Genomic DNA, 57,671 nt, shown 5'->3' with positions numbered 1-57,671 from the left:
TATTATATCTTCAAGCAAAAAAGCTACTTTAGAATTTACTAGTCGCCCTATTTAATCGAAAACCTTGAAGAGTTTTGCCCAAGCAAAGAAAGAAGACATTCATATTAAGCACACTGATAGCGCGCTAACACTACTCGTAAACCGGTCAACGATCTGTCGAATATTTCGACTAATCTTATTGTAACCGGAGCAAAATCTCATCAGTCAAGATATCTCATGCCCACCGTTCAGATCATCGATAAAACCGTAATATCTAATGCTCGTACTCGGATAGCCGGCCTCGACACCCTGCGCGGCTTAGCGATCATGTTGGTATTACTCTACCACTGCACTCCCAATAGCAATCCAAACTTAGGACTATCATCATTAGTGTTTAAGGTCGCTAATATCGGATGGGCAGGAGTGGACTTATTCTTTGCTTTGTCAGGTTATCTGGTCTGCAGCATGCTATTGGATATCAAACAGCGCGGTCGTCCGGTCAGTGTATTTTTCTGGAATAGACTGCTGAGAATTATGCCAATCTACTATTTGACTTTGGCATTAGTACTAATCGCTTATCCCGCAATATCGGGGGCTGAAATGCCACGCCTGCACGAAACCTACCCATATTGGCTGTACATAAACAACAATATATTAGACCTAAATGCTTCGTTCTACGCAGCGGATATAAACCTAGGTCACTTTTGGAGCTTGGCTCTTGAAATGCAGTTCTATGTACTGATTCCCCTTTTAGTTATGTATTGCTCCCGCAAGAGCCTCGTAACCACTTTAGCGATAACATGGCTTGGCGTAATCACTTGGCGTTTTTACGCTGTATACACCGGCACGGAACCTGATATCACTTTTGGGTTTAGCCAATTCAGATGCGATGGTTTGCTCTTAGGTGCGTTAGTTGCCGCTCGCCGTGACCCGCTAAAAAGCCAACCCGCCTTCTTGTGTCTGGCGCTGTTGTCAGCATGCTATCTAATTTGGATGATTTGGTTAAGCCAAGGCTCCGCGATATTTAAACACGGTACTGACTTTTATCTCCACCGAGCATTATTACCAACGACCATTGGCATAGTCTCTGCCTATGCTTTAACTATGGCCCTTAAGAAAAAAGAATATACCGGTGTTTTTAGGTTTTCTATTCTGGCGTTCTTAGCAAAGTACAGCTACGGCATCTATATTTACCATTTCCTATTTAACGACTACCTTGAAGACAGTCTTGTACCCTGGCTCAGTGCTTTTTTACTTTCACAAAACCAGGTTGCTTTTGGTTTTTTCTCACTGCAACTTTGCTTATCCACTTCGGTCGCTTGGATCAGTTTTCATTTTTTCGAAAAACATTTCTTAGCCCTTAAAAAACACTAAAGTAACTCAAACACTAGGTCGAAAATTGAGAGGATTCCAGCGTCAACACAAGCCATTGTCATGCACCTCGCTCATGATTCGGTAGCAGGCTGAAACGAGTCGTTGGCCCAAATAACGAATTATTTTTTGGTATATACTTCAATCCTTTAGATCCGTATAAACATAATGCGAAGTATTATGAAATTAATCAGCAAGTGGTTATTTAGTAATCTACTACCATCGAACCTTCAAGACTATATTCGCGGATATCATCGTTCGGCAGTATTAAAATTTCATATAAAAAGACTGATTCAAACTCCAGAAAACTATATCAATTTGGAAAGCGATGCTTCGAGAGCGCTTATGGATCGCATAATCTATGGATGGGGGAACCCTGACTGGTCGGCTGACAGTCGATATTTGCAAGCTTGTGCTGCAGCGGCATTAAAGAGCAATTCAAATATCTTGGAATGTGGCTCCGGTATTACCACACTAGTGATGGCTGCGGTGACACAATCCTCCTCAATTCAACTACTGGCTTTAGAACACGTGTCTCAATGGGCGGAACGATTAGACTCAGTTCTCCGTGACTTTGGATTTACTAATTGTAAAGTTCTTCATGTTCCACTAACGAACTACCAAAAATTTGATTGGTATGACAAGAGAAAATTCGACAATGGGAGTTACTCTTTGGTTGTTTGTGATGGCCCCCCAGGCTCAACCAAAGGAGGTCGATATGGTTTGTTGCCGATAATGCACAAGCAGTTGCAAAAAGGCTCTACGATTTTATTGGATGACTGTCAGCGCGCTGATGAGACCAAAATTCTTGAGCAGTGGTCTTCGGAATACCAGCTCGATTACAAAATTTCAGGAACCGACAAAAAGTACGCAGACATCACCTTCCTAGGCCAATGAATTAATCAGTCCACACGCTATGGCAATTGAAAAAGAGACACATGTGATGGTGAGCGTTATTATTCCTGCTTACAATTGTGATGCAACCCTAACTCGCGCAGTAGAATCCGTTTTTGAAGACGCCTGCAAAGATATTGAAATCATCATCGTCAATGATGGATCTATAGATAACACCGCGCTGTTAATGACTGAGCTGCAAAATAGATATCAGCCTCTTATTAAAATAAGCCACCAGGCCAATTTCGGAGGCAATTCGGCTAGAAATCTGGGCCTTGATCTAGCGTCAGGTAAATATATTCAGTTTTTGGATGCCGATGATTTTTTAATGAACGACAAGCTAGCAATTAGCGTTGATGCGTTTCAAACCGATGAACGACTTAGCTGTGTTTACACTGATGGCTGCTTAAATGGCGATAGCAACCTAAAACTTGAGGCTGCTCATAGTAACTTGTCCGCGATTGTGAATAATCAGTTCGACGAATTTACATTTGGCCTGAATACCAATATGCCTATGTTTAAACGTACGTTCCTCTCTGAGAGCGGTGAAAGATGGGACGAAGACTTGGGTTGTTGGCAAGAGTCTGAATATTTCTTTCGACTGATGTTGTCAATGGAATCCAATGACAATGTCTTGCATCTTCCCCAAGTAGGTTTTTCAAGGATCCTAACCCCACATGGCATAGGCCAAACTCAAAACACCACTCGTTACGTCGAGCATAAGATCAAAGCGATATTTAAGATTTATCAGCTTTGCATTGATAAAGGCTTAGATAATTTAGCGCTAGAAAATCAAGTTAACGGCTTTTTGTGGGTTCTGTATAAACAATGCGTCTTGCAAAAGCTTGATATGTTGATACCTACAATTAGCGACAGACACCAGAAGAAATCGCTCCTCCAAATGAGTATCTACCGCACCCCGCCTAGAGTAATTCGAGTGGTTTATCGTTTATTGTCTCCAATAAAAAGACTTTTTGCATCGAGATGATTGGACTTCCCACAGAGAGCTAAACTAAAAATAGCGTTGATACCGAATACTCTTAGGAAGTATTCATTAGGCCCAATAGCCCATTTTGATCGCAACAGGTTCACTTTCATGGGAAAATGTACACATCGAGAAGGTGGACAATAGATTCCCACTCACTAGTTACAGTTAATAGAGTACTCGCCGGCAGATTTTGCAGTAAAGCCACCAACTATCATCTCACGCAAATGCCAGACAAGATATTTTCATGAAACCGCACCGCGTCGCCTACTTCGTATCTCACCCCATTCAATATCAAGCCCCATTATTGAGAGAGATCGCCGAGCACCCACAGATTGATTTAACTGTATATTTTTTGAGTGGTCAATCCACCGAGGCCTATCATGATGAAGGGTTTAATACGCAAATAAAATGGGATATTCCACTCACCGATGGATACAAACACGTATTTTTGCCCGCTAAGACTAATCCTGGGGAATTCTCACTCACCAACCCAAGCGTTCGCATAGCGAGTGTTAAACGAGCTCTAACTGAATCCACATGGGATGCTGTCTGGATTCATGGCTACAACAACCTAGCTCTCATGTATGTCATCTGGTTCTGTAAAACTCGCAAACTACCTTTATTGTTTCGAGGAGAGTCAAATCTGACAAGCTCGCCAAAGGGGCTGCTAAAAGATGTGTTTGTCCGCCAGCTGGTTAAACTCGCTCATGGACTTATGTGGGTTAGCTCTGACAACCGCGACTACTATCAACATTACGGCGCCCTAGATTCACAGCTGTTCTTTTCACCCTATGCCGTAAACAACGATTTCTTCCAGTCTTTTCCACGGCCAGCGGACCTATCAAAACAGCAAGATAAATGCATCATTCTCTATGCATCTAAGTTTATACCTAGGAAACACGCCCCAATGCTAGTTCAGGCCTTTGCCAATTTAGCGCCAGAAGTTCGCCAGCACGCGGAGTTATGGTTAGTCGGTGACGGCGCCGATAGAGACAACATCGAAACCATCATCAAGAATCAAGACTTAAGCCATCAAGTCAAACTTTTGGGTTTTAAGAACCAGACAGAACTACCTGAGGTTATGGCCGCTTGCGATGTATTCGTGCTTCCATCCGAGCGCGAACCATTTGGCCTAGTTATTAATGAAGTGATGAATTTTGCGAAAGCAATCATTACCACCGATGAGGTCGGCGCAGCACGCGATTTAGTTGCAGATGGTGACAATGGCTGGGTAATTGATGCGAACAACCAACAGGCATTGGAAACCGCATTAGCACAGGCGATTGCGAACCCTCAACGCCTACGCGATATGGGGCAAGGCAGCCTAGCAAAGATAAATGCCTGGAGTTATAAAGAAGATGTTCAAGGGCTACTCGCAGCTCTCTCTGCGATTAAAAATTAACACCCTTGTATCGCATTGATTTGACTCTCACTCGTCCGCTATTAGATAAATAGGTGATTGCCAATGCTTACGCAACGCTACCGCGAGACCTCTCATCTCTCCCACTAAACGTACCGGAATCCACCATGGGTTACGCACGTAAAAGCGAGCAATAATCGATCCGAAAAAGCGCACTGCAATATACTTGCAACGCTCAATTCCCTGCGATTCGCGGAGCGCGAAATAGTAGTCCCCTTGGCTGTGAACGGGGCTGCTCGAAGTAAGAAAATTCCGAACCTTTGAACGAGTGCCGCCACTAGCCAACTTCAAATGATCAATTGAAGCCTTAGATCCGAACAAAAAGGCCTGTCCAGAATGACGAATTAGACGACGACAAAATTCTGTTTCAAAACGGTAAGCAACTCCTTCAAATTGCTGATCAAAACCACCGGCTTGCTGCGCTTGATGCTTATCAACTAATAGATTTCCAGCCATGCAATTATGAATCCAGCGATCTTCTGTAGCGTAAAACTTAAAGCTAAGATCGCGATAGATTCCACTCCCCGCTTGGTAGCTCAAGGGCAATTCTGTGGGAACTTCATAAGGTTGAACCACCTGCCCAACAACCGCAACCACGTCCTCTTGGTCAAGGTAATCACAATAAGCTTGGATCAGAGTAGGCTTAAAGCTCGAGTCGTCATCCAAAAATAATACATAGTCCGATTTAGCCCTTGTTAGGCCAACATTCATTGCATGTGGAATAGATGGTTGGTCTAAACGAATCCACCTGATTTTCCCATCCAGATCAAGTTGCCTTAACTCCTTTGCAAACCGATCTGAGTTCGCATACGCGGTTTGATCTACAATAATTATCTCGTCGGCTGGCACCACTTGATCTAACAAAAGTGCAATTGTGTCCAACACAATTTCTGCTCGTTGGTAACTTGGAATCACCACTGAAATATTACTCAAATTTCCCCCAAACCCGTTAACTGATGCATCATATTATCAAGTCAATCAAAGCGCTAAGGCTAGATTGCTGAGGCCCGTTTAGCGTCAAGCAGCTGTCTGTACAAGCGGCTAACCGCACCACCAATATTAGCTGGCGCATAACGTTGCATCTCAATTGGGCCTTGCTGCGCAATCGTATCTCTAAACGGCAAATCAAACAGTGCTTGCTCCAAAGCATCAACCATTGCACCGATATCAAATGCATCTACGCCGTGAAGTAAGGGCTTAGCAACTTCAGGCAATGATGCGCGATTTGAAACAACCGCAGGGGTCCCGCAGGCCAGCGCCTCGGCCACCGGCATACCAAAGCCCTCATATAATGATGGGAACAGCAGGCAATCAACCGCGCTATAGATCCCAGCCATATCGCCCTTAGCGATGTGCACCGAATGCGTACAATCAGTAAGGCCAGCCTGACTAAGCTGTTGCGAAAACTCTTCAGACTGCCATCCGGTCTTGATTATAGAAATGGGTGCCTGAGTACGAGCCTTTAGTTGTTTTATCGCAGCCAATGCTGTTGGATGATTTTTGTAAAACTCACGACCACTCAACATTACCCATTTGCGATCTTTTGCTAAACCATACTTTTTGCGAATACGGTCAATTTCCGATCCACCTGCGGGTTGAAACTCTGGGCTCAAAACCGGAGGAATGACTGATATTTTAGATGCGGGTATAGCCAAATGTTTTTGAATATCTATGGCCGAGCTCTCACTAATCGTTATGAGGTGATCATAGCGCCGCAAAAACGATAAGGAGTGTAGGTTTAACACTGGTTTTCGAGCTCGACGCGGATTCACTGAGGTTGCCTGCTGAAGTGACAAGCTTTCCTCAATTGCCCCCTTCCACTGCAACATCGGGATAAGGTCATGCACGTTGCAAACTCTTACAGCAGCACTAAGTCGCGGTAAGAGATGGGCGTAGCCATGATCAACCACGTGTTGAATCGCCGGGGATTCGTCGCTCACCGAGGCAATACTCCGCGGATAGTGAACGTAGCGCAAGTAACGCATCAGCAGTCGATTGTTAGAAAACCGCTCTAGTCGAGAGCTCGGCACAAAATGATCAACACGATGCCCTAACGATAGTAAGGCATCCCCCAAAGAGTCCGCATAGACGTCCATGCTGATACGAAAGTCACTTCGAAAACAACGCAATAATTGCACGTCACAGGGCTGACCAGCCATTATTTATTCCACAACCTAAATACCACCACTTGCCTCACAAGTTAAGCATTAAGCAGTGATCGGAAATAGGCCACAGTGTGTTGTAGGCCGGCTTCCAATTCTACTGTTGGAGCCCACCCTAAAACTGACTCAGCGAGTGAAATATCTGGCTTACGTTGCTTAGGGTCGTCGCTTGGCAAATCGAGTTGAATAATCTTAGACTCTGTACCGGTCTCGGCAATAACCGCTTTAGCAAGCTCCATAATAGTAAATTCGTTGGGGTTACCAATATTAATCGGGCCAGTAACTTCGTCACCCGTTGCCATCAACCGAATCATGCCCTCAACTAAATCATCGACGTAACAAAATGACCGAGTCTGAGACCCATCGCCGTAAATCGTAATCGGTTCACCTTTTAATGCCTGCACAATAAAATTAGATACGACTCGCCCATCATCAGGATGCATTCGAGGGCCATAAGTATTGAAAATACGCATCACTTTTATACGTAATTGATGCTGACGATGATAATCGAAGAATAAGGTCTCGGCGCAGCGTTTGCCTTCGTCGTAACAAGAGCGTATGCCGATGGGATTAACATTGCCCCAATAAGACTCTACTTGCGGATGAATACTAGGGTCGCCATATACCTCACTGGTAGACGCTTGCAATATTTTAGCACCTACGCGTTTGGCCAAGCCCAACATATTGATCGCCCCATGCACACTGGTCTTGGTGGTTTGGACAGGGTCATGCTGATAGTGAATCGGTGACGCAGGACACGCTAGATTATAGATTTCATCAACCTCCACATACAGCGGAAAGGTTACGTCGTGCCGCATCAACTCGAAACGAGGATTCTCCATTAAGTGCAATATATTGCTCTTGTTGCCTGTGTAATAGTTATCTGCGCACAAGACCTCATGGCCGGCATCCAATAACCGCTCACATAAATGTGAGCCAAGGAATCCGGCTCCGCCAGTAACAAGTATTTTTTTTGTCATAATCTAATCAAGTTTAAGTCAGTCACGTGGCTCCGTTCGTACTCGTTTTTTCCGAGACGATCGATATTTTATCGATGGTGCAGCAAACACCATGGCCATTATTACAAAGAAGTACAGTCTGATGGAGAGTATCTGTAAATTGAAGTCAAAGAATGATTGCATTAGTGCCGCAACCACCACCACCAAGCCCGCAATCACCGCACTGCGAATCACTGGACTCGTGGCTATTCTAAGCAAATGCAGAGCTCGAATTAGCAAGAGTGCGATCACCGAACTCCACAGGATCAAACCTACCAACCCTTGCTCAAGCCAAATATGCAAAAATTCATTATGTGCTTGGTTATAAATTAGCGGTCGCAACTCTTCATTACCCCTAACCATTTGAAATACCGTAGCGTAACTATTTCCACCATATCCAAGCAGCCACTCATGCTTAATAACAGCCAATGTGGTAGCCCATTGCTCACCACGCTCACCTAAAGAAAGAACACGAAAATCAACGCGAGATAACAACTCAAAGCCAAAATAGAAAGTGAGTATTCCGATTCCGATAAACACGCCAATAAGCGCCTTTTTATGTTGTGCGAGTATGGTTTTAAAACCACCCGAGACCATTAGCACTAACGTAAACGCAAGGCAAAACCCAAAGAACCCCGCCCTCGATTGCGACAATAAAAGTGCGACCAATCCAAGGACCAGACACAGCAGCGAAAGCCACTGACCCGAGGCAAGCTGTCTCAACAACACCAATCCAATACGGCTATCGCTCGATGACATCCACAGTTTGTATTGCAAAGCGAGTGCCCCGCACATGCTTAAGCTAATGAAACTGGCAAAATGATTGCGATTAATAAACCATGCACGAGCCGCGCTGTAATGACCGTCGATCTGTGCCGTATCCATTAAAAACACATCACTATATTTTGCCACGATACCCACCGTAGCGTGTATAAGCACGGCCAGCGCCAATGTCATTAGCAACTGATTTAGCCGCCGCTGAGTCGTGAGCAAGCTAAGTGTAAGCAGGAAAAAACTGCCAACTAGCAGTTCACTCATCAACAACAATTGAGTTTGTTCAGGAACAACGCTCCAGGTAAGGTCTGGCGCAAACCAGGACACACTGCTAGTTAAGGAGCTATCTATACCAAACAAAAGCTCTTGCGCGTAAGTACTGTAAGGCACCCATGTCTGTAGCCACAGCCACAAATACGAAAGCACAAGCACCGCAAGCATGTACTTAGCAGCAAGCAACGCTCGACGGTTATGTTGCAGCCCGAGCAATATCAGCATCAATTGGAGCATACAAATCAGATAGAAGGCGGCACTGAAAGCCATCCAAGACGTAGAATCAAAAAAGTCTTGGATAAATGACGCAGTCAACAACATGGCTAAATAGCCAAACCAAACCCCGGCATTAAGGGCTTTAGACCAGATACTTAGTTTCCCGTACGCTGACTTTTGCATTACTGAGTATAAGGATTGGTAACGCCGGCCATGGTAAATGCCGCGTTTAGCTGGTCGAGAGATACTCCGGCTGCCCCCAAAACAGTACCGCGGTGCGTCTCTGTAGGTATATTCAGTAGCTCGTTCCGACACATATTCGGTAACACGTTTTCTAGCGCCGCAAAATTAACCACACAATGATGAAGAAGCGCCAAACGTTCCTTCAAATTCCATTTACCCAGTATTAGCGCACGCTTTACAGCAAATGCATATTCTTCGTTTGCACTACCAGCATCTAACTCTGCAAAACTTAAACGCCGCCACAGTGCGTAACGGAAAGGCTGCTCATTTAGCATTTTTCGCAGCACATTAGACTGTTCAGCAGCAAGCTCGCGGCGCTCACTCGCCCACACCATAAAGCCCAACTGCTGATCAAGCTCGAGCATCCTAGCTTGGTCTACAACATCAGGGGTATTCACCACATAAGGGTTCATATAGGAGTTAACTAAGCCAACATCAGTCGATGCGAAACTCGTATAAGCCGCGAATGCACTAAAAGCCAGCCAACTACAAGCGCATAAGCCGATGATCAGAGACGCAGATTTCACCAATCGATTGGTCGCTATTGGGGAGTCTGCCATTGTCTAATAGCTATACCTGCTTAACTCTCTTTTGCAGCGGAATCTTCGACGTATGCATAAGCACCGTAGCCGTAATAACCACCATAATAAGACGAATGAGCCTTTTTAATATTAGCTTGAGTCAGTATTAGCCCAGCCACCGGAACCCGACTTGCATTCAACCGCTTAACTGCATCGCGTGCCATGTGAAAAGTAGTCTTATCAGATTGCACGACCATTAATAATGCGTCGCTTAAGCGACCCAATACTACGGCATCACTAGCTGGCAGTACTGGCGCTGTATCTATAATGATGTGCTCAAACCGCCCCCGCAAGTCTTGCAGTATTTGACGAAACCGATCGCTAGCAAGAAGTTCTAATGGGTTCGGAGGAGTCGTGCCCGAATTCAAAATAAACAGATTTTTTTCGTCTTTATCTTGTCGAATACAGTCTGACAACTCGACCATGCCTGCGACATAGTCGACCAAGCCATAAGGCGTATCGGTCTCGATAATATGCTTGATCCTAGGGCGTCGTAAATCGGCATCAATTAGCAAGGTTTTTCCTTGTTGCGCATAAGATAAGGCAAGATTCGACGCCAAGGTTGTTTTACCCTCACTCTGCACCGACGAAGTAACCACCATTACATGCGGCGGGTTATCGACGTTACTGTAAGTTATCCCGGTGCGTATGTGGTTGATCGATTCTGAGAAAACGGATCGTTTGTTGTCCAGATAGTGGCGCTCTACTGCTTTGGTATCCTTACCTAATGACTGCAGAATTCCAAACAAAGGAAGCCCCAATTTTTCCTCAAGCATTCGACCGGTCTTGAACGTCGAATCCAACTGCTGCCTTAAAAAGGCCAACATAATACCGAACATCAGGCCACCGAGAGTCCACATCACAATAATTCGGTTTTTCTGTGGGTAAATCGGCCCACTTGGCGGCAATGCTCGATCGACAATACGGGCACTGGCGACCTGTGAACCAGAAGCTGAAATATCAGCTTCCTTAAATTTTGCTAAAAACGCTTCATACAACTCTTGGTTGACCTGCACATCTCGCTCTAAACGAGCCAGCTCAACCTGTTTCTCTCGACTGGAGGAAATAGACCGAGATTTACTATCGAGGCGCTGTTTAGCCGCTAACATCTCTGCGCGCGCTTCAGTGATTTTGGGATGACGCGCGCCATACCGCTTAGCAAGTTCATCTAGCTTGGCGCGTGCACCATTGTATTCGGCATTTAGCGTTTGTAGTTCAGAGGTGGTAATTTGAGCGCTACGGCTGGAATCGAGCAAGTTTTCTTCAACTAAAAAGCGCTGCAAATTAGACTGAGCCTGATCCAGACTTACCTTTAAACCATCAATCCTCTGCGATAACCATTGCGTGGTTTGCTGAGACCGGCTTAACTGTGAATCTAAACCTAGATCGATGTAGGCACTGACTAGCTCATTGGCTATTTCAGCCGCAAAATCAGGATTGATCGATCTAAACGACACCTGCACCAAATTAGTTTTTTCGCCACCACTAACACTAACCCCAGACTGAATGATACCGGTCAACCAGCGACGCTTCTGTTCTTTCTCTTTAGCCGTTAAGTCAATTTTAGTCTGAGGAACTTTCGGCTCATCCACTAAAGAAATACCAGTCAAGCGCGTAAACTCACGTGTCAGTGAGCGAAAAATACTGGGCGATAGCAATAAAGATTGTACCGACTCACGCTCGACCAACTGTAACTGATCAACCACTCGCTCGGCCACCGAACGACTTTTTAATAATTCGTATTGGGTCTCGTAAAAACGATATGCAAACGGGTCAAACACATTGCTTTGACCGCCTCTAGACGAACTCGGCTCAACCGCCATCGTCAGGCGTGCTTGATATACTGGGGTTTCTGATACCGCCTTAAATACACCGGCCAGACAGCCGGCGATCATAAACAGGATAATTCCCCAACGATTCTCATGAATCGTCTGCCACAAATTAGCCAGCGATACAGATAAAGCATCTGAATCGGAGGTCGTCGCAGCTCCAGCACCACCACCAAAAAATTCTTTTACCGTGTCTTCAGCAGACAGATTAGCGCTAACGTTACTATTCAAATTTGAGCTCATATAGTTAGAACCAACTTGCGCCCACGTTGATCACATCACCAGGCTCGACCGGGGTAAATAGCTCAACTCGTTTCATTTCGGTGGGCTTTTCATTTTCTTCCGTCCCAGCATAACGAGTAATCGATACTTTACGTTTCGACGCCCGCAAACTAAAGCCACTGGCTAATACAATGGCTTTCTCAACCGTCAAACCGCGGCGATAGATATATTCACCAGGCTGTTGTACCTCACCGTGAATATAGATAAATGATTCACCAGCTTGGCCATACTCTTCTGTCACACTTATTACGTCTCCAGACGCAACTTCAAATGTGCTGTCAATGGCTAGATCCTCGACGATGGTGGCGCCATCACGGAGAATACTAACTCCATTTTGCTTAGCGGCGGCCTTACTGCCACCAGCCAACGCAATAGCCTTAGCGACAGTCAACCCTTCGGTGTATGGAAACGCGCCGGTAGAGTTAACGCTACCGCGGATAAAAATAGGCCTATAGCTAAAAATTGTGACTGACAATCGAGGGTTTTTAACGTAGCCCTGCTCTAATAATTTCTCCATTTCGGATTCAATCATCGCCGTGGTTTTACCGGCAACAGTCACTGGCCCGACCAACGGAAACGAGACTTGACCATTTTGCGGAACACGCACATTTTGAATACTTAAATCGGGTTCACCAAACACCAATAGCGAAATTGCATCGCCTGGCGCAATTCGGTGTGAACCCGCATTGAAGGTAGGCTTACTCGCAGGCGATTTGGCGGTGTTCGACAAGTCAGCTTGAGTACGGTTAATAACGTTCGACGCATTCGCCTTTACTGTTTCGCCTGACTCAGCATCACTCGCCTGTCCTTCTCGAACGGCCACCGTAAAATCGGCGGGCAACAATACTTGCAGAAAGCCTGCGTATCTTCCGAGAATGCTACTTTGGTAGCCATTTTCAAGCTGATACATAACCCGTGACTGCGAACTAGGCCGGAGCCTCACATTTAAAATGTCTGCAGCCACCGTGGCGACATTGCCCTCAGTACGGACATAGTCTTCGCTAATCCAGCCAGGCACTGTCGGTTCAGTGAATTGTATCGAGCTCCATTTACGCCCCGCGGACACTAACACTTGCTTAGCACTCGCGGGCACATCAGCAATTTTTTGATACGGCTTGGTCAGATAAACGGACAACAGTTCGATCTGTTTAATCTCAGGTGCTTGTTGAGCGTGCGCCTGCGCTGGCATCAGCGCCAATATACCAAGCGCTAAAAACAGCCGAGCTATATAAAGCACCGTCGCACGTAAGACAGGTTGAAGAGTTGGAGATTGCACCACTTGAAACACTGGATACCTATACATTTTCTTAGCTCATGTTACTAACATAAGCAGATTACAAAACTCGGCGTCAGAGCCGGCGCGATTAACAACTGAACGCAAACAATAGCGCCCTGAGCCATGCACAACGCCGTGAGGCACCGCAACTTACACCACCGAAACAGCAAACTAGATCATTATTGAGTCGACATTAGTGGGCTCATTTAATATCTAGTGGCAACATGGCCTATGTGGCAGTTACGATTACTGACTCGGGCCAGTTTTTTTGGGGTAATCAAACGAGGCGGGCTCGATCTCTCGTTGTTTTGAGCCACCGAACCACGACCGCAAGTCTGACTTCAAGCGCAATCCGAAATAGGCGTCTTGATAATCCACATCAGACAAATTTGACTCACGCTCGATTTCACCGTAGTACAAACCGGCGGTTAACCAGCTACGCCAGAGGTAGTCAACGCCAATACCCCAATCGGTAAAATTATCTTTACGACCGGTATTGTAGTCGTCGTCGCCCCATTTTGAATAGACATCAACAACCCAACGAGGTGAGAGACTATGCGTCCAGCCGACACCAACAAAGTCAGTTTCGTAGTAACTTGACTGAGCGTCACCCGGCTCTTCGACTTGTCGAGATGCCGCTAACTGAATATTCGAAAACGCACTCAGAGAATAATTCAGGTTGGCATAATAGGTGTCGCTATCGTAATCCTCAACATTAGGATCAACGAAATCTTTTTCTGATTGACCGACACCAAGCACACCACTTAACGCACTCGATGGCTTCCAACGTAACCCAATAAGGTAATCAGTTTGCTCACTATCAAGCGTGTTTAAAATACTAATGTAGTCCGTTTCAGTGTATTGCACGCGACCAAACAATGAAGTTCGAGCACCGAATTGCCAATCAACGTCGAGGTGCACGGAATCACTTTCGCGATCACGCTCTCGCGCACTTTGACGAAGCAATTGATCGTCGCTATCAAAGGTTGTTTCGACACGCTCAAACCCTAACACGCCTTTTAATACTCCAAGCTTACGACCGTAGGCCAAGTCCGCGCCAAAGGATTTATATTCCAACTCCTCTGGGCCAGCATTTAAACTGTCAGCATCAAATAGAAAGAAATCACGACCACCGGATAGTCCACGCTCCTCAAAAGATTCTCCGAAACCACCGAATAAATCCAGGTCCCAGCGGCGGCTTAAATCCAAACCAGCTTTCGCAAACAGGCCATTCGATTCAGCATCTTCTTGTTCGATGTCTTGATGAAAAGTAAACGTACCATTGTAGGCAGCGTAAAACTGGTGGCGTCCGATATTGGTTCTGTAGGCCAAACTCGGATCTACCGTGATCTTAAGATCTTCTTCCTGAAAGTCAGGTCGACGCCGAACGTTGTCATGATCCGATACCGTTACCGCAACCGCCGGATAAAAGTCATTCAGCAAATCTAACGGTTGGCTCAAACCACTATCACGAACGATCGATGCATTTTGATACGAACGGTACGTATTCGCCGCCGGCGTTAAACCTTTTGACGCTACTTGTGCCGACGCCGCAGATACCCCAGTTAACCCAATTCCAACACTTAGCAGCGTGGCGCAGGTGACTCGATTAATTATCATAGTAGAAGCTACTTTTAGTTTGAGCAGGGTCATCTCAGATGCGCCATTAAAAACATTATTACTAATCATGTTGGTGTCTTATGGTCGCTCAGTACAAGGAGGTGAAGCGCATAGCGGAGGAGGCGAAATTCCGCCACCGCCATTGAAGCGGCCAGGGATTCTTGCGTTACCGGTAATCGAATCGATTAGCACCTGTGGTCGCTTAAGAAACGGTTTCACACGATTATTATCAATGTAATAAAACACAATCGGCAATTCCTCGACGCCCAAGGCGTTAAGGGCCGCAACCAAATCTGGACGATTTAGAATAATACCTTTACCAACAATTGCTTTTAGAGTCATCGGCGAACCATCACTCGGATCCACATACGGAAAAGCTTCCTCGCTACGCGGGTCGTCCCAAGTGGCATATTGGCTGGTTTCATTTAGTAAACCTGACGAACTACCTTCACCTTCGCCATCACCAGAGCCGATAATAACGGCAATGAGTGAAGTATCAGTGACAGAGTAATTTTCGGCTTCGGCTAATAATGTTTGCCATGCTTCAGGTTCAAAATCCTGCTCTTCAGGAATATCGAACACATCATAAAACTCATCGATATCCGCTGCGATATGATATTCACCGGTCTCCCACTCAGGGGCAGGCGTTAACATCAGGCCACGCTCCATATATGCGCGCTGAACGCCTTGAATTGTGGCCGGATATTCCTCACCTAACTCATCAGCTGAACGTTCGTTCACCCGATTAAATATAAACACCACCGGCACCATCGCATTTTTATCGGCCGCTAACGCGCGCTCAATCCGTTGCTGACTATCAATCAACACCGAACCATTTTCTTCATATAGCGAAATAAATATCGGGCGACTCGAGACATCTTGAGTGGACCGTGACTTGTACCAACTGATATTTTTTTTGGGCTCGCGTAAACGAACTAACTCGGCCGCTGAAGCTAGAAAGTGATACTGACCTTCAATCCAGTCCGGCGCCGGCCCGAGCACACGTCGATCGTCAAAAAAACGTTCCATAACCTCGGCAACAGAGTACGGCTGCGTCTCATCGTCTCGTTCGAGGTCATCCAATTCGTAAGTATTGTAAACATACTGAGGCGCATCGGGGATGAGCGGTAAAATTTCAACGGCCGACGCAGCCAAATCACGCCCTTTATTCGGTTGATATCGAGCAGCAGCTTGCAGAACTGTCTCAACGTCGAGGCCCATCGATACGGCAGTAAGAAAAACCAATATTGATGGTGTATCTTTGCTTAACAAGCGCAACACTTCGAGGCGTGTCGGAGTACTTGCTTCATTGTACATAAGCGCGCCGAACTCAGTATCCTCATAATCCTGACGAGGCACCGATTGCTGCCAACCTTTTACAAAGTAGTCACTGTCATTGTCAAACTCGCTCTCCTCAATAGGTTTGACCTTATAGCCATCATCATTGAGCACTGGCGGCGTTTGTTGCGCAGAAGCTAATGGTACAGCCAATGCGGGCACCACGGCCAACATTAAGCAAGCTCGCTTAGCTAATCCAGCTGAATTACGCAGACATGCGCGAAACCAAGGCGTCACTCGGAACACCTCGACTTGATTTTCATTGCCCAACCGCACAGACGCTTTCATCGAAAACACCCTTGAATACAAAGTCACCATAGAAGGCCTATATTTTTTCAAAACACACAAAATGCTGCAAGGTCACTCTCAGTCGATTAACGCCAACCCAGCGAATCAACTGCAGCCTATACAGCCACAACCCAACACGACACTCTTGTTTTCCGGCTATCAACAACCTGACCCAGACGCCGTAAAACACCCCTATCCGTTGATCATACCAAAAAGCTCGAATAATGAATAGTTTACGGCAATTTAGAGCGTTTTATTGAAGTTGTTCGGCAGCAAAGCGGTTTTTTAACACTGATTGACAATCTCAGACGCAGAAAACCCAACCGTTAAAGCCAGTTCAGTGAACAACTTAATTAGCTTCCCTATTACTATTTAGGCAATACGCTCCAACCCGCCCATGTAAGTACGCAACACCTCTGGAACCACAATAGACCCATCGGCTTGTTGATAATTTTCCATAATTGCTAATAAGGTACGACCGACTGCTAAACCCGAGCCATTCAATGTGTGCACTAATTCAGTCTTCTTTTCTTCAACTCGATAACGAGCAACCAATCGTCGAGCTTGAAAACTCTCAAAATTACTGCAACTTGAAATCTCACGATAAGCATCTTGACCTGGCAACCAGACCTCCAAATCATAAGTTTTGGCTGCTGAAAAACCCAAATCGCCACCACACAAAATTACTTTACGGTACGGTAACTCCAAGCCTTGCAAAATAGCTTCTGCATGGCCGGTCAACTGTTCCAGCGCAGCATAAGAATCCTCTGGCTTAACTATTTGAACCAGCTCAACTTTTTCGAACTGGTGCTGACGAATCATGCCGCGCGTATCGCGACCATAACTGCCTGCCTCTCGACGGAAACACGGTGTATGCGCAACCATTTTCATTGGTAGTTGCTCAGCATTTAAGATTTCATCGCGAACAATATTGGTGACAGGCACCTCGGCCGTTGGAATCAGGTAATAGCCATCTTCCGCTTGGGTAGCAAATAAATCATGATCACCGAACTTGGAAAACTGGCCAGTCCCCATCAAGCTTTGTTGATTAGCAAGATACGGAACATAGACCTCTTGGTATCCATGTTGGGTTGTGTGCGTATCCAACATATATTGAATTAGAGCACGATTCATGCGCGCGAGCTGCCCCCGCATTACCACAAATCGCGGCCCCGCTATTTTGGTAGCCGTTTCAAAATCTAAGGCCTCAAGCGCCTCACCTAAATCGACATGATCTTTAACGTCAAAATCAAACGTTGGCACGGTGCCCCAACGCGAAATCTCGACATTATCATCTTCTGATCGTCCGGCCGGCACCGACTCATGCGGAATATTCGGCATAACATCGGTAATCGCCAAGAGTTGTTCTTTAACGTCATCCAACTCCGACTGCGCTTGCTTCATGCGCTCAGCGAACGAACTCACATCGGCCATAATGGCGGAGACATCACCGCCCTGCGCCTTAACCTTGCCGATCTCTTTAGAGCGAGCATTACGCTTCGCCTGCAGCTCCTCAGCTTCTACTTGAAGTGACTTACGCTGAGCTTCCAACGCTTGGTATGCCTCAACATCTAGGTCGTGCCCCTTTAGCTTTAAGGCACTTGCCACTGAGTGAATATCGGTACGCAATAATTGTGGATCTATCATGTTTTATAGAAATAAGTTAGGCGTGTTTTGCCAGCATCAAACCCAGCAAACACATTGAAATTCCGAGAATAACTTGAAGCGCAATATAAGCAAATGCTTTAACTTCAGCCCCGTGCTCAAACATCATCAAAGCCTCTAAAGAGAAAGCTGAAAAGGTTGTGAACCCACCAAGAAAACCAGTAGTTAAAACGACTTGCGTCTCAGGCGAAACCGGCCAACGGTGCACCAACACCCAAGATAAGTAACCGATTAAAAAGCATCCCACGAGGTTTGCAATAATTGTGCCGAATGGTAGCGCAGACCATCCTAAATGAACAGTCAGCCGAGTCAGCAAATATCGCAATAAAACGCCAGTACCACCGGCCAACATTATTGCCAAATAAAACATATAGTTAGCGACCAAACGCCTACTGGACGACGTCGACATCACTCGACAGGTCGAGCTTAAAAGTGCCTGTAGGCAAGGTTCGATTTGCCTGTAATTTCGACAACACTAAGCGTGTTTCATTGCCTAACGCATCGGTCAGCACAATGGTATTTAGCTTGCCGGCGTTAAATCCTATCATCAGCTCCTGATAACCTGCATTTTCATCTTTCGGCTTAAGCGCAACCCAACTCAGGCCATCGGTCAAACCGTAGTCAACAATAGTGAAAAGCTTATCGAGTCGATCGCCCGCTTGCACTAACGCCATGGTCGGCACTTGCTGGACCGCTTGATCGAAACTGCGAATCGTTGCGGTCGCCAAATCAGGCTCATAAAACGTGATCGCAACACCGTCTGAAACGATTTGCATGCCTTGCTCGAGGTCTGGATCATCACTTTTATAGTCCCAACGAAACCGACCTGGCCGCGATAACGAAAAAACACCCGAACTGAACTCGAGTGTCATACCACTTTCATCCGTGACTCGTTGTGTAAAATCAGCCTGCAGAGTATCGACATCAGCGAAGAAGCTTCGCAACATTGCCTCAGAAGCCAAGCTCACAACAGACCACCCAAATCCTACCGCCAACACCAGCGGCACTACTAACACTTGACGAACATTTAACATGTTTTCAATTCTCATTTATTCAGTCTTCCACGGGAGGCGGAGCGAGCACCTCACGACGACCATTGTCTTCAGCCGCGGTGATAACGCCTGTCATCTCCATGGTCTCGATCATACGCGCCGCACGGTTATACCCTACTCGCAACTGCCGCTGGACCGATGATATGGACGCTTTGCGCGTGCGAGTAACGAATTCTACCGCTTGATCGTAAAGGGGGTCGTTTTCTGGATCATCGTTAACCGCATCGTCACGAAACGCACTCGGCAAGGCATCATTCACCTCTTTGGGCGCACTCAAAATACTCTCGTCGTACTCAGGTTCGCTTTTACCTTTGAGTGAGGTAACCACACAATGCACTTCTTTGTCAGACACAAAACTGCCGTGCACTCGATCGGGCAGACTGGTGCCCGGCGGCAGATACAACATATCCCCATGACCTAGCAACATCTCTGCACCCATCTGATCGATGATGGTGCGTGAGTCCACCTTGGACGATACTTGAAACGCGATCCGGGTTGGAATATTAGCCTTCAACAGACCCGTAATAACATCTACTGACGGCCGTTGGGTCGCAAGGATTAAATGCACACCCGATGCGCGACCCTTTTGTGCCAAACGAGTAATCAGCTCCTCAACTTTCTTACCCACCGACATCATCAGATCAGCCAATTCATCAATAATAACGACCAAACAAGGTAGTTCTTGCAGAGGCTCTGCTACCTGCCCTTCACGTACCATAGGGTCTAGAATCGGCGCGCCAGACTCTTCGGCTAACTTGACCTTACGATTGTATCCAGCAAGATTTCGAACTCCTAATTCCGACATCAGTTTATAGCGGCGCTCCATTTCAACGATACTCCAACGTAACGCATTCGCCGCCTCACTCATATCGGTGACTACTGGGCACAATAAGTGCGGAATACCTTCGTAGACCGACAACTCCAGCATTTTTGGATCGATCATAATCATACGCACTTGCTGAGCTGTCGCCTTGTAGATCAGGCTTAAGATAAGTGCGTTAATACAAACTGATTTCCCCGACCCAGTGGTTCCAGCGATCAGCACGTGAGGCATTTTCGCTAGGTCAGCGATAACCGTTTTGCCGCTAATATCTTTACCAAGCACCAAGGCTAGCGGCGAGTTCATGTCTTCAAACTGACTCGACGACAAACCTTCAACTAAACGCACTATTTCACGCGATTCATTCGGAATCTCAATCCCTAAATACGATTTCCCTGGAATATTTTCTACCACTCGCACACTCATCGTAGACATCGCCCGAGCCAAGTCGCGCGCTAATCCCACAATGGTGGCTGCTTTGATACCTGGCGCCGGATCTATTTCGAAGCGAGTGATCACCGGCCCTTGGTGCACGCTCACAACTTCTACGGGCACATTAAAATCAGCTAATTTCTTTACCAACAGCACTGACAAGGCATTGAGTTCCTCATCAGAGTAGCCAAACACTTGTGGTTCTGGCGCATCTAGCAGCGATAAAGCCGGCAGCGCATCATTAGAACTATGCATTGCATCAAACAAGTTCGCTTGCTTTTCTCGCTCCATGCGCCCGCTGTCATCGCTTATTGCGGCGGACGGTGCGATTTTGGGCATAATCGTCGGTGCTACTTTGACTTTTTCTTTAAGCTCGGTCACCGTCTCTTGCCGCACAATTCGAGCCTTAGCGCCAATTTCACGATCCTGCTTTTCTTCACGTTGATCACGAAATCGCTCAACCATATTGAAGATGCCCGCACCGATATTGTCCATTAAGCGGAACCACGATAAACCGGAAAATATTGTTACCCCAATCAGGAACAATGTAACCATCAATAACGTTGATCCAATTTGACCAAACATTTCGACTAAACCACTGGTTAACCAGCCCCCAAGATAGCCGCCAGCATTAAAGTGCTCGTCAGCGGCCCAATGGTTAAAATGTAAATTCTCTAGACCACAGCCGCCCATCACAGTTATCAAAAAACCTGTGGCAACCAATACTCGCTTTAGATAGGACGGCTCCTCTGTGCTATGACGATGACGAAAATAGTTGATTCCAATCGCCAAGATCATGATTGGAACGAGAAATGAGATATACCCAAAGCCGTGCAACAACATATCGGAGAAATTAGCACCAAACTGGCCGCCTAGATTGCTGACTTCGCGACCCGACCCGCCACTGTGCGACCAACCAGGATCAAGCGGACTGTAAGTCAGCAAAGACAATAGTGCGTAAATCGACAAAAATGCGCTGACAACGACGCCTATCTCCGAGCTCAATTCCTTGACGCGCGGTGATAACAACCCCTGCTCTGTTTCTTTGATTTGTTTTCGTTTAGCCTGTGGCATGCTCGTATATCTACGTTGTTTGCGTCTAACTGGAACGTCAAACTATTCGGCGTTGCGTGACGAGTGACCATTTTCACCCAATCCCCAACCCAACTAGCATAGAATCGCTCGCAAGCCGCATATTCTAACGCGAATAAATCCGAATAACACCATTCCTAACGATTCGTTAGACTCTGGTTTTTGCGGTACCGGTTAATTTTGCCAGCTCGCTATCAATGGTGCCGCAAATTCATTAAAATCGCTCGCTTAATTACAAGCAGTTTCACCACACACAAACTTATTTATCGGAGAGTTTCCCATGTCGGACGCCAAACATTGCAAAGTTCTCATATTAGGCTCTGGCCCCGCTGGGTACAGCGCTGCGGTATATGCCGCTCGGGCAAACCTAAATCCTGTGCTTATTACCGGCATGCAACAAGGCGGCCAGCTGACCACAACTACCGAAGTTGACAACTGGCCGGGCGATGATCAAGGCGTGGATGGCAATGAATTAATGGCTCGCATGTTACGCCATGCTGAGCGTTTTGAAACCGAAATAGTCTTCGACCACATTCACACCGTGGATATAGGCAATAAACCGTTTACCCTTACTGGCGATTCCGGAGTCTACACTTGTGACGCGCTGATCGTAGCGACTGGTGCCAGCGCTAAATACTTAGGCTTGCCATCCGAAGAGGCCTTTATGGGCAAAGGTGTTTCTGCCTGCGCTACCTGTGATGGTTTCTTTTATCGCGGCAAACCCGTTGTGGTAGTTGGGGGCGGCAACACCGCCGTTGAAGAAGCCCTCTACTTATCGAACATTGCATCCGAAGTGACGGTAATTCATCGTCGCGATGAGTTTCGCGCTGAAGCCATTTTAATCGACCACATCAATGAGAAAACCAAAACAGGTAATGTCAATGTAGAGTGGAATTACACCCTAGATGAAGTCCTCGGCGACGACATGGGCATGACTGGCGTTCGCATTAAAAGCACCAAAGATGGCAGCACCAAAGAAATCATCGCAGACGGCGCGTTTATCGCCATTGGTCACAGCCCCAACACCGACATTTTTAAAGGCGAACTCGACATGCAAGGTGGCTATATAACAGTGCAAAGCGGAACTGCCGGTAATGCCACCGCAACCAGCGTTCCTGGTGTTTTCGCTTGCGGTGATGTAATGGATCATGTTTATCGACAAGCCATTACATCGGCCGGCTCGGGTTGCATGGCCGCATTAGACGCCGACAAATACCTTAAAAGCATCGAGCCTAAAGGCTAGAGAGTAATTCAGTCGACCGCGGAACGTAACACCAGTCACACAGCGCAATGACATCGCACGACGACCCCGAAAGCATGAGTCGCCTGCTTGGCTTAGGCGTACGACCGCTCAAACAGGATAAGATCAAACCTTACCGCAAACCGGCCGACCCCACTCCTCGACAACGACTCTTGGATGATGAGCGAGTCATGCAAGAGTTGCTTGAGGAGTCCGATGAAACGGCTAGCTTTGAGAGCGGCGATGAACTTAAGTTTCTGCGTGCGGGCTTCTCAACTCGTCTACTTAAAAAGTTACGGCGCGGCGACTATGCAATTCAAGATGAGCTGGATTTACATGGGCTCATCGTTAGCGAAGCCAAACAGCAAACTCATGGCTTTATTAATGAGTGTGCTCGCGACAAAGTTAGCGCGGTGCGCATAGTGCATGGCAAAGGTCGCAATTCGGCTGGCCGCATGCCGGTTTTGAAAAACATGTTAATTGGCTGGTTAAGCAAAAATCAACACGTGGTTGCGGTGGTCTCAACGCCAGCAAACGACGGTGGAACCGGCGCCGTGTACGTACTGCTAGGCAAACAAAAACCTATACACTCAAGTTAAAGCCACATCAGTGACGGCGGTAAGTCACTACAATATCGCTCTATTTAGCCTTATTGTTTCGACTCGTTTAAGTAGTCGTCCATCGTGTCGCTGAACACCTTAAGCATCAATTCGTTGGTACCCAATACCAACTCGTCAATCGCGCCGGCATCAATCCCTTGCTGCAGTTGCTCTGACACCCAAAAATCCTCTTTTTCATACGTAATGCCATCTAATACCGCTATGGTTTTATCATAATGAGCACGCTCTGATTCACTATTCGGCTTATTTGGCACCAACAACATGTGTCGCCATAGACTGCTACCAGGCTTCTCGCCCGGCCACATAGTGATAACCGTGTAGCTGGTCGGATGCGCGATCATGCAGACATTTGGAAACACAATATTGGTCGGTGTTATAAACTCTGACATCGTCACATTAGCCAAATCCGCGCCGTTTAAATCTCCAATATTTTTGCGCGGAACGAAGGAGCGAATATGGGGTCCGAAGCGCTCACTATGCGCCACGTTTTGCACAAAGAATTCAGCAATTGAGTTCCGGTGCAAGGTACTAATATGATAAGACTCCAAGAATGCATAGATTGGAAACTTCCAGTTAGCTTGCAACGGTCTCGTTTTGTCAAAATACACATGATGCGAACCGAGATCCAAAGCGTCCAACTCCGGCGCTAAACCACCAACGAATTCGCGTACCGATTTAAGCTGAGTTTGATCTTGCGTTAACCACAGGAATCCAAAGGCTTGCTCAAGGTGCCCGCGCTTTAGAGCCTTGTCTGACTTGTCTAACTTGGGAAACAAATCCGCGCGTGGAATGGCTAACAAACTTCCATCCAGAGCGTAAGTCCAGGCATGATATGGACAACTAAAACGCTTCTTACAGCCCGCTTTGGAGTGTTCCAGCTTGGTGCCACGATGCTGACAATAGTTGAGGAGCGCATGCACTTGCCCTTCTGCATCGCGCGTTAGCAACCAAGAGCGACCATCAATTTCTCGCACTAAATAATCGCCGTGATTAGCAAGTTCGGACTCGTGCGCCACCAGCAAAGGCAGACGTCGAAATAATGCTTTTTCTTGGCTTAATCGCTCCTCACAACGATAATCTTGCGCCGCCAGTCGTTGCACTGACTCAGCCTCGTCACCTTTTTTCTGGTCTACCATCGACAACAGCGTTTGAATCTGGGCTTGGTAAAATTCCGCGTTCACAATTTTTCTCCTAGGCGTTCTGACCAGCAACATAACCCGAAGACCAGGCCCATTGAAAGTTAAATCCGCCCAAATGCCCAGTTACATCTAACACTTCACCAATAAAAAAGAGGCCGGGATGACCCTGAACTTGCATGGTTTTAGATGAGATTTTAGCTACATCAACACCACCGCGCGTTACTTCCGCGGTGCGGTAGCCCTCGGTACCCGACGGAGTTAAGTCCCACGCATTAATGTGTAAAGCAATCTCACTCAATTCAGCAAAGCTAAATTCGTGCAGCGTTTTGCCGGCCTTATGAGGCCACCAGACCTCCTGCATGGCCAGCACCAATGACTTGGGCAGATATTCTATCAATAGAGTATTGATAATCATTTTAGGCGACTGGCGCTTGGCCTCGGCCAATAAACTGTCGACCTCTTCCGACGGCAGCAAATCAAGCGTGATGGACTCGCCCAACTCCCAGTAGTTAGAAAGTTGCAAAATCGCTGGGCCGCTGATTCCACGATGAGTAAACAATAAGCTTTCAGCAAACCCTTTGGAGGCCACCGATGCCACAACCGGCAACGAAACTCCCGCTAACGCGGTTGAAAAGGAATGCCACTTACCGGTGAGCGTCATCGGCACTAGTGATGGTATCGTGGGATTTACTGTCAAACCAAATTGCCGCGCCAACGAATAGCCGAAACCAGTCGCACCGCCCAGCGTGGGGATCGACAAGCCCCCAGTCGCAACGACAACACTGTCAGCCGACAAGGTATGCGCGGTTGTCTGAAGGTGGTAGCACTGATCGTATGTTAACGCCACTATCGCGGTATTTAATTGAGTCTGGACTCCGGCAGCTTGGCATTCACCAACCAACATAGCCAAAATATCTTTAGCGGAGTGATCAGCAAACAGTTGACCGTGCCCTTTCTCGTGATAGTCAATGCCACTCTTGGAGACCAGCGCAATGAAATCCCAGTTGGTGTACTGTTTTAACGCAGATTTCACAAAATGCGGATTCGGACAAATAAAATTATCTGCATTAACTTCAAGGTTTGTAAAATTGCAACGACCACCACCAGACATTAAGATTTTCTTTCCCAGCTTATTGCTAGCCTCAAGCAGTAACACTCGCCGCCCTCGCTGAGCGGCCGTCGCCGCGGCAAACAGGCCAGCGGCGCCACCGCCCAACACAACGACATCGACATGACTGTCACGCATAATTTAAACCGTCACCTTGATACACAACAGCAACGCTAGCGAAACTGCGCATAGAATGACAGCACCTTTTGCATGATGGGTCGAGAGCGCCATTGATCTGCGGTTTGAGCCAAACGTGGCGGCAGCTTTACATACATGCTTTGGCTATGCTCAGGTGGTAACACATAGGGCGCTAGCAAACTCGCTGCGGTAATATCTGCGCGCGACAGCTCACTACCACCAGCTAAAAATTGACGCCCATCAGATAATAAGCCGTCTAACCAATCAAGCTCGCGTTGTACGATTTCAAGTGATTCCTGACCCTGCTTAGAACCTAAATCCATTAATTTAATCATTCGTTTGCAAATCATCGGCCACGCCATGCGCAGTTTAATTTTGTCGAGCCAACTCAGTCCACGCAAAAAAACCGGCAACACAATGCTCGGATGTTCAACTAAAGCCTCGGAGTAATAATGGCGGCGCACATGCACACCAACTAAGTCATCTAAACGCTGCTCAATGTCGCATGCAAGCTGCGCGTCACTTTGCAATGAGCGCCCGCTACTCGTCACCGAGTCAGCCCAGTCAACGATTTTATCGGAACCTTGTATGACCTGCTCCGGCAATCGCAAAAAAGGCATTGACCCACGCGCCAAGCCCAATGACTTAGCGACAACACTATGTTTGCCAGGCATCAACGGCTGAACATCGTAATCTAATCCAAGATAGTCCATAGCCCACCGCGCTTTCTCACAATAATGCGAAATTGAAAAAATATAGAGAGTCCTATTGCTCATACAGCCTCGAAGTGTTGCATCATTTCTAAATAGTAAAGTTGAACTGCACGGTTTGACTAAGATAACCCAATCTAAGCGGTACCTTCTAACCGTAAATCATCGTAGAATCGCGCAATGGATCCCATTATATCAATTAAAGCGCTCTCCAAGGTCTACGACAATGGATTCGCAGCGCTAAATAAAATCGACTTAGACATTCACCGTGGCGAGATACTTGCCTTACTAGGTCCGAACGGAGCTGGTAAGACCACGCTAATCTCCACCATCACCGGCATTGTGTCCGCATCATCAGGGCAAGTATTGGTCGATGGCCATGACAATGTTAAGGAATATCGTGCAGCACGCCAGCTGATCGGGCTAGTGCCACAAGAACTGACACTTGGTGCGTTTGAAACGGTATTTAACACCGTGAGTTTTACGCGCGGACTCTTCGGCCTCAAACCCGACCCAGAATATATTAATGGCATATTGAAAGAGCTTTCGCTGTACGACAAGCGCGATAATCAATTAAGAATGCTGTCTGGTGGAATGAAACGTCGCGTACTAATCGCTAAGGCGCTCTCTCATGCACCTCGCATTTTATTTCTCGACGAACCCACTGCGGGGGTCGATGTCGAGCTGCGCAAAGATATGTGGAAAATTGTGAACCGCTTAAGAGACTCCGGAGTCACCATAATCTTAACCACACACTATATCGAAGAAGCCGAAGAAGTCGCTGACCGTGTGGCGGTAATACGACGTGGCGAAATTTTGCTCGTTGAGGAAAAAACGCAACTCATGCAAAAACTTGGCAAAAAGCAATTGGTAGTCGAATTTAAACAAGCCCAAGATGGACTGCCAGACTCGTTAAACGACTACGACGTAAGCCTGTCTGACAACGGCAATGTGCTTACCTACACTTACGACGCCACTGCCGACGCTACCGGCATCACCAAGCTAATGCTGCTTTTGAACGAAGCCGGCATGTCACTCAAAGATGTGCGCACCACGCAAAGTTCACTGGAAGATATTTTTGTTAATTTAGTACACCAAGACGAACCAATAGCGGAGACCGCAGCATGAATTTTTCAGCCATCCGTGTGATTTACCGCGCTGAGATGCTTCGCGCGATTAATACTTTGTTCCAAACCTTGGCATCGCCAGTAATCTCCACTTCGCTGTACTTTATTGTGTTTGGCTCGGCTATCGGCTCGCGCATTCAAACCGTCGACGGTGTGCCGTACGGTTTATTTATTGTGCCCGGACTTACGATGTTGACGATTCTGACGCAAAGCGTTTCTAACGCAAGCTTTGGCATCTATTTTCCAAAGTTCAATGGCACCATATATGAAGTATTGTCGGCGCCTTTATCGTTTTTTGAAGCACTAATCGGGTATGTCGGCGCTGCCGCGACAAAATCGTTTGCAATTGGCGTTATCATTCTAATTACCGCCAGCTTATTCGTTGATTTACGCATCGAGCACCCATTCTGGATGCTGACTTTCCTAGTGCTGACTTGCATTTCGTTTAGCCTTTTCGGCTTTATCATTGGGCTCTGGGCTGACAGTTTTGAAAAGCTGCAAATCATTCCAATACTGGTGATCACACCACTAGTATTTTTGGGCGGCAGTTTCTATTCAATTGACATGCTGCCTCCCTTTTGGCAAACCGTGTCATTGTTTAACCCTGTGGTGTATCTAGTCAGCGGCTTTCGATGGAGTTTCTTTGAGGTATCCGACGTTAATGTGTGGACCAGTCTATCCATGATCATGGTGTTCCTTGCGGTCTGCCTGATTGTGGTGTCGTGGATCTTTAAAACTGGCTACAAACTCAAAGAGTAACAATTACTCAGCTAGACCAGCGCATTGTCACTGTGCGAAAAAACGGTCGTAATTAGATTGCGAAAACCCGCTTATCGTTTGATCACCGCGAACCAATAACGGCACGCCTCGACCGCCGGCCAGTTGGTGTTGCCGTTTGGCGACCAAGTTTCGCTCAATGTCATACTCGCGGTAAGCAATACCATTTGCTGCCAAGTAGCGGCGGGCCTGCTTGCAGTAGCCACACCACGATGTGCTATATAGCACCACCGAGTCCACCGCTGCCGCCTCGACAACATTCACCGTAACATCGACACGATCAACCGCAACCGCGGCTGGGGCTTGCTCGCCGTAGTGTGTTTTACCGTTTTCATCAACCCATTTCTTGATCTCGGCCGCATAACTCAGGGAGCTAATAGAACTACCATAACCAACGAGCATTAGCGCGCAAACCAACATAGCGCACCGAAAAATACCGCGATTACTGCTAATCGAGTTGTTCAACTTCATAACCTGCGCTCCGCAACTGTTTGAGCAAGCCAGTTTCTCCAGCCATATGTAAGGCACCTACCAACACAAACTCAACGTCTTGGGTAACAAGCATCTTCTCAATGTCGTCGATCCAATTGTTGTTTCGTTGCACCAGCAACACTTCGTAAAGGCTAGGATAATCTGCTTTCATTGGCTCAATGCCAACGGCCGCAAGCTGCTCAAGATTCCCGTCTCGCCACGCACTCAATAAGCTCTGCCAGACTTGCGGAAGCTCTGCAAGCTCATCGATAAACGTTGCAATAAAATGGTTCGGCTCTAATTCATTGATATTCTGCAAAAACGCTAGCTGCTCTGAAACAGATTCGAGAGATTGTTTCAATTTTTGATCTTTTTGCGCTCGCTGATCAAAATGTAGATCGACTCCTGCTGACTGATCAATTAGCCCTAACTTGGTAAGCTCAATGGCCATTAACGTCGACATTAACCCGGCTGGTGAAACGGTCTCAAAAGCGGCTATAGGCAGTTCACGTTCAGCCAAAAAGTCACTTAATTTTTTATGCGTGTCGCGATTCAACACTTGCGATAAAGTGCTACCGTCCTGATACATCATCACTTGCAAAAACTGAGCCTGCGTATCGAGCGAGTTAATCGCTGCGATATCGGTTTCAAACCAAAGCGTATCCGCATTCTCGTAAGCGATCTCAAAAGCTTCAGGCAAAGGGTAGTCGCTGGCTGAGAGCAAGTGAATAGTTCCCCCCAAGTACAATACATAGCCATCTTTGCTCACCTTCCATACCGGCGATTTAGCGTCGGCTGTTGGCATTACTGCCAGCATTAACGACAACAACACAAATGACACTGTTACAAACTTTGCTTTAGTAAACATATTGCTCAATTACGGTTTAAAGAAAATAAATCGATCACGCTAATTAGGCTAGCATTTTCGGCGAGACAAAATATTGCAGCTCTGCGCAACCTGCATATAACTGCGACCAGTCTTCGATGTCGCATTCCATTTTTACGATTCCAGCAGTAGGCACATTGTCGTAACCTTGCGCGGCCAATCTATTCACCGCTTCGGTGATGGCCGGGTTATGTCCGACCACCGCAACATTCGTTACATGCTCAGGTAAATGCTTCAGTATTTCATGCAGTTCGTCGACATCAAAGGTGTAAAAAGTCAGGTCTGGCATTAGTGTTACGCCAGTGAAGTCACTCAAGTTTTGAGCAAAATCGAGTGCTCTAATCGCGGTACTACTGTAAATCACTTCGATCGACTCATCTCGCTCAGCTAAGTAGCGTGCCATGGTTAGGCTATCGCGCTCACCTCGCTTATTCAGCGGGCGCTCATGATCATCCAAATCCTGGTCTTGCCAACTAGACTTTGCATGTCGAATTAAAAATAGGGTTTTCACAAATTGTAGCCTCCGAGCAGGCGCATGTTGTGCCGCTTGAGCACGTCTTTTAACGGTAGCACATAACTTTTGTTAGTATTACCTCCGATCAAAATTCCCACTATTTTCTCCACCTTACCGTCATCACTCACGACCAATGCGCCAGAGTCACCGCCGGCCGAAAAAGGATCTATGCCGATCGATTCAACTTCAATTAACGAATTAAAATATACGCTGCCTTTGAATATTTGTGAGCTTGTGGGGCCATAATAGCTGACCACATTATACTCAACTGATTCAGGTTCTTGTACGAGACGCGACACTTCTCCGTAGGTTAACTCACTAGAACGCCCCCACTTCTTAACCTTGAGTCCCTCGGTGATGCGAGCGAAGGCAGTTGGAGTGTCATATGCTGTGTCGCCGTAGCCTTGCATTGATGTGATCAACTTTGGCGCAATTATCTCAAAAAACGCTACGTCAGAATTGTTAGAAATATCAAACACTTGCGGCAAGCCCTGACTCATCGCAGCGGTGGCATCGTGCAGCCCTATCACGCTAATCTCGTGATGATCAGGGCTAACATCTTGAATACCTGGCACCACTATCGGTGTGCCGACACTGGCGGTATTACAACCGCCAGTCACGTGATTACAAGAAATACCAACCAGTTTATCGTCTGCGTTTAATGCCAAAGCGGTCAAAGTTCCGGCATTACGTTGATTACCTAGACCTAACGATGACCCACAAGCAATCCGTTCGTTATGCCAATAAACTGGCTTAAACGTACCTTGAACATGCTGATCTATCTTGAATGGCCGGAGCACCACAATATCGAGCACCAAGCCTTGTGCCGCAAACTGGTTAGCAAACAGCCTAATTAGGGTCTCTCGTTTACGACGTGCAATCGGCAAACGCGTTGCCATGCTAATAGTCTCCACTGACGCTCTACGCGTCGACGACACCTTAACGATTTTGCGAGTTTTAAAGTACCCCGCATGCTCAATATCAAATGGGATCAAATCAGGGTTCGCTCCCCCCCCTATGGCGTCGCGCATCGCCGAATCCGCCAACACCGCGTGACGCATCGCCCAGGCGTATAAGCTATGGACGATTTCAGTACTCGTCACCATCATTACTTTCTCCTTATTGCAGCGCGCAGCATCTACTCTGACTCGCTAAATTCAGACACCATAAAGATAGTCCGCTGAGGGTCATCAATGTCTCCAGCACATACCAACTCATACACTCCTGGCGCCAGCTCCAAAGACATTTTGAAACAAACATAATCGATCTCCGCTTGTTCGAAGTTTACTCTGAAGGGTTCGGTTGCGGCACTAGTCGCTAAGCCATCGTGGGAATCGGCGTCAAGCTGCATAATTTGCAATGTGCAATGTGGCTGGTGTCGTGGCTCGGTAAACGAAATACTAATTTCCATGGTATCTCGCACCTGGTATTCACTACGATCAGTACTCAGGCCCATAGCACCAGGCGCACCAACTGACGTCAATAAATCGGCGGATTGAGGTTCAACTTTCGACGGCGCACCTAACATTCTGTATAGCTCAAAACGAAGTTGCCGATCAGTGAAAATACTGACGTGGTTTTTGCGTGAGAAACTATGCGGTATCGCTATATCCACCGAACTGGAAATAGGTACTGTACCATCGCCACTATCGACAGCTTGAGTATCGCGCAGATCACGCCCAGTCCAGTCGAGTCGGTGCAACGTTTTATGCGCGCTCCCGACAAACGAATAGTAATCAACTGTCGATGGCCGACGTGCCACGTCGAGCTTCGACCAGAACCATCGCGCAGCTTGCATGTTGGACTTAGATAGGTTGTATTTATGCACAATATCCGCACTAAATGGATCGACCGAGCGCGGTAACTTATTACGTAAACCCGCAGTCTGAGTGAGTGCCGTTCCGTTTGGCGAGACTAATTGATAAGCCGACGGATAACGCGGATCATCGACGAATTGTTTGACGCTATCCTTTGTCATAGCGGTATTGTCCGATAGGCCAGTCACCTGCTTTAACGCCGCGGCCGCACCATGGTGCGGTGTCCCCAGCGTAATCAACTGCGTGACTTTACCGAACCAGGCTTGCTGATTAAACTCACCACTTTCCAGCAAGTAACGCAATACAAGCCCGCCCATAGAATGACCAAGCAACACAATTTCATCAAACGACGGGGACTGGTTAAGCGTGTCCGACAAGGCCGCAGCCGTGACCTCATTGGCTAAACGCCAATCATAAGCGAATGGGATAAACCACTTGCCTTGACTGCCAGTCGTATCATATCCACACCGATCTATATCTGACAATAAACTACGATATACCGGATAAAACCGCGCAATCGAACTAATCGGTGCAATCGCTTGCAAGTTCTCGTCGGATATTGCCTCAGTCGATAGATTCTTACGCAAAATCTGACCGATTGTGGGCGGCCAGACCCGTTCACCGGTTTGAGTATTACGAAGCTCTGAGCCCATAATCCCAGGTACAAATACTAAACATTTCACCACACACCTCCGTATAACGTGGGAACCAAACAGTAATAATTTATCAGGTTTCGAGCCACGCACCGACGCGACTCTGTAAATTCAGTGCCTCACACTAGAAACGCTGACTCCGTTTAACGATGGCTGTTGCGACACACACAACGCTAAATATTAAGCCCCAAACCAATGGTTGCAGCGAGTGCTCATCAATACCCCAGAGTCGATTCACAACCAAGGTGTTACTGACCACGCCATTTAAAAACAATTTATCCACCATCACTAATAGCAGCGGCGCAATAAAAGCCAATAAAAACGGATTTTTCTTGGCAATTTCAGAGCACAACATACACCAACAAATAGTCGGTAACATCGACCATAGTAAGGTCTTAAATAGCCCCCCGAGAGTGCGTCCGTAGTAAGAGGACAAATATTGCGGTGCCTGACTATCTAAGAATATCACTGACACCACGGCTTGCGTCGCAATGATAAATAGCGGAATTAACACGAGGCCAATAAACAGCTTAGAGGTAACGGTAAGTCCATCTGAAATCGGCAGTGAACGCCAGAACAGAATGCTCTGATCTTGACGCTCGTTAAAGAGGCTCGACAAAGTATAGAAAATGGCTACCACAAACAGAACCATCATCACGATGTAGTTCATTGAATCCAATGCCTGCATCACCACGCCGTCGATAATGCCATCAATAGCGGGGTCCGATTGCAGCCATGTCGGCACCTCAAAATCAGGTGCAAGATTGCCAAATCCCCACGACAAGCGAATCAATAAAGCGAACCCTATCAATATGATCGGCACGCGCCACAGATTACGGTGCTCTAAAACCTCACGCTTAAGCAAGGCAGGTAATTTATGTATCATCATAGGACTAGTCCGTCTTTAACTATTGGTGGCGACAAAAAGATCTTCTAAGCTCGGGGTAAGCACATCCCCGTGTGCGCTCAACAACTCACGATCAGCATCCATGAAAATGGCCTCAACCTTACTCGGTAAGTTACGCTGGTAGATAGCTTGATTTGGCAACCCGGCGAAGTTCATGGGACTCTCGCTAACCACCTTGCAATAGCGAGTTTTCAACTCGTCCATTTGAATATCTAAGGTGATTGAACCCTCTTTGATAAAAACCACTCGGGTTAAAATGCTCTCAATCTCATCAACCTGATGAGTCGTTACCAAGATAGAGCGCTGGCGGTTGTAATAATCCTGTACCAGACGGTCTTGAAAGTCTCGTCGCACTAATACATCGAGCCCCAGGGTTGGTTCATCGAGCACCAGCAGTTCTGTTTCAATCGCCAATATCGCGATTAGATGCAGCCTTGTCTTCATACCTTTGGATAAGGTATCAATCCGATCTTGCTGGCGAATTGGCGTATCACGCAACAGCTCGTCGGCTCGGGAACGGGAAAATTTCGGATGAGTATCGGCCACAAATGACAACATATCGCTGACCTTCATCCACCCAGGCAATGAAGCAACATCGGCAATATAGCTCATGCTCTCCAGCATCTTAGTGCGATTTTTCATCGGCTCCTGACCAAAAACAGTTAGGCTGCCTGAGTATTTAATCAGCCCCATGATCGCTTTCAGCAGAGTTGATTTACCAGCACCATTCGGGCCAATTAGACCGACAATTTCGCCTCGACCGACAGTTAAGTCAACACTCTTCAGTGCCGCTTTACTGCCGTAATATTTGGACAGCCCTGCGATCTTGATGAGTGCTTGATTTGCATCTTGTTGCATATATGTTCTCAGTCGAGTTATCGATAACGTATTCCACTACGCCCGCTCCGTTGTCACTCCATTCTAGACTGTGCGGCCAGCGACAACAAATAGAATCTCTGCCGCCCCATGGGCGTTGCTAACCCGACCACAATCAGTCAGCGCACATGCCCCAACAGTCAGACGAGCAATCGATTAAGCGTAGTGAGCAAGTAGATCTGACGAATTCATTTTGGCATCCAGCGCAGCAACAAAAGTGAATACTCCTGTCAACTTACGCACCATTAACATAAATTCTGACGGCGGAATCACGAAACCCTTGATCAACATACCTTCGCTACCCAGTTTACCAGCACGGCGTAACAACTTAGAGTGTTGCCAGAGGTAGGCATCATTAGCCCCCGTCGCATACTTCGGCCAAGCTTCAGAGTTAACCGCAAAGGGCTCTAATATATAGCTACAAAATTGTGCAAACGACTGCTTTACTTTAACGCTGTCTGATTGCCGCAAGCAATTTAGCTCGATCAAGCCGTCAATAGTCGTATCATCATCAAATTCGTGAGCGGCAAGGATAGTCTTCCTAAGTGCATTTGAAAACGTTTCAGACAAGTGCTGAACCGCACCAAAATCAAGCAATGCAAGCTGGTCATTCTCACCGTCTGGGTCGATAACTATTCGATAATTACCAAAGTTCGGATCAGTCTGCATTAAGCGCCAATCGAAGGCTTCCTTAAAAAATAACTCAAGCATCATTCGTGCCAAACGGTTGCGCCGCGCCTGACTCAAAGCCTGCACACTTGGATCGCACACATCCACACCATCCAAATAGTCCATGGTAAGGATATTCTTCGAGCTCCACTGTGGATAGTAATTTGGCACCACAAAACGCTGATCGTCATGCAATAGCGATGCAACTGTCTGAGCGGTATCTAATTCATAGTGATAATCGACCTCACGCATTAAATGTGTTTTCAATTCATTGGTTAATGATTCGAGCTGGCGGCCTGATTCAATCCAGCGAGTCAACTTCAACATTTGCATCACATTACGAAAATCGTCGTCAATAGCGCCACCAATACCGGGGTATTGAATTTTCAGGCATAAGGACTTCGTCGTGTCATCACGATCACTGGCACGATGAACTTGCGCCAGCGAGGCCGCGGCCAACGGCTTCTGTTCGATGTCAAAGCGATCGAAACGAGCATCCAGCACGGGTTCAATGGCGGTCCAGTCTAATGGGGTCGTCTGAGCTTCTAATGTGTGCAGTGCATCCGTTACTGGACGGGGCAGCAGATGTTCACCGTACAAAGCCAACATTTGACCGATCTTCACGTATGCGCCTTTCAACTGCCCCAACTGCTTGACAAAACGGTGCGCTTCGCGCGTCAGAGCTTGTTCGTTGTGAGCGTGTTGTTGATCATGTGGCAATAACAACCCCGTAGCACGCGCAGATAACAGACCCAGCCCACCACGTGCTCCAGCCACGCCAACCGCCAGACGCCGCCGAATACCACCTTGCTTAATTTTCTTCATGCCGTACAGCAACAACCATAAGATTCAATACGCTTATTGTAGCGTTTGAAACCGATAATTAGATGATCAACGTGAAAATTTTGAATATTGACGCAGATACTTAGCCATGTCGCGTCGTTGTCGGCGATCAGTGTGTGTCACTTGATCGTAACGATTAGTGGAAAAAGAGGTCTCATCCCTGAGTGAACTTGTCCTTTCCTTTTAGGCTCCGACTCAAAAAGCCCGTATGGGTTGCCGCTGGTAAGCGACTAGCAACCTATTTTAAGTAGCTAGCGACCCAGTCAAACGCTGTCCGTACATCACTTGCAGCATGATTTCATAAGTGACCTACAATTCAGCTAAAGCTCATTATGCGTATCTTAACGAGCCCCTTAACTCAAAACCGGATAGTTCTAGCTCGGTCTTGGTGTCGCCTAAAGGTAGTGTCCGCCAGCTGCATTTTCTCCCAGCTAAAAACAAAAAAAACCGAGTTAATTAACTCGGCTTTTTAAACAACATGGTTTAGAAAATTAGTGTGCGTGTGGACCACCGGTACCGCGATCGCCATCATCATAGGTTGAGTACAAAACATATTGCGTTTTGACGCCGCCGCAACAACAGCAGTTACAGTTACATTCGCATTCGCCCTTAGTGAATGGGTTACTGCTAAATCTAAACACGGCGGGGTCATTGCAGAAAAAATGAAAGCGCATAAAAAACTGTTTTACGGCACCTTTGTCTGATTTGTACTTAAAGCCAAAAGTAAGCTCGCTATTATCGGTCGCCTCTACCTCCAAGCTACCTTTAATCGGCAACATTACTTGTTCATCCTTGCCCCCGTTTGAAACCACCACAACTTTGCTTATCGTTCCTTCGTCACCGACAACCGAAAAATTATCTCCGACCTGATAAGACCGCCCTTTTTCTATCGTGCACACCGACCAAGTGTGTTTTTTTATTTCGGCCAAGAAGGCTGCTTTAATATTCATCAAGTTCCTCTGTATAGCTGGTTAATTGAGTTGATTGTTGGACAAATTAGTCGAGCTACCGTGCTTACATACAAGCTTCGGTATAGTTACAAAATGGCACGGCGCGCTCTTGACCATCGACCGTTGTCGCCAACAAGGTTACTTTTACATTCCCTGCGGCAATACTTGGAGGTATCAACACTAAGTGGTCTCGCGATCCGCTACTAAATTCAAATGGTTCGCTCCGCCACTCGGTAGCTCCTTGTACTTGTAAACGATACTCAGGGAACTCAACATCACGCACACGCACCATGACCGCGGCATATCCGCCATCGCTCGGTAAAGAGATACTAGACTGTGGCACCGAGCTACGAACCGTCGCCGAATCAAGACGAATCAATTGTGCTGATACCGGGTCTGCCGAATGCTGCATAGAGGTCAGCGCTAGTGGTGCCAAAATAAGCAGCATAGCCGCCATGGTCATCGACTGAGCCGGACCGACCATGTAACGTGAAAACATAGCCGATAGAGTGTGTGCCGGAACCTCGAAATCGGCCTTGCCAACAGCAGACTCATTCGTCAATTGGTAATCATCACTATCCGATAGCTCAGACTCCACGACCCCAAGACCTAAATGCAATTGTTGTACGGCCTCTATTTGCTCAGCTATCTCTGGCCGCGCAAGAAAGTACTCCTCAAACGCCTCAGCATCCTGCTCATCAAGCTGGCCAAGCACATATTGCTTAATAATCTGCTCGAGATTTTCCATTGTCATTTCCATGAGTCACCTTTAAAACGATGGTGCACTCTGTTCTCTATTTCTCTCACCAAGACCTACCTTTTTCCAACATTTTCGTGCCAAAGAGACTTAAACCTCTCACGTGCTCGATAAAGCACTCGGTCGAAGTGTGCGTGACTCAAACCGAATTCCTCGCACAAGGCGTCTTTATCGTCGCCAACTAGGTAAAATCGCTGCAGAATCTGACGATCACGATCCACTTTCAACTCCCCCATAAGTGATGTGACGCACTCTCCAAGCTGTTCATTTACCATCATTTTATCTGGACTTAGGCCCGGGTCGCGCATCTCCCCAACTTCATCTTCAGTAACGAACTGTTGTTTCGCCCTACTGCGCATCCGCATGATGAGTTGATTTTTGGCAATCTGGATAATAAATGCGGCCAATTTAGACTGATCGCGTAGCTGATTGTCGCGAATTTTCTGCAACACCAAGACCCAGGTATCTTGCGCAATATCATTAGCCAGTTCGCGGTCTCGCGCACGGTTAAACAACATGACGCCGAGACCACGTTGATAGCGCTCCACCATCTCTCGCTCTGCGCTTAGGTCACCGTCAAGAATTCGAGCTACCAGCTGGTGAGAAACCGACGCTTCACTCGGTGCTTTTATCGCTACCATAGGTTAATGTTTGCCAACCACCTTGAAGTTGAAATCCGGCCCAGTAATAAGGGTCACGCCAATCGTTTTGTTGATCGTTATAAACCTCAAGTTGCGCCATTTGCAGCGCAACCGAGACAGCTAGACTATCATCTAACAGCTTAGAATAAAATCGACTCGTCAGTTGCGCCGTAGCGGTGTCTTGTACTTTCCACAAAGTTCCAATAACGTGGCTCGCCCCAGCCTCGATAAATGCACGACTCAAACTCAGCAAGCCTTCGCCTGCCACCTCTCTACCAATCGAACTTTCGCAAGCACTCAACACAACCAAATTGGCTTGCAAATCTGTGCTGCTGATCTCCGGTGTCAACCAAAAATGTGCGTCCGTCGAGTTACGTGAAAATACTAAACCAGACAGTGCCGGCGTCTGATTATTCAATAGACCGTGCGTAGCAAAATGCAAAATGGAATATCGATGCGACAGCGCTTTGAGTAAGTTTTTTTTAGTCGCGCCCTCGCCCATCAACACCTGCACTCGATCACCTAAAATTGATCTAATTTGTTGCGCTTCATACACCGTTGCCGGCAAGCGCTCGAATGGTGACTTTTCGAGGGTTAAATCAATAGGGTCAGCAACGACCAACACATTCATCGCTGAGGCTAGTGAATTGTTACGTTCAGCACGCTGTTCGAGCGCCACTAAAGCCTGATATGACGGAGCATAAGAAATTGCCGTGTGCGCCAACAAAGGACCATCCAAATTAGCCAATTGCAGTGGTGCAAACGTTAATCCATGCAACGGCCCATCTGGAATAATAGTTAGATTGCTGATCTTCGAAAAATCGACCTGTTTAGCAATCGGCCCAAGCAAGAGCTCTCCCAAACTTAGCAAGTCTTGCCTCTGTTGATACGCATTGCCAGCCGTTCTATGGCGCGGATGCAGCGAGACCTGTTGTTTTAGGCTATGCACTAAAGGTAACAGCTCGTTGGCAGCAGGCAACTCAAACACACTTATTCCTGTCGACTCGAGCAGCCACATCCAACTACGCTGCTGACCAATAAAATAAAACGCCATCAACTCACTTGGGTTGTTGAGTTGCGGAATGGCTGGCAGAGAGTCGTCTGGACTATTAGGTTGGACTTTGCCTTGCAGCGCCGCAATATCAAGTTCTACCTTCTCCAGTTCAGTACTCAATACTCTAGTATTGGCTAATAGTGACACTTCTCGGCGACTCGGGTCGCTATACCAAGTCGTTGCACTCTGCAGTATCTGTTGATGCAAAAGTCGACGCGTTTGCTGTAAAGCACTTGGCAAAGCCTGCGTGTTTCGAACTTGGTTGATCGTTTCCTTCAAGGTTCTCGCCTTAAACGATTCGACTACCTGCAAGGCTTTCTCGGTTTGGCCCTGATCTACCAGCAGTCCAATATTTAGTTCAAACAACGACTTCTGCAAGGCTAAATACTGCTGCCTTAAGTCACGCCGCTTAACCTTGGGCAACTTCTCTTCAAGCAATCGCTTAGCCTCGTTCAACCACAGCAGCGCCGCATCGGTTTGCTTTAATTGCTGCGCGACTTTAGCGCGCCGATAAGCAAATTCAGCTTCAACATCCTCTCGCCCATGAGTGCCAATAAAGTTAGTAACTTGCGCGGCCAACGCTGCGGCGTCGGTATGCGCTCCAAGCACATTCAGCACCTCAACGGCTTGGCTAAATGCCTTAGCCAGAGAGAAATAGTCCTCGGTACCAGACAGCTTCTTGAGGGCAGCGGCATTATGCGTCGATCCTAGAATCAAATTGCCCTGGGTAAGTTCTAACTCGGCTAAGCGAAAATGCGCTAAACCGGCACTGCGACCTTCTTCGGTCTTCTGGTAATACTCCAGTGTTTCAGTGAGCACATCGCGGGCATCATCAAAACGCTCGGCGGCGATCGCGATCTTACCTTCCAGCATGCCAAAATGCGCTAGATTGCGTTGAAAATTACCCTGTTCATAGTGCGCCTTAATCAGTATTGCCAGATCTCGCGCTGACGCTACATCGCCTAGGCGTAATAAGCTCTCGGCACGCTCCTCTAAAATAGCCCCGTAAATTCCGTCATTGTCACGCTGCTCTGACTCAGGCAACACCGAGTAGCGCTCTAACGCTTGGTCTAAAAATTGATCAGCCTCGAAGTGGTCGCCTAACTCACCGTAGGCGATCGCCATATTGTAAAGCGACCAAATTACGCTAGACTGCGCTTGATTCTCTTCAGCCACCATTTTCTGCTGTGCCGCATACGAAATAGCCTTGGGCAAATCGCCGGACCGCTGACTTGCCCAACTTAGGTTATGCAGTGCGAACATCAACGCGGCCAAATGCTGTTCTCGCGAGTAGATCTCGTAAACATCCTTAAATAACGTTATCGAATCTTCAAAACGACCTTCGCGGGTTAAGCTAATTGCCAAATAATTAGCCCCCTTGGCATACAGTAACGGCTCAGAAACAGTAATTGCATCGGCCATGCCGCGCCGAAACAACGCATGCTTATTCGCTATATTGTCAGCTTGCCGTGCAAGTTCATAGACCGCCTGGATACTATATAGACTTATTCTTTGATCCGCGGTTGCCGCAATCTGTTGTGCCAGCTCGGTAACGACTTCTGTTTGACGCTGCATACCAGCCACTTGCAACGCCAAAAAGGTAGCCTGCAATGTATGGGCATTCTGCGGAGTCATAGTCAAACTTGACTCAAGCAACTGAGAGGCCAATGCTAAATAATTGGTATCATCATCCTGCGCTTGATAGAGCTTATGGTTGAGCTCTCCCACTTGCGAAATAGCACGAAGAGTTTCCAGCTCGGCGCGTGAGTTTGTCGACATTGACGATGGGGTAACCGCAACTGTTTCGACAGTCATTTGGTACGTACCGCGCTGGTCAATGAGACTGTCGGCCATCAGTTCGACCCGACATTGACGACAGTCTGAAGCCTCCACCAACATTAGTTCATCAACCGCTTTGTGCGCCGACAAATTCACCTGTCTAATTAGCGTGGCGTCACTGGAACGATACAAAGCCAGTTGATAATCCGCGGTGCGTTGCGCAACCCTAATTACCACATACGAATTCGGGTTGAGAGCAATCTCGATGCTCCGTGGTTGACTTAGATCAGCACCGGTTACAAGCCGCCGCGCTGAATCATCTGCCAGCACCGCTCGGCCGAAAATTAGGCTTACAATCAGAACTATTCCACTAAGCCGAGCAGTTCGCACAGCAAGATTAAACATCAGCACATTATTCAACTGGTGAGTCGGGGTACCCATAGAGTAGCGCTAATTAGTACACGGCGTCCAATAGCCCCACTGATATACGAATAACTCCGCAAATAAAAACGCGACAATCACTATTTTGCGATTACGTGGACAGAACTTCGAGTGATACAATTGCCCCACCGGACTATTACTCACCTCTAGGAATCTGAACTGTGAATCCCCCTATTAACGCGCTCAGTGACAACGCAAAAATATTGCCCGACTTATTGGGCGAAGTAATTAACGAGCAAGAAGGCTCAGCCATATTCAACGCCGTTGAGTTATTAAGGCAAGGCTTTATCGGCCAACGTTTACAACCCGATGCCAATCAGAAGGCCGAACTTTTAGAAGCCATTGAAGCAATGGATGCCGAGTCCCTAGATCGTGTCATTCATGCGTTCAGTACATTTTTCCATCTTGCGAATATCACCGAAGAGCACGCTAATCAACAAGCGCGTGATGACCAAGAAGAGAACGGCGAAACATGGAAAAACTCGTTCGCTGACACAATTAAGAAATTCAACTCCGACGGCATGAGCCTTGATCAGGTAATGACGTTGATTAGTGATTTGAACTACTACCCAACCTTTACCGCTCATCCAACTGAAGCCAAGCGCCCCATTGTGCTCGAAGCATTGCAACGAATCCATGCGCAATACCAAGGCTTAACCCGCGACGATCTATCTGAATCAGATTTGTCAGGATTTAAACATCGCTTAAAGGCGATGATTCAGATCTTTTGGAAAACTGAAGCGGTAAGGCCGACCAAGCCAACAGTCTATGATGAGATCGAAAACTCACTTTACTATTTTCGCGAGAGTATTTTTGCTTGTTTACCACAAATCTACCGCGACCTTGAAGACGCAATAAAGGCGGTTTACCCAGAAGCACGCGGTCAATCATTAGAAATCCCGAATATCGTTCGCTTTGGCACATGGGTCGGCGGTGACCGCGATGGCAATCCATTTGTTACGCCAGAAATTACTCGTAACGCGCTGCGTATGCAGCAAGTTGAGGTACTCACGGAATACGCTCGGCGAGTTGATGAATTAAGCACGGTCTTCACTCATAGCGCCGATCAAATTGAGTTATCGCCAGCGTTTGTTAAATCAATGGAACGCGACCAAATTCGGTTAGCCAAATATTTTGGTGAGAAACATATCAAAGAGCCGTATCGTCGAAAACTAAGCTTGGTTAAGTTGCGTCTCGAAAAAACCATCGATCAAGTCCAAGCCCGACTCGGTGACGGTAAAGCTTTTTTTGATCCATTAGCCTTTCGCTCCGAGAAGGAGTTCGCCGACGAGCTGGCCTTGGTGCGTGACTCACTGGTTCATCACAATGAAGCAAACCTCACGCGCGGCAGCCTACGCGACCTAATGCGTTTATTAGACAGCTGCGGGTTCTATTTATCTAAGATGGATATCCGCCAGGAGTCGACGCTCCATACGCAGGCCATTCATGAAATCGCTTCAACCCTAGCCGACCCAATCGACTACTACGCAATGGACGAAGCACAGCGCCAAGCATGGTTGACCGAGCAACTGCTAAGCACACAACCATTCAGCTACGACCGACGTCAGATCACCATTCAGAGCGCCGATATTATTAGCGTGTTTGAGTTAATGAGCGAGATGCGTGCCGAAGTTTCTGAAAATTGTTTCGGTAGCTACATCATCTCGATGACACATGAAGCCAGCCACCTCTTAGAGGTAGCGCTGCTGGCCAAGCTGTCTGGGTTAATTGAGACCGACGCCGCCGGTAACGTGCAATGTCAAATTCACATTGCCCCATTATTTGAGACCGTGGTGGATCTCGAGCATGCGGAACCAACCTTAGAGAGTTTGTTTAACAATAAAGTCTATCGACAATTACTAAGCTACTCCGACCAGACTCAAGAGGTCATGTTGGGATACTCCGACTCTTGTAAGGACGGCGGTATATTGGCATCTAGCTGGAACTTATATAAAGCTCAGAAGAACATTGTCAGCTTAACCGATAAGCACGGCATTCGCTGCCTCTTATTCCACGGTCGCGGCGGCACTATTGGTCGCGGCGGCGGCCCAACTCACGAGTCAATTTTAAGTCAGCCTAAAGGCACGGTTAAAGGCGGTATTAAGTTCACTGAACAAGGCGAAGTGCTGTCATTCAAATACAATTTTAAAGAAACAGCTCGCTACGAGTTGACAGTTGGCATTACCGGCCTAATGAAAGCCAGTTTGCCGGGCGTAACGCATGATGACCAAGCCGAACACATCGCCATGATGGACAAATTGGTGACCATTGGTGAGCAGGCATTTCGCGACCTGACCGATGACAATGTGGCCACCATGCAATACTTTTACGAAACCACTCCGTCGGCAGAAATCGGGCTACTTAATATCGGCTCTCGACCCTCGCACCGTAAAACCGCGGACTACTCAAAAAAATCTATTCGAGCTATCGGATGGGTTTTTGGCTGGTCTCAATCACGCCAGAATATTCCTGGTTGGTACGGCTTAGGTAGCGCTCTGAGTCAGGCCATTGAAGAAGGCGGACTAAGCACGTTACAGGACATGCAAAACAACTGGCGCTATTTTCAAAATTTATTGAGTAATTCGCAAATGGTGATCTTGAAAACAGATCAAGAGGTCGCACATGAATATTCAACGCTGTGTTCAGATCAAGCTATTGCTAAGCGCACCTTCGAGCAAATGCAAGGCGAGTATCAAGTGGCCATTGACACCATTCGTACGATCACCGGCATCGATGACATGATGGGCGATTTTCCGCAAATTGGTCAATCAGTGCGCTGGCGTAATGCTTATTTAGACCCATTAAATTATATACAAGTGATGTTATTAAGACGCTTAGCCAATGAACCGGATCGCATGGCCTCACCTTGGCTGAAACCGGTACTCGATAGTATCAATGGCATCGCCACAGGTTTGCGCAACACAGGTTAACGTAAAAACCGGCAATTAAACCACTTTCGAGTAGCGATAAGGTTAACTCTATGAATGCGATTAAAATGTTCGCAGCATCACAGCTGTTCGAGCGAATTATAATTGGCTTAATTCTATTTACCGCAGCCATTATAGGATTCGAGTCGTTTCCTCAATGGATGACGCCTGAACTTGCAAAGTGGTTTGAGCTAGCACACGGGCTGGTGCTAGCAGCCTTTATTGTTGAAGCCGCGATCAAAATAATCGCCAAAATGCCGCGTCCTCTGGATTACTTTAAAAACGGTTGGAACTGCTTCGACTTTACACTCATTGTATTATCACTACTCCCAATTGCTGCAGAATTCGCGATGCTGGGCCGAGTTCTGAGACTACTTAGGGTGTTGCGTCTGATCAATGCATTCCCCGAGTTAAGACTCATTGTTGAAACTTTGGTGCGATCGATTCCATCCATGTTTCATATTGCGATTCTGATGGGGTTGTTGTTTTTTATCTACGCGGTTCTGGGGTACAACCTATTCCATGAACATGACCCAACGCACTGGCGTGACTTAAGCTATGCGGTACTCACGCTATTTCGGATTGTTACCTTAGAAGATTGGACTGACGTCATGTATAAGGCGATGGAAATGTCACCATTTTATGCGGCCTACTTCGTTAGTTTTGTGATCATCGGCACCTTTGTGGTGATCAATCTCTTTATTGCCGTAGTGATTAACAACCTTGATGAAGCCAAGTATGCCTATCTAAAAAAACTAGAGCACCCTGAATTGCATGATCAACTGATGGCCACCTTGGTAAGCACCAAATCCAGCATTCAAGATTTAGAACAGCAACTCAGTGCGCTAAAAACACGTCAATTAGAGGAGCGGCTCCAAGAACTTGGACCAGCCTCACCACACGATCGGTCAAATAACCACAAAACGTGAATTATTGGCGCTCCCGATTAACCACAAAAAGCCGATTGCTTACTCGCCGGTGGTAAATACGCCGAGACTAAAACGCTCACGCATTTGACTGCCTTTGACACGCGCTTCTTCCACCGCTTGCTGCTCCATATCGGCGTGCATCGTCTCTAACATATTCGAGAAATGACCTCGCATCGCCGTTCGAGCTGCACGTGAGTCATGCCGGCTAATCGCATCTAGAATAGCCTTGTGTTCGCTAATGCGCTTGGCGCCTTCAGTCGCACAAACGGCCTGATGCGCTCGTTTTATATGATCTAGGCTCTCCTGAATTTCCCACAGGTCATGAATCTGCTTAGCGAGAACCCGATTGTGTGTCGCATTGGCGATGATAGTGTGAAACTTACGATCAGCATCTGCCGAAGAAAAGCTAGTATCAGCGTCCTCTTTAGCTAGCTCACCGAATGCTTCATTCAAAAGAGCTAGCTGATCATCGGTAATCATCTTCGCGGCCAATGCGGCAGATTCGCCCTCGAGCAGCACTCTGGCTTCGAGCACTTCAAATGGACTAACTTCACTATTAAATATCGCACCTCGTCCGAGCTGCTCGAGTACATAAACACCTGATCCGGTCTTAACAGACACTCGATTAGTCGCCTCCAAGGCAATGATAGCCTCCCTCACCGTTGGACGACTCACGCCAAACCGTTCAGCAAGCTCTCGCTCGGTTGGTAAGCGGCTACCAGGGTTAAATTCTCCAGACTCGATCAGAGTCGTAATCTGATCAAACACTCGTCGATATAATCTTTGTTGACCGGCCATGCAATGAGCTCCACACTCTAATTATTGGTTAGGTAAGTTTGTCTTAGGCCACCTATTACTCACTTTAACACTCGCACACGAGTCGGCGGCCCACTCAAATACTTAACAAAAACACTGTGCTATAGCAAGAACTGCAAATCACTAATGGCAACATTGGTCATACAATATTACCGCGTCGCCAACACATCAAACAGCCCTCAATTGCAAAAAGTTTACAGAATTGTATGACCACACTCAATTAAATTGGTAATAACATATTATTGACTCACATTAACAAGTCTGTTTGAATAGTCATATGGCTAACCTAGGTTTGCAACCGAGCAGTCACCAATAACGGAAACTAAAAGGGAACTATCACGCAATAAGCGCGCGGAAGACCCCGTCACCAGCGATCTGCCGCTCACTAATTAATCTCGCACAATAAACCAGACTACTAATTTCAGACAACTCAATGGAGTCACACCGCAGGCCGAAAGGGGGCTTGCTGAACTTGGACATAAAGCGAAAGAATACTCGGCCACGACTTCAACCCTCGACCAATTCACCGAGGCTGTGATGAAGCATGCCAATAGTTGCCAATAGGCATTTCGATACTGCACTTATGATCTTAGCTTCTGGATATCTAGTGCGCCAAGATCGCATGGTGGCAACATCGGCATATTGTAAGCGATTTTAAAGTTTTAGCCGCGGTACGTTACTCCTTTGCGTGCCGCGGCCTTTTTCAATTTAATATCGGCGATCATCTTGCATAGCGATTGACTTACCGTTAATTCCAGCAAACAAACCAAGCTAGACTTGTACTCATCGCACGCTGCGGTATGCTCAACCTCCCGTTGACCGCCACTGCGTTAGCAAAATTCACGCGTATGCAAACCATCCCAATTGTTAATCTAGTCATCATCCTGATACCTAGCTTGCTGGTAATCGGACTTTTATGGTTTTGGTCCGCCGGTGCGAAAACCGCGCTATATGCCTTGGCTCGAATGGTGTTGCAACTAATCGCAATTGGCTACGCACTGACCTATTTGTTTACCACCAAACAAGCCGCTCTGGTACTCGGTGCCTTGACTATCATGTTACTCGTATCGGCATGGATTGCTTTGCGTTCAGTACCAAACCGGCGCATAAACTTATATTGGCGCGCACTACTCGCGACCTTCATAGTAAATGTTGCGCTACTTATTCTAACCACGCAATTTGTTTTAGACAGCCAGCCATGGTTCCAACCCAACTTAGTAATTCCACTGGCCGGAATGATCTTTGCGGTAGGAATGAATGCAATCAGTCTATTTGCCGAACGATTCTATGCAGAACTAGCAAATCAAAGCGAGACACAAGCTCGCCAAATTGCATATTCGGCCACATTGATTCCGACCATCAATTCCTTATTTGCTGTCGGTTTAGTCTCTCTGCCTGGCATGATGACTGGGCAAATCCTCTCCGGCGTATCACCATTAATAGCGGTACGCTACCAGATTATGATAATGCTGCTTCTCTTCGCCTCGTCCGGTTTGTCGGCCGCGTCGTTTTATTACCTAATTCGATCAAAGCCCCAGCGGTGACCATAACGCGACAGTTCCACCTTGCCCATTTAGCCATCCTGTGCAAAACTTAAGACGCTATACTGGGTAGGATAATAATAAAAAACAAAAATCGGCTCACACGCCGATTCACTCGAGTACAGGCATGCCCACTAAAACCGCACTCATCGTTGATGACTCTAAAACTGCTCACTTTAAGTTGAAGCGAATACTTCAACGTTACGACCTGAGTATTGATCTAGCATTCTCGGCTGAGGATGCCTTGAGCTATCTATCGTATCGCATTCCAGACGTAATTTTCATGGATCACTCGATGCGCGGCATGAACGGCTTAGAAGCGATCAAGATAATCAAATCAAACCCCGCCACTAGTAACATCCCGATATCGATGTACACCGCCGAATCTGGCGACGAATACGTTCGTCAGGCACGTGCCGCTGGCGCTATTGACGTGCTTTCCAAAGACATAATGACCGACTTAGATGTGGACAGGGTCGTGAAGCATGTCAATGTTGGAACACTGCTCGGCGATATTCCGCCGATCGAACATGACGGGCAAGGGGCGACAATCGAGCCCCTCCATCACACTGAGCTAACGCCCGATCTTGCGGCGATCAGAGATCAAGTAGCAAGTTCGATGGATATTCAACAACGTCGTGTTAGACGCGAAATTCAAGATAATACTCGCGTGCTAATTAATCGGTTCATGCGAGAATTTCGCGTGGTACGAGATGATGTCGCTCGCCACCAAAAGCAGCAACAAACAGCAAACACCAAACTCCTAAGTGAACTACGATCTAAGCCACGCTCAAAACAGCCAAACTGGATGTATATCGGCATCGGAATTCTTACAGCATTAGCGCTATTTAGCCTGATTGAAATGATAAAACTTCGCCAAGAAGTGAGTCAGTTACGCGCCGCATCAGCATCAAATCAAGCCGCTGAAATAGAATCAATACACGCTCCGATAGATGACACTAGCGCAAGACCAGAAGGGAGCAGCTCCAGTTCAGACTTCGAGGTTCAACTGAACAACCTCAACCTTCAGTCACAGTTTGGCTTTGCCGAACAAGCGCTATCGGGAGACCGCATCAGACTCGTCAGCGACCTGCTCGATTCACTCGATCAAACTAATTTTAAAGGAACCTTATCGTTGGAGCTGCACCATGGTAATTTTTGCACTGAAGCAGATGCTAGTGGCTCACTAATTTTACCAAGCGAGCCACTACCAGTGACCCAATGCCAGTTAATTAGCGATACATCGCGCACCTACACCAGCTCAACAGATACCTCAGTTCAATTTGCCAATATGATTGACTCCGCGGACATTATTGAACGTGGCGACCTTCGGTTAGACCTTATCGCGCTCGGCGTATCAGCACCGTCATATCAATACCCGCAGCTAGACCGAACCACCAGCTCAACTGAATGGAACGCAGTTGCGGCGGCAAACAATCGAATCACCGCTACATTACAGCCAAGATAGAACGCCAAGGTCGATCAATTTAACACTCCGTCATACGAGCTAATACTCCAAGCAATTTACCTTGAAGCTAGTTTTTCAAGGCCAAATTTAACAATCAAACGACTAGTATAGACGCGCGGCTAAAAATCGATTCGGCTTGACGGAAAAAAGAGCGCGCGCGCACTCACTAATGCCTTATTGCCCTTACCCCGAGAGGTGGCCATAAGTCTAGTTGTTGCTCGATTTGAACTAATCTACACTTATCTTTGCGCTTACTGCTTGCGGGTCTAAAAATTTCAATCAAGCGGTGTTACTAAATGCAGTAAAAAACACATGATACTTAACTACTATCACGGCCACTGCATTCGGATCGCACCTTCCAACAGACAGGTTAGTAGCATAACAACGTGCAAACCTAACGAACGGACACCAAGGTAATTCAACATGCCGATGAAGCCAATCGATTTTCATGTCAAAAAACAAACCCTTGAGGTTTTGCTGAATCGTCGTACGCCAAACTGGGCGCTACTTACTCTTGTGCTCACGTTTTCGTTTTTTTATTGGCGCCATGACCCCACTGCGGTAGTCATATTTTGCCTGATCCCTAATTTATTGATTGTTACACTTAGAGGGTTTTGGCTCTATCCAATGTTTGATCGGGCCGAAGTAACATCGTACAACATTGACCGATTACTAAAATTATACGCGGCCAATGTTGCCTTAACTGGCATAACTTGGAGCATTGCTCTACCGATGTTTTTCACTCCAGCAAACACTCTACTGCTACTAGTGTTTTCTTTCGTCTACTTCATTCTAATCGTTTCCGGAACTGTCGCCCTAGCGGCGCACCGCCCTTCGTATTTTGTGTACTGGCTACCCTTCTCCATTTCCTTACCCCTGCTATTTTTCATTTACGACAATGGCCAATATGCATCGTTTGGCGTCGGGACGATATTCTTTAATATCTTCATCCTTTACCTCTACAATGTAACAAATACAGAAGTAGTGGACTTAATCAGAGTTCAACTCGAGAAGCAAAATCTAGCCGAAAGCCTCGAAGAAAAAAGAGTTGTGGCCGAAAAAGCCGTGGACGATAAAAATCGATTTCTTGCAGCGGCCAGTCATGACTTAAGACAACCATTGCACACTACTGGGCTCCTACTATCGGCTCTGCATGAGCATGTTAAAACTGAAACGGGACAACAATTACTGGAAGGCGTTTCCAACTCAATGAACGCTCTCAATAACTCGTTTAATAGTTTGCTGGACGTGTCAAAATTGGATGCAGGCGTGGTAGAAGTTAGTCAGAAAAACATACCATTGCACGATCTTTTCCAAGAAATTAGCGAAGAGTTTTCGTCACAAGCAGAAGGCAAAGGCATCAAGTTCGAGATTGATCACACTAAGCATTTCGTATATACGGACCCAGTACTCTTAATGCGAATATTACGAAACCTACTGTCGAACGCCGTCAAATATACCGAAAACGGTACGATTTCCATCGTCGCAAACTCCAAGCGTAACGGGAATCTGTGCATTAGCATATCTGATTCTGGCCCAGGCATTCCGGCCGAAGAGGCTGACAATATATTTTCCGAATATTACCAGCTGCATAACCCTGAACGCGACCGAAATCAGGGCTTTGGCTTGGGTCTAGCAATCGTCAAACGTCTATGCGATTTACTTGACCTACCATTAACGTTTGACACGGCTGTTGGCCATGGGACTACGTTTAAATTAGAGGTAAGACCCGGTACCGAGACAGCCTCACAAAAGCCGGTCGAAACAAGCGCCAATATTGGAGACCTGCTGGATAAATCAATCTTAGTAATCGACGACGATCTAAGCGTGTTAAACGGCATGGATAAACTTTTAACTTCTTGGGGATGCCAAGTCTTCTGCGCCGAATCAGAGGACCAGGCGGTTGCGTTAATGAGCGGACTAAACCGACCACCAGACGTCACGATCGCCGATTATCGGTTACGTAACGACAAAGTTGGCACTGATGCCTGCCAACGAATACAAGAAGAATTTAACCAAGAAATTCCATCAATCATTGTTACTGGAGACACCTCCCCAGAACGACTGCAGCAAGTTGTGAACAGCGGCTTTCAACTCTTACACAAGCCAGTGAGCCCTGAACAATTGCTCGCGGTAATACACGACGCTCTCAGATTAAAACCATCCAGTTAGCGCACTGCAACAAGTGCGCTCGATAACCCATGCTGAAGAGCTGCCGATTCCTCAACGCGTAGTATCCTCTCTCTCCTTCACGTGTCGAGTTTTGGCGCCTCCTATATCATTGTGCGTATCGGAAACGGGCGTCAATTTTGCACCAACCTTCTACCAACCCTAGCTGCGTTACTCTGACTACGTTAAGGCCGTTTACCTTGACCATAATAATCAATAGAGTTATCAAAGGAGCGCAGTAATGCAATATCAAAATCCAAATACTGAAGGAGCCATTGTCTCTTTCAAACAACGTTATGAAAATTACATTGGCGGTGAATGGGTCAAACCCGTCAATGGGAAATACTTTGACAATATCTCGCCTGTTAATGGGAAAGCGTTCTGCGAGATACCTAGGTCTGACGAGCAGGACATAAACCTGGCTTTAGATGCGGCACATGAAGCCAAAGATGCCTGGGGCAGCACCTCGGTTAGTGAGCGATCGAATATCTTACTCAAGATTGCTGACCGGATGGAACAGCATCTAGAAGCGCTTGCCGTGGCCGAAACGTGGGACAATGGCAAAGCTATTAGAGAAACTTTGAACGCCGATGTACCCCTTTGTATCGACCATCTACGATACTACGCTGGCTGTTTGCGTGCGCAAGAAGGCTCTATTAGCGAGCTAGACAACAACACTGTGGCCTATCACTTCCATGAACCGCTCGGTGTGGTCGGGCAAATCATTCCATGGAATTTCCCGCTACTAATGGCTATCTGGAATTTGACGCCAGCGATAGCAGCAGGCAATTGTGTGGTGCTAAAACCAGCAGAACAAACGCCGGCAACAATCTTAATGCTAATGGAACTAGTTGGCGACATAATGCCAAAAGGCGTGCTTAACGTAGTTAACGGGTTTGGCGAAGAGGCTGGCAATGCGTTAGCCACTAGCGATCGAATTGCCAAGATTGCCTTCACTGGGTCAACCCCCGTCGGCCAACACATATTAAGATGTGCTGCCGCCAGCTTAATCCCCTCTTCGGTCGAACTAGGCGGCAAGTCTCCGAATGTGTTTTTTGCCGATATACTCAACCAAGAAGATGAGTTTGTCAGCAAGTGTGTCGAAGGCGCCGTGCTGGCATTCTTTAACCAAGGCGAAGTATGCACCTGCCCATCTCGGTTGCTAATTGAAGAATCAATTTACGACGAATTTATCGGTATGGTGATTGACCGCGCGAGTCAAATCAAGCGTGGCAGCCCGCTCGATACGGATGTCATGGTGGGCGCGCAAGTATCGCAAGAGCAGTTTGATCGAATCCTAGATTATATAAAAATTGGCCTTGAAGAAGGCGCCGAGGTCATTACCGGCGGCAACGCAGCAAACATTGGTGACGGCTGTGAAGCAGGCTATTACGTAGAGCCGACCTTATTAAAAGGCAGCAACAACATGCGAGTGTTTCAAGAAGAAATATTTGGGCCTGTGGTATCAGTAACCACATTTAAAACGCCGGAAGAAGCATTAGAAATAGCTAACGACAGTGACTTTGGTTTAGGTGCCGGTGTATGGACCCGCGATATGAATTTATCGTATCGAATGGGCAGAGGCATTCAAGCTGGTCGGGTCTGGACAAATTGCTACCACCTATACCCCGCCCATGCTGCATTTGGTGGCTACAAAAAATCAGGAATTGGTCGTTACACGCATAAAGTTGCTTTGGAGCACTACCAACAAACCAAAAACCTGCTAGTGAGCTACGACACAAATCCGCTAGGATTCTTCTAACCGTTAACACTTCGAGCTCCTAGGTGTTTTTGAAGTTTTAGGGCCTAGGTTGTGTGCTGATTTTGCACAATCTAGGCTCTTTTTTGGCGATCAATTAGCATGCTTACGTTAGACAACAAGTTTCACAGAATCGGAGCAGGTTTATCGGTTCCCAGTAACCCCCAGGGTATTCGACAGCCGCAATGGATTAAACGAAATAAATCGCTCGCCGAGTCTTTACGTATATCGCCGCAGATTTTTCTCGACGATGATGGTCTAAATATTTTGAGCGGCCGGAAAATACTACCTGGCTCTAACCCTGTTGCCCAAGCCTATGCTGGCCACCAATTTGGGAAATTCAACCCGTTTCTAGGAGATGGTCGCTCAGTATTGCTTGGCGAGTTAGCGACAGCCGTTGGCAGCATCGACCTAGCCCTTAAAGGTTCTGGCAAAACGCCTTTTACGTTCTCATCGCATGGGCGCGCAACCCTTTCCTGTTGTTTGCACGAATACAGCATCAGCGAACAACTCGCTGCGCATGGCATTCCAACCACACGCTGTTTGTCGATTATCGCAGGAAGTGATCAACTGTATCAAAATGGCCGTTCGGAACGTGTGGGCGTACTGGCGCGCACAGCACCTAGTTTCGTGCGCTTTGGTTCATTTGAGGCATGTTATTTCCGGCGCGATATCGCTGCATTGACGACACTCGCAGACTACGTGATAAAACACCATTTCCCCAACCTGCTAGTAGACTCCACAAACCCACAAACAAAGTACGCGCTGTTCTTTCAAGAAGTTGTAACACGAACCGCCACACTAATTGCATCTTGGCAAAACACTGGGTTTGTGCACGGCATGATGAACACCGATAACCTGTCAATCGTCGGAGTAACCTTAGATCTCGGCTCTTCGCAGTTCATTGAACCGCGCGACGACAGTTACGTCGCCAGCGCAATCGATCATACAGGTCGCTACGCATTCGGCGCGCAGCCAGTGGTTGGTTTATGGAGCTGCAATGTGTTAGCCAAAGCACTGTCACCTTTGGTCGCCGAAGAAAAGCTAACACAGTCTTTAATGAAATATGAAGCCAACTTTTTAAAACATCTCAATTCATAGCCCCTATCAAACGCTCCCTGCGTCGCTTTGAAACATGAAACGTAGCGGTATTAGACCATTTGTGAATATTTAGTTTACTAACTGTATGCCAAGCTAAGAAACCTATACTATTAAACTTAGCACGTGCGCGGTTGAACGATTGATGAGTCGCGAGCATGTTGTCAAGGTGCGGGGCATGGCAGAGGGTAACAGAAGCTTAAATCCGCATAACACTCAATGTAGTTGCATAACAAGCAGGTATGAGAGAAGACACTAATTTACGGCAGCGACGAGGCGCCATCGAGCATCAAAGAGATCAATTTGATGCGCAGGCAGCTTTGCCCAAGCCGCACGCAGTCTCGAACGAAATACTTCAATCGTGGAAACGCAGCGCACAGGCAGTTAATGGCTCGCCAGCATGTGCCCCCCGAGATGAGCATTGGGTAACCACTGAACTCTGGAAGGAATCACCACTCTCGATAGCAGCAAAAAAAGAGCAATCGAACATGGAGCAGTTAGTCAAAGAAGGCCAGCTCGTGGCGGCGATTGCAGACCCATGTGGCCGTTTACTCTGGACCTGCGCTAGTGGTTATATGAGCAAACTAGCCGAAAACCTCAACTTCATCTCAGGCGGACATTGGTCAGAGCGCGAAGTTGGCACAAACGCCGTGGGGCTGTCACTCAAACTCAAGCGCGCTGTAACAGTATTTTCATCAGAACACTATTCACCTTATATTCAAGACTGGGTCTGCTATGCCGCACCGATTATTCACCCAGTGTCCGGTGAATGTATGGGGGCGCTGGATATTTCTACTACCTGGAACAAGCACACCGCTCTCGGCCAGAGCGCGACAACCCAGTTAGCGCACTCGATCGCGCAGTGTTTGCCCGCTGTCGATAATCGTGCCGACTTGGAAATTTATGCAATGGGTCAGCCTAGGGTGTTACTGCATGGCAAAGCTCTGTGCTTGCCGCCAAGACAGATTGAGATACTGTGTTTGCTAGCGTTAAATCCAGATGGTCTCAGTTTGCAACAATTACATATGCGCCTCTACGGCGACGCCGCAGTCTCGACCTCAACACTGAAAGCCGATGTGTCGCATCTACGCCGTTACTTAGACGGTGAAATCGGTTCTCGACCTTACCGATTAACACTGCCCGTTTGGGCTGATTTTATACACATTTGGCAAGCCTTGAACGAGCAACGCATTAACGACGCGATGGCGATGTACAGAGGCTCCTTGTTAACTAAATCAGACTCTCCCGAGATTGAGGAGTGGCGCTACTGCATCGACGCAGTCATGGCGCAAACCGTGCACGCTTGTGATTCGCCAATCCAACTCGTGAAACAAATCAGCCAGAATACCAGCAGCAGCTTGCTTGAAAGAGAACGATTAATTGAGTTATTAATGCAACAAGGAAGCAAAACCTAACATCTTCTATTCCGCATCATCCTTCACCAACACAGACTGCGCGTAGCAACACTCTTTTACACTAGCCAGACCCTTACTCACCAACTCGATTGAGGTTTCCCCTAAGTAACCAACTATTGATTCAAACGCCGTGTCTCATAACACTAAAACACTGGCTGATCAGTCGGAAAAACCCAGCTACCATTCTTTGCTAGAGTGATTGCCCTTTTGTTTTCTTTCGCCTGACGTAAATCACTTTTCGATAGGCCTACTATTGAAATTTATACAACACAACAACCTCGCCGCTAGACAGACCGATCTAGTTTAATCCCAATTAAATTAGTCAACATCTAGACGCGTTTTCACTCTACTTACGCGTGATCACTCCAACAAAACTGGGCTAGTCTAGCCCAACAATCTTCGATGTGGATAGGTGAGGTTAGCGGACCTCGGCACTGGCTGCTTTAATGTGCTAGGTGTTTCACTTTGTTCGGACATCTACCCTGTTTAGGGGATCTCATTCAGTGATGAAATTCTATATTATCAAAAAATATTAATTATATAGAAAACATGACTAACTCGAAGACAGTGCTACTGTTTTTAAAGATTACTGGTTCCGAGTTTCTACTAATAATTCCCACCTAATTAGATGACATCGGGAAGTGTGTGAACAGATATCTTCTAATTTACGCTCTGAAAGCGTAACAAAGATAGATGACTTAAGCGTTAGACACGACTACCACCAATCGCAAAGTTAGTAACCACTCAGGTGAGCTATTGATGCTCGCTAAAAGCGGTTCCGTGCCAGCGACTACGCAAGAATTAGCCGCGATGCCAAGCATCCCCAATATGTTTGAAAAATAGAGCAAATACTAACCCGAGCGTTTGTTGCTAAGCGGCTACAAGTGCATTTTCAAAAAGGTTTGCTTGCGCTAAAAAGAGTGAATAAAGGAAAAATAAACAGTGATAAAACTTAATCAAATAGAACATCAACTCGGTGTTGTAGTAACAGCTGCAGTTAATGTACGTAGGAATTTTTCAAACATGCGAACGTCAATCTCAACGGTTATGCTCCTAGCGTTCTTCAGTATGGGTGCGCAGGCACAAACACCTTATCAACTGAGTGCGCCCATGGTGCCGTTTGGCGATGCAACGTATCTCAATACCATTAGCCCTGACAATAAAAGGGTTGTGTATACCGCTGACCAAGACACGGATAATATTGAAGAACTCTATAGCGTTTCGCTCAAGGGTGGCGTGGTGACAAAATTAAACTCAGTTTTACCAATGGGTTTTAATGTGAAGGCATTTTTAATCAGCTCGGACAGTAAATACGTCGTATATCGAACGCGCAATGATTCTACTGGCAAACGAAATTTGTTTTCTGTGCCTATTCAAGGTGGCGCAGCAGTTCAACTCAATACCAACAACCACACTTACGACCTTTCAGACTACAGGATCACAAATGATGGCCAGCGAGTGGTTTACCTAGCGTATAACGCGACCTCGGATGCTGCACTTTTCAGTTTGCGAATAACCGGCGGAACGCCAGTTAATATTACCCCCAGCTCTGAGATAAACCCCAGTCTGTTCAATTTAACTTTTTTTATAAGCCCTGATGACCAACGCGTGATATTCACCGTGAGGGTTAATGGTGGTCAACCGGAGTTATTTAGTGTGCCCGTCGCTGGGGGCACTATAGTTAACTTGAATCGACCGCTAACAACAAGCCCAAGCGAGAAGGTTACCCGCTTTCCAGCAATCAGCCCGAACAGTCAGACTGTGGTATATGCAATTAAGAATAATGATGCCAGTACAACGGAGCTTTATAGCACGCCGATGGTGGTGGTGCGTCGGTGC

48 protein-coding genes (3 of these 48 running past the window's edge) are annotated in these 57,671 nt (G+C 47.0%); 19 read left to right on the top strand and 29 right to left on the bottom strand.

Translation table 11 applies throughout. The features are described from left to right. From DFR28_RS14180 to DFR28_RS14160, 5 genes are all read left to right on the top strand, one after another. A protein-coding gene (locus DFR28_RS14180) for a glycosyltransferase family 2 protein (RefSeq protein WP_113955038.1) crosses the window boundary here: on the top strand, nt 1-32 show its 3' end. Its footprint begins 919 nt before the window's first position; only the last 32 of its 951 coding nucleotides appear in the window; its start codon lies beyond the left edge, outside the window; it ends in the stop codon at nt 30-32. A gap of 184 nt (nt 33-216) precedes the next feature. After that, nucleotides 217-1,353: an acyltransferase family protein gene (locus DFR28_RS14175; protein WP_113955037.1), complete on the top strand. Its 1,137-nt coding sequence runs from the start codon at nt 217-219 to the stop codon at nt 1,351-1,353. Between the two features lie 177 nt (nt 1,354-1,530). Continuing rightward, complete coding sequence (locus DFR28_RS14170) at nt 1,531-2,247, top strand: class I SAM-dependent methyltransferase (protein WP_170132112.1); 717 nt, start codon at nt 1,531-1,533, stop codon at nt 2,245-2,247. A gap of 19 nt (nt 2,248-2,266) precedes the next feature. Further along, entirely contained in the window at nt 2,267-3,232 is a 966-nt protein-coding gene (locus DFR28_RS14165) for a glycosyltransferase family 2 protein (RefSeq protein WP_113955035.1), read from the top strand. A gap of 244 nt (nt 3,233-3,476) precedes the next feature. Then, nucleotides 3,477-4,634 (top strand): glycosyltransferase family 4 protein, encoded by a 1,158-nt coding sequence (locus DFR28_RS14160; protein WP_113955034.1) that lies wholly within the window; start codon nt 3,477-3,479, stop codon nt 4,632-4,634. A gap of 27 nt (nt 4,635-4,661) precedes the next feature. Here the strand turns inward: DFR28_RS14160 and DFR28_RS14155 are convergent, their stop codons facing one another. From DFR28_RS14155 to DFR28_RS20010, 13 genes are all read right to left on the bottom strand, one after another. Further along, complete coding sequence (locus DFR28_RS14155; RefSeq protein ID WP_113955033.1) at nt 4,662-5,585, bottom strand: glycosyltransferase family 2 protein; 924 nt, start codon at nt 5,583-5,585, stop codon at nt 4,662-4,664. Nucleotides 5,586-5,644: 59 nt separating this feature from the next. Continuing rightward, on the bottom strand, nt 5,645-6,811 hold the full coding sequence (locus DFR28_RS14150; RefSeq protein WP_113955032.1) for a glycosyltransferase family 4 protein: 1,167 nt from the start codon (nt 6,809-6,811) through the stop codon (nt 5,645-5,647). Between the two features lie 41 nt (nt 6,812-6,852). Continuing rightward, nucleotides 6,853-7,797: an NAD-dependent epimerase/dehydratase family protein gene (locus tag DFR28_RS14145; protein ID WP_113955031.1), complete on the bottom strand. Its 945-nt coding sequence runs from the start codon at nt 7,795-7,797 to the stop codon at nt 6,853-6,855. Nucleotides 7,798-7,812: 15 nt separating this feature from the next. After that, nucleotides 7,813-9,258, bottom strand: a complete 1,446-nt coding sequence (locus DFR28_RS14140) for an O-antigen ligase family protein (protein ID WP_113955030.1) — start codon at nt 9,256-9,258, stop codon at nt 7,813-7,815. Beyond that, nucleotides 9,258-9,878: a hypothetical protein gene (locus tag DFR28_RS14135; RefSeq protein ID WP_113955029.1), complete on the bottom strand. Its 621-nt coding sequence runs from the start codon at nt 9,876-9,878 to the stop codon at nt 9,258-9,260. Before DFR28_RS14135 ends, DFR28_RS14140 begins: the two co-directional genes overlap by 1 nt. Nucleotides 9,879-9,898: 20 nt before the next feature. Beyond that, nucleotides 9,899-11,959, bottom strand: coding sequence for a GumC family protein (locus DFR28_RS14130; RefSeq protein WP_170132111.1), 2,061 nt, complete (start codon nt 11,957-11,959; stop codon nt 9,899-9,901). Between the two features lie 16 nt (nt 11,960-11,975). Further along, entirely contained in the window at nt 11,976-13,313 is a 1,338-nt protein-coding gene (locus tag DFR28_RS14125; protein ID WP_113955027.1) for a polysaccharide biosynthesis/export family protein, read from the bottom strand. A gap of 219 nt (nt 13,314-13,532) precedes the next feature. Further along, nucleotides 13,533-14,975, bottom strand: a complete 1,443-nt coding sequence (locus DFR28_RS14120) for an outer membrane beta-barrel protein (RefSeq protein ID WP_113955026.1) — start codon at nt 14,973-14,975, stop codon at nt 13,533-13,535. Nucleotides 14,976-14,984: 9 nt separating this feature from the next. Beyond that, complete coding sequence (locus DFR28_RS14115) at nt 14,985-16,532, bottom strand: hypothetical protein (RefSeq protein ID WP_113955025.1); 1,548 nt, start codon at nt 16,530-16,532, stop codon at nt 14,985-14,987. A gap of 372 nt (nt 16,533-16,904) precedes the next feature. After that, nucleotides 16,905-18,179 (bottom strand): serine--tRNA ligase, encoded by a 1,275-nt coding sequence (gene serS, locus DFR28_RS14110; protein WP_113955024.1) that lies wholly within the window; start codon nt 18,177-18,179, stop codon nt 16,905-16,907. Nucleotides 18,180-18,195: 16 nt separating this feature from the next. Beyond that, entirely contained in the window at nt 18,196-18,606 is a 411-nt protein-coding gene (gene crcB, locus DFR28_RS14105) for a fluoride efflux transporter CrcB (protein ID WP_113955023.1), read from the bottom strand. Then, on the bottom strand, nt 18,587-19,246 hold the full coding sequence (gene lolA, locus DFR28_RS14100) for an outer membrane lipoprotein periplasmic chaperone LolA (protein WP_113955022.1): 660 nt from the start codon (nt 19,244-19,246) through the stop codon (nt 18,587-18,589). Before lolA ends, crcB begins: the two co-directional genes overlap by 20 nt. Nucleotides 19,247-19,250: 4 nt before the next feature. Then, nucleotides 19,251-21,575 (bottom strand): DNA translocase FtsK, encoded by a 2,325-nt coding sequence (locus DFR28_RS20010; RefSeq protein ID WP_113955021.1) that lies wholly within the window; start codon nt 21,573-21,575, stop codon nt 19,251-19,253. A 298-nt stretch (nt 21,576-21,873) separates the two neighbouring features. Here DFR28_RS20010 and trxB point away from each other — a divergent pair, with 298 nt between their 5' ends. Next, entirely contained in the window at nt 21,874-22,836 is a 963-nt protein-coding gene (gene trxB, locus DFR28_RS14090) for a thioredoxin-disulfide reductase (protein ID WP_113955020.1), read from the top strand. A gap of 47 nt (nt 22,837-22,883) precedes the next feature. After that, entirely contained in the window at nt 22,884-23,432 is a 549-nt protein-coding gene (locus tag DFR28_RS14085) for a Smr/MutS family protein (protein ID WP_113955019.1), read from the top strand. A 50-nt stretch (nt 23,433-23,482) separates the two neighbouring features. Here the strand turns inward: DFR28_RS14085 and DFR28_RS14080 are convergent, their stop codons facing one another. Genes DFR28_RS14080 through DFR28_RS14070 form a run of 3 tightly spaced genes read right to left on the bottom strand, consistent with a single transcriptional unit; the run spans nt 23,483 to nt 26,614 of the window. Continuing rightward, on the bottom strand, nt 23,483-24,634 hold the full coding sequence (locus tag DFR28_RS14080; protein ID WP_170132110.1) for an aromatic ring-hydroxylating oxygenase subunit alpha: 1,152 nt from the start codon (nt 24,632-24,634) through the stop codon (nt 23,483-23,485). Nucleotides 24,635-24,644: 10 nt separating this feature from the next. Then, entirely contained in the window at nt 24,645-25,838 is a 1,194-nt protein-coding gene (locus DFR28_RS14075; RefSeq protein WP_113955017.1) for a BaiN/RdsA family NAD(P)/FAD-dependent oxidoreductase, read from the bottom strand. A 35-nt stretch (nt 25,839-25,873) separates the two neighbouring features. Continuing rightward, nucleotides 25,874-26,614, bottom strand: coding sequence for a glutathione S-transferase family protein (locus DFR28_RS14070; protein ID WP_113955016.1), 741 nt, complete (start codon nt 26,612-26,614; stop codon nt 25,874-25,876). A gap of 114 nt (nt 26,615-26,728) precedes the next feature. Here DFR28_RS14070 and DFR28_RS14065 point away from each other — a divergent pair, with 114 nt between their 5' ends. Further along, on the top strand, nt 26,729-27,676 hold the full coding sequence (locus DFR28_RS14065) for an ABC transporter ATP-binding protein (protein WP_113955015.1): 948 nt from the start codon (nt 26,729-26,731) through the stop codon (nt 27,674-27,676). Next, entirely contained in the window at nt 27,673-28,434 is a 762-nt protein-coding gene (locus DFR28_RS14060) for an ABC transporter permease (RefSeq protein WP_113955014.1), read from the top strand. The genes DFR28_RS14065 and DFR28_RS14060 overlap by 4 nt, the downstream gene beginning before the upstream one ends. 27 nt (nt 28,435-28,461) lie before the next feature. Here DFR28_RS14060 and DFR28_RS14055 read toward each other — a convergent pair whose 3' ends face one another. The 12 genes from DFR28_RS14055 to DFR28_RS14000 all read right to left on the bottom strand — a co-directional run bounded on the left by DFR28_RS14055 (nt 28,462) and on the right by DFR28_RS14000 (nt 41,710). After that, complete coding sequence (locus DFR28_RS14055; protein ID WP_113955013.1) at nt 28,462-28,923, bottom strand: glutaredoxin family protein; 462 nt, start codon at nt 28,921-28,923, stop codon at nt 28,462-28,464. Then, the gene (locus tag DFR28_RS14050) at nt 28,901-29,791 is read right to left on the bottom strand and encodes a TraB/GumN family protein (protein WP_113955012.1); all 891 of its coding nucleotides are present in this window, start codon (nt 29,789-29,791) and stop codon (nt 28,901-28,903) included. The genes DFR28_RS14055 and DFR28_RS14050 overlap by 23 nt, the downstream gene beginning before the upstream one ends. Nucleotides 29,792-29,834: 43 nt before the next feature. Next, nucleotides 29,835-30,320, bottom strand: a complete 486-nt coding sequence (locus DFR28_RS14045; protein WP_113955011.1) for a SixA phosphatase family protein — start codon at nt 30,318-30,320, stop codon at nt 29,835-29,837. Beyond that, nucleotides 30,317-31,432, bottom strand: coding sequence for a chymotrypsin family serine protease (locus DFR28_RS14040; protein WP_113955010.1), 1,116 nt, complete (start codon nt 31,430-31,432; stop codon nt 30,317-30,319). Before DFR28_RS14040 ends, DFR28_RS14045 begins: the two co-directional genes overlap by 4 nt. A 29-nt stretch (nt 31,433-31,461) precedes the next feature. Then, a complete protein-coding gene (locus tag DFR28_RS14035; protein WP_147251025.1) occupies nt 31,462-32,823 on the bottom strand; it encodes a lipase/acyltransferase domain-containing protein in 1,362 nt (453 codons plus the stop codon). Between the two features lie 94 nt (nt 32,824-32,917). Further along, nucleotides 32,918-33,682 carry a hypothetical protein gene (locus DFR28_RS14030; RefSeq protein ID WP_113955008.1) on the bottom strand — a complete coding sequence of 255 codons (765 nt, stop codon included), beginning with the start codon at nt 33,680-33,682 and terminating at the stop codon, nt 32,918-32,920. Nucleotides 33,683-33,697: 15 nt separating this feature from the next. Next, nucleotides 33,698-34,558, bottom strand: coding sequence for an ABC transporter ATP-binding protein (locus DFR28_RS14025; protein WP_113955007.1), 861 nt, complete (start codon nt 34,556-34,558; stop codon nt 33,698-33,700). Nucleotides 34,559-34,732: 174 nt separating this feature from the next. After that, nucleotides 34,733-36,070 carry an ABC1 kinase family protein gene (locus DFR28_RS14020; RefSeq protein ID WP_113955006.1) on the bottom strand — a complete coding sequence of 446 codons (1,338 nt, stop codon included), beginning with the start codon at nt 36,068-36,070 and terminating at the stop codon, nt 34,733-34,735. 509 nt (nt 36,071-36,579) lie between these two features. Then, nucleotides 36,580-37,038 carry a hypothetical protein gene (locus DFR28_RS14015; RefSeq protein ID WP_113955005.1) on the bottom strand — a complete coding sequence of 153 codons (459 nt, stop codon included), beginning with the start codon at nt 37,036-37,038 and terminating at the stop codon, nt 36,580-36,582. A 64-nt stretch (nt 37,039-37,102) separates the two neighbouring features. Beyond that, the gene (locus DFR28_RS14010) at nt 37,103-37,786 is read right to left on the bottom strand and encodes a hypothetical protein (protein WP_147251024.1); all 684 of its coding nucleotides are present in this window, start codon (nt 37,784-37,786) and stop codon (nt 37,103-37,105) included. 65 nt (nt 37,787-37,851) lie between these two features. Continuing rightward, nucleotides 37,852-38,436, bottom strand: a complete 585-nt coding sequence (locus DFR28_RS14005; RefSeq protein WP_113955003.1) for an RNA polymerase sigma factor — start codon at nt 38,434-38,436, stop codon at nt 37,852-37,854. Then, nucleotides 38,411-41,710, bottom strand: a complete 3,300-nt coding sequence (locus DFR28_RS14000; RefSeq protein ID WP_113955002.1) for a CHAT domain-containing tetratricopeptide repeat protein — start codon at nt 41,708-41,710, stop codon at nt 38,411-38,413. The genes DFR28_RS14005 and DFR28_RS14000 overlap by 26 nt, the downstream gene beginning before the upstream one ends. A gap of 161 nt (nt 41,711-41,871) precedes the next feature. Between DFR28_RS14000 and ppc the strand changes: the two genes are divergently transcribed. Both ppc and DFR28_RS13990 read left to right on the top strand, forming a co-directional pair. Beyond that, nucleotides 41,872-44,640, top strand: a complete 2,769-nt coding sequence (ppc, locus tag DFR28_RS13995; protein ID WP_113955001.1) for a phosphoenolpyruvate carboxylase — start codon at nt 41,872-41,874, stop codon at nt 44,638-44,640. Nucleotides 44,641-44,690: 50 nt separating this feature from the next. Further along, a complete protein-coding gene (locus DFR28_RS13990) occupies nt 44,691-45,566 on the top strand; it encodes an ion transporter (protein WP_170132109.1) in 876 nt (291 codons plus the stop codon). Between the two features lie 39 nt (nt 45,567-45,605). Here DFR28_RS13990 and DFR28_RS13985 read toward each other — a convergent pair whose 3' ends face one another. Beyond that, nucleotides 45,606-46,364, bottom strand: coding sequence for a FadR/GntR family transcriptional regulator (locus DFR28_RS13985; protein ID WP_113955000.1), 759 nt, complete (start codon nt 46,362-46,364; stop codon nt 45,606-45,608). 866 nt (nt 46,365-47,230) lie between these two features. Here DFR28_RS13985 and DFR28_RS13980 point away from each other — a divergent pair. Next, on the top strand, nt 47,231-47,926 hold the full coding sequence (locus DFR28_RS13980) for an ABC transporter permease (protein ID WP_113955254.1): 696 nt from the start codon (nt 47,231-47,233) through the stop codon (nt 47,924-47,926). A 124-nt stretch (nt 47,927-48,050) separates the two neighbouring features. Then, nucleotides 48,051-49,391: a response regulator gene (locus DFR28_RS13975; protein WP_113954999.1), complete on the top strand. Its 1,341-nt coding sequence runs from the start codon at nt 48,051-48,053 to the stop codon at nt 49,389-49,391. A gap of 423 nt (nt 49,392-49,814) precedes the next feature. Then, complete coding sequence (locus DFR28_RS13970; protein WP_113954998.1) at nt 49,815-51,563, top strand: ATP-binding response regulator; 1,749 nt, start codon at nt 49,815-49,817, stop codon at nt 51,561-51,563. Between the two features lie 238 nt (nt 51,564-51,801). Beyond that, nucleotides 51,802-53,322, top strand: coding sequence for an acetaldehyde dehydrogenase ExaC (gene exaC, locus DFR28_RS13965; protein WP_113954997.1), 1,521 nt, complete (start codon nt 51,802-51,804; stop codon nt 53,320-53,322). A 99-nt stretch (nt 53,323-53,421) separates the two neighbouring features. After that, nucleotides 53,422-54,420: a protein adenylyltransferase SelO family protein gene (locus DFR28_RS13960; protein ID WP_113954996.1), complete on the top strand. Its 999-nt coding sequence runs from the start codon at nt 53,422-53,424 to the stop codon at nt 54,418-54,420. 239 nt (nt 54,421-54,659) lie between these two features. Beyond that, nucleotides 54,660-55,832 carry a transcriptional regulator gene (locus DFR28_RS13955; RefSeq protein WP_113954995.1) on the top strand — a complete coding sequence of 391 codons (1,173 nt, stop codon included), beginning with the start codon at nt 54,660-54,662 and terminating at the stop codon, nt 55,830-55,832. Between the two features lie 1,023 nt (nt 55,833-56,855). Further along, nucleotides 56,856-57,671, top strand: the 5' portion of a protein-coding gene (locus DFR28_RS13950; protein WP_113954994.1) for a PD40 domain-containing protein. Its footprint extends 6 nt past the window's final position; only the first 816 of its 822 coding nucleotides appear in the window; the start codon lies at nt 56,856-56,858; its stop codon lies off the right edge, out of view. Continuing rightward, nucleotides 57,668-57,671, top strand: partial view of a hypothetical protein gene (locus DFR28_RS13945; protein WP_113954993.1) — the 5' portion only. The gene runs 806 nt beyond the window's last position; 4 of the gene's 810 nt are visible here — the first part of the coding sequence; it begins with the start codon at nt 57,668-57,670; its stop codon lies beyond the right edge, outside the window. Before DFR28_RS13950 ends, DFR28_RS13945 begins: the two co-directional genes overlap by 10 nt.

This window comes from Arenicella xantha, assembly GCF_003315245.1.
Classification (GTDB): Bacteria; Pseudomonadota; Gammaproteobacteria; order Arenicellales; family Arenicellaceae; genus Arenicella; species Arenicella xantha.
This window is presented reverse-complemented; position numbering and strand designations above follow the sequence as displayed.

What these genes read in the sequence shown, in the direction of transcription:
- DFR28_RS13985 (WP_113955000.1), bottom strand. Translation starts at nt 46,364, where the DNA reads ATGGCCGGTCAACAAAGATTATATCGACGAGTGTTTGATCAGATTACG.
- DFR28_RS14120 (WP_113955026.1), bottom strand. Translation starts at nt 14,975, where the DNA reads ATGATTAGTAATAATGTTTTTAATGGCGCATCTGAGATGACCCTGCTC.
- DFR28_RS14125 (WP_113955027.1), bottom strand. Translation starts at nt 13,313, where the DNA reads ATGTATAGGTATCCAGTGTTTCAAGTGGTGCAATCTCCAACTCTTCAA.
- serS (WP_113955024.1), bottom strand. Translation starts at nt 18,179, where the DNA reads ATGATAGATCCACAATTATTGCGTACCGATATTCACTCAGTGGCAAGT.
- trxB (WP_113955020.1), top strand. Translation starts at nt 21,874, where the DNA reads ATGTCGGACGCCAAACATTGCAAAGTTCTCATATTAGGCTCTGGCCCC.
- DFR28_RS14160 (WP_113955034.1), top strand. Translation starts at nt 3,477, where the DNA reads ATGAAACCGCACCGCGTCGCCTACTTCGTATCTCACCCCATTCAATAT.
- DFR28_RS14150 (WP_113955032.1), bottom strand. Translation starts at nt 6,811, where the DNA reads ATGGCTGGTCAGCCCTGTGACGTGCAATTATTGCGTTGTTTTCGAAGT.
- DFR28_RS14115 (WP_113955025.1), bottom strand. Translation starts at nt 16,532, where the DNA reads ATGAAAGCGTCTGTGCGGTTGGGCAATGAAAATCAAGTCGAGGTGTTC.
- DFR28_RS14010 (WP_147251024.1), bottom strand. Translation starts at nt 37,786, where the DNA reads ATGGAAAATCTCGAGCAGATTATTAAGCAATATGTGCTTGGCCAGCTT.
- DFR28_RS14135 (WP_113955029.1), bottom strand. Translation starts at nt 9,878, where the DNA reads ATGGCAGACTCCCCAATAGCGACCAATCGATTGGTGAAATCTGCGTCT.
- DFR28_RS14075 (WP_113955017.1), bottom strand. Translation starts at nt 25,838, where the DNA reads ATGCGTGACAGTCATGTCGATGTCGTTGTGTTGGGCGGTGGCGCCGCT.
- DFR28_RS13955 (WP_113954995.1), top strand. Translation starts at nt 54,660, where the DNA reads ATGAGAGAAGACACTAATTTACGGCAGCGACGAGGCGCCATCGAGCAT.
- DFR28_RS14085 (WP_113955019.1), top strand. Translation starts at nt 22,884, where the DNA reads ATGACATCGCACGACGACCCCGAAAGCATGAGTCGCCTGCTTGGCTTA.
- DFR28_RS13960 (WP_113954996.1), top strand. Translation starts at nt 53,422, where the DNA reads ATGCTTACGTTAGACAACAAGTTTCACAGAATCGGAGCAGGTTTATCG.
- DFR28_RS14025 (WP_113955007.1), bottom strand. Translation starts at nt 34,558, where the DNA reads ATGCAACAAGATGCAAATCAAGCACTCATCAAGATCGCAGGGCTGTCC.
- DFR28_RS13990 (WP_170132109.1), top strand. Translation starts at nt 44,691, where the DNA reads ATGAATGCGATTAAAATGTTCGCAGCATCACAGCTGTTCGAGCGAATT.
- exaC (WP_113954997.1), top strand. Translation starts at nt 51,802, where the DNA reads ATGCAATATCAAAATCCAAATACTGAAGGAGCCATTGTCTCTTTCAAA.
- DFR28_RS14040 (WP_113955010.1), bottom strand. Translation starts at nt 31,432, where the DNA reads ATGATGGTGACGAGTACTGAAATCGTCCATAGCTTATACGCCTGGGCG.
- DFR28_RS14070 (WP_113955016.1), bottom strand. Translation starts at nt 26,614, where the DNA reads ATGAGCAATAGGACTCTCTATATTTTTTCAATTTCGCATTATTGTGAG.
- DFR28_RS14065 (WP_113955015.1), top strand. Translation starts at nt 26,729, where the DNA reads ATGGATCCCATTATATCAATTAAAGCGCTCTCCAAGGTCTACGACAAT.
- DFR28_RS20010 (WP_113955021.1), bottom strand. Translation starts at nt 21,575, where the DNA reads ATGCCACAGGCTAAACGAAAACAAATCAAAGAAACAGAGCAGGGGTTG.
- DFR28_RS14015 (WP_113955005.1), bottom strand. Translation starts at nt 37,038, where the DNA reads ATGAATATTAAAGCAGCCTTCTTGGCCGAAATAAAAAAACACACTTGG.
- DFR28_RS14005 (WP_113955003.1), bottom strand. Translation starts at nt 38,436, where the DNA reads ATGGTAGCGATAAAAGCACCGAGTGAAGCGTCGGTTTCTCACCAGCTG.
- DFR28_RS13980 (WP_113955254.1), top strand. Translation starts at nt 47,231, where the DNA reads ATGCAAACCATCCCAATTGTTAATCTAGTCATCATCCTGATACCTAGC.
- DFR28_RS13975 (WP_113954999.1), top strand. Translation starts at nt 48,051, where the DNA reads ATGCCCACTAAAACCGCACTCATCGTTGATGACTCTAAAACTGCTCAC.
- DFR28_RS13970 (WP_113954998.1), top strand. Translation starts at nt 49,815, where the DNA reads ATGCCGATGAAGCCAATCGATTTTCATGTCAAAAAACAAACCCTTGAG.
- DFR28_RS14060 (WP_113955014.1), top strand. Translation starts at nt 27,673, where the DNA reads ATGAATTTTTCAGCCATCCGTGTGATTTACCGCGCTGAGATGCTTCGC.
- DFR28_RS14140 (WP_113955030.1), bottom strand. Translation starts at nt 9,258, where the DNA reads ATGCAAAAGTCAGCGTACGGGAAACTAAGTATCTGGTCTAAAGCCCTT.
- DFR28_RS14165 (WP_113955035.1), top strand. Translation starts at nt 2,267, where the DNA reads ATGGCAATTGAAAAAGAGACACATGTGATGGTGAGCGTTATTATTCCT.
- lolA (WP_113955022.1), bottom strand. Translation starts at nt 19,246, where the DNA reads ATGAGAATTGAAAACATGTTAAATGTTCGTCAAGTGTTAGTAGTGCCG.
- DFR28_RS14000 (WP_113955002.1), bottom strand. Translation starts at nt 41,710, where the DNA reads ATGGGTACCCCGACTCACCAGTTGAATAATGTGCTGATGTTTAATCTT.
- DFR28_RS14050 (WP_113955012.1), bottom strand. Translation starts at nt 29,791, where the DNA reads ATGTTTACTAAAGCAAAGTTTGTAACAGTGTCATTTGTGTTGTTGTCG.
- DFR28_RS14020 (WP_113955006.1), bottom strand. Translation starts at nt 36,070, where the DNA reads ATGAAGAAAATTAAGCAAGGTGGTATTCGGCGGCGTCTGGCGGTTGGC.
- DFR28_RS14030 (WP_113955008.1), bottom strand. Translation starts at nt 33,682, where the DNA reads ATGATGATACATAAATTACCTGCCTTGCTTAAGCGTGAGGTTTTAGAG.
- DFR28_RS14170 (WP_170132112.1), top strand. Translation starts at nt 1,531, where the DNA reads ATGAAATTAATCAGCAAGTGGTTATTTAGTAATCTACTACCATCGAAC.
- DFR28_RS14175 (WP_113955037.1), top strand. Translation starts at nt 217, where the DNA reads ATGCCCACCGTTCAGATCATCGATAAAACCGTAATATCTAATGCTCGT.
- crcB (WP_113955023.1), bottom strand. Translation starts at nt 18,606, where the DNA reads ATGTCGACGTCGTCCAGTAGGCGTTTGGTCGCTAACTATATGTTTTAT.
- DFR28_RS14055 (WP_113955013.1), bottom strand. Translation starts at nt 28,923, where the DNA reads ATGAAGTTGAACAACTCGATTAGCAGTAATCGCGGTATTTTTCGGTGC.